Source organism: Arthrobacter sp. MYb23 (assembly GCF_002979775.1).
GTDB lineage: Bacteria > Actinomycetota > Actinomycetes > Actinomycetales > Micrococcaceae > Arthrobacter.
This window is the reverse complement of the sequence record NZ_PCPR01000027.1, coordinates 1-57,671: the sequence shown is the minus strand read 5'-3', so window position 1 is coordinate 57,671 and position 57,671 is coordinate 1. Positions and strand designations below refer to the sequence as shown.

General features: G+C 61.8%; 50 protein-coding genes (1 of these 50 running past the window's edge). 27 read left to right on the top strand and 23 right to left on the bottom strand.

Annotation, left to right across the window (positions count from 1 at the left end; all coding sequences use genetic code 11):
• Window positions 1-143: the final stretch of an aldo/keto reductase gene (locus CQ020_RS20775; protein WP_105693754.1), read on the top strand. Its footprint begins 832 nt before the window's first position; 143 of the gene's 975 nt are visible here — the last part of the coding sequence; its start codon lies off the left edge, out of view; it ends in the stop codon at window positions 141-143.
• Between the two features lie 22 nt (window positions 144-165).
• The gene (locus CQ020_RS20770) at window positions 166-900 is read left to right on the top strand and encodes an SDR family NAD(P)-dependent oxidoreductase (protein ID WP_105693753.1); all 735 of its coding nucleotides are present in this window, start codon (window positions 166-168) and stop codon (window positions 898-900) included.
• 21 nt (window positions 901-921) lie between these two features.
• Here CQ020_RS20770 and CQ020_RS20765 read toward each other — a convergent pair whose 3' ends face one another.
• Both CQ020_RS20765 and CQ020_RS20760 read right to left on the bottom strand, forming a co-directional pair.
• Window positions 922-1,428 carry a MarR family winged helix-turn-helix transcriptional regulator gene (locus CQ020_RS20765; protein WP_105693751.1) on the bottom strand — a complete coding sequence of 169 codons (507 nt, stop codon included), beginning with the start codon at window positions 1,426-1,428 and terminating at the stop codon, window positions 922-924.
• 42 nt (window positions 1,429-1,470) lie between these two features.
• The gene (locus CQ020_RS20760; RefSeq protein ID WP_105693749.1) at window positions 1,471-3,189 is read right to left on the bottom strand and encodes an AMP-binding protein; all 1,719 of its coding nucleotides are present in this window, start codon (window positions 3,187-3,189) and stop codon (window positions 1,471-1,473) included.
• A gap of 133 nt (window positions 3,190-3,322) precedes the next feature.
• Between CQ020_RS20760 and CQ020_RS20755 the strand changes: the two genes are divergently transcribed.
• On the top strand, window positions 3,323-4,540 hold the full coding sequence (locus CQ020_RS20755) for an acyl-CoA dehydrogenase family protein (RefSeq protein ID WP_105693747.1): 1,218 nt from the start codon (window positions 3,323-3,325) through the stop codon (window positions 4,538-4,540).
• Window positions 4,541-4,617: 77 nt separating this feature from the next.
• Here CQ020_RS20755 and CQ020_RS20750 read toward each other — a convergent pair whose 3' ends face one another.
• From CQ020_RS20750 to CQ020_RS20735, 4 genes are all read right to left on the bottom strand, one after another.
• Window positions 4,618-6,195, bottom strand: a complete 1,578-nt coding sequence (locus CQ020_RS20750) for an APC family permease (protein WP_105693746.1) — start codon at window positions 6,193-6,195, stop codon at window positions 4,618-4,620.
• A gap of 146 nt (window positions 6,196-6,341) precedes the next feature.
• Entirely contained in the window at window positions 6,342-7,994 is a 1,653-nt protein-coding gene (locus CQ020_RS20745; RefSeq protein ID WP_105693744.1) for a GMC family oxidoreductase, read from the bottom strand.
• Window positions 7,995-9,506: an aldehyde dehydrogenase family protein gene (locus CQ020_RS20740; protein ID WP_105693743.1), complete on the bottom strand. Its 1,512-nt coding sequence runs from the start codon at window positions 9,504-9,506 to the stop codon at window positions 7,995-7,997.
• Window positions 9,507-9,572: 66 nt separating this feature from the next.
• Entirely contained in the window at window positions 9,573-10,277 is a 705-nt protein-coding gene (locus tag CQ020_RS20735) for a hypothetical protein (RefSeq protein ID WP_105693741.1), read from the bottom strand.
• Between the two features lie 89 nt (window positions 10,278-10,366).
• On the opposite strand from CQ020_RS20735, the gene CQ020_RS20730 reads away from it, so the two are divergent.
• Window positions 10,367-11,953, top strand: a complete 1,587-nt coding sequence (locus CQ020_RS20730) for a molybdopterin-dependent oxidoreductase (protein ID WP_258142131.1) — start codon at window positions 10,367-10,369, stop codon at window positions 11,951-11,953.
• 1,202 nt (window positions 11,954-13,155) lie between these two features.
• Here the strand turns inward: CQ020_RS20730 and CQ020_RS20725 are convergent.
• Window positions 13,156-13,659, bottom strand: coding sequence for a hypothetical protein (locus CQ020_RS20725; RefSeq protein ID WP_146116676.1), 504 nt, complete (start codon window positions 13,657-13,659; stop codon window positions 13,156-13,158).
• Between the two features lie 434 nt (window positions 13,660-14,093).
• Here CQ020_RS20725 and CQ020_RS20720 point away from each other — a divergent pair, with 434 nt between their 5' ends.
• Window positions 14,094-14,372 (top strand): hypothetical protein, encoded by a 279-nt coding sequence (locus CQ020_RS20720; protein WP_105568094.1) that lies wholly within the window; start codon window positions 14,094-14,096, stop codon window positions 14,370-14,372.
• A 369-nt stretch (window positions 14,373-14,741) separates the two neighbouring features.
• On the opposite strand, the gene CQ020_RS20715 is transcribed toward CQ020_RS20720, so the two are convergent.
• From CQ020_RS20715 to CQ020_RS20665, 13 genes are all read right to left on the bottom strand, one after another.
• Window positions 14,742-15,662 carry a hypothetical protein gene (locus tag CQ020_RS20715; protein ID WP_105693736.1) on the bottom strand — a complete coding sequence of 307 codons (921 nt, stop codon included), beginning with the start codon at window positions 15,660-15,662 and terminating at the stop codon, window positions 14,742-14,744.
• An 11-nt stretch (window positions 15,663-15,673) separates the two neighbouring features.
• A complete protein-coding gene (locus tag CQ020_RS20710) occupies window positions 15,674-16,009 on the bottom strand; it encodes a hypothetical protein (protein WP_105693734.1) in 336 nt (111 codons plus the stop codon).
• An 89-nt stretch (window positions 16,010-16,098) separates the two neighbouring features.
• A complete protein-coding gene (locus CQ020_RS20705) occupies window positions 16,099-16,686 on the bottom strand; it encodes a TetR/AcrR family transcriptional regulator (protein WP_105693733.1) in 588 nt (195 codons plus the stop codon).
• A 135-nt stretch (window positions 16,687-16,821) separates the two neighbouring features.
• Window positions 16,822-18,177 carry an MFS transporter gene (locus CQ020_RS20700; RefSeq protein ID WP_181151982.1) on the bottom strand — a complete coding sequence of 452 codons (1,356 nt, stop codon included), beginning with the start codon at window positions 18,175-18,177 and terminating at the stop codon, window positions 16,822-16,824.
• 4 nt (window positions 18,178-18,181) lie between these two features.
• Entirely contained in the window at window positions 18,182-19,435 is a 1,254-nt protein-coding gene (locus CQ020_RS24265; protein ID WP_181151981.1) for a hypothetical protein, read from the bottom strand.
• Entirely contained in the window at window positions 19,432-20,499 is a 1,068-nt protein-coding gene (locus tag CQ020_RS20695) for a SagB/ThcOx family dehydrogenase (RefSeq protein WP_181151980.1), read from the bottom strand. The genes CQ020_RS24265 and CQ020_RS20695 overlap by 4 nt, the downstream gene beginning before the upstream one ends.
• A 53-nt stretch (window positions 20,500-20,552) precedes the next feature.
• Window positions 20,553-21,158, bottom strand: a complete 606-nt coding sequence (locus CQ020_RS24060) for a hypothetical protein (protein ID WP_146116677.1) — start codon at window positions 21,156-21,158, stop codon at window positions 20,553-20,555.
• A gap of 493 nt (window positions 21,159-21,651) precedes the next feature.
• Window positions 21,652-22,623: a ThiF family adenylyltransferase gene (locus CQ020_RS20685; protein WP_105693725.1), complete on the bottom strand. Its 972-nt coding sequence runs from the start codon at window positions 22,621-22,623 to the stop codon at window positions 21,652-21,654.
• Window positions 22,624-22,672: 49 nt separating this feature from the next.
• Window positions 22,673-22,810, bottom strand: a complete 138-nt coding sequence (locus tag CQ020_RS24260) for a hypothetical protein (RefSeq protein ID WP_160147613.1) — start codon at window positions 22,808-22,810, stop codon at window positions 22,673-22,675.
• A 234-nt stretch (window positions 22,811-23,044) separates the two neighbouring features.
• Window positions 23,045-23,803: a MerR family transcriptional regulator gene (locus tag CQ020_RS20680; protein WP_105693723.1), complete on the bottom strand. Its 759-nt coding sequence runs from the start codon at window positions 23,801-23,803 to the stop codon at window positions 23,045-23,047.
• 77 nt (window positions 23,804-23,880) lie between these two features.
• Window positions 23,881-24,519 (bottom strand): PadR family transcriptional regulator, encoded by a 639-nt coding sequence (locus tag CQ020_RS20675; protein ID WP_105693721.1) that lies wholly within the window; start codon window positions 24,517-24,519, stop codon window positions 23,881-23,883.
• Window positions 24,520-24,790: 271 nt separating this feature from the next.
• Window positions 24,791-25,612, bottom strand: coding sequence for an ammonia-dependent NAD(+) synthetase (nadE, locus tag CQ020_RS20670; RefSeq protein ID WP_105693719.1), 822 nt, complete (start codon window positions 25,610-25,612; stop codon window positions 24,791-24,793).
• A 67-nt stretch (window positions 25,613-25,679) separates the two neighbouring features.
• Window positions 25,680-26,699, bottom strand: coding sequence for a LacI family DNA-binding transcriptional regulator (locus tag CQ020_RS20665; RefSeq protein ID WP_105693717.1), 1,020 nt, complete (start codon window positions 26,697-26,699; stop codon window positions 25,680-25,682).
• Between the two features lie 226 nt (window positions 26,700-26,925).
• Between CQ020_RS20665 and CQ020_RS20660 the strand changes: the two genes are divergently transcribed.
• From CQ020_RS20660 to CQ020_RS20565, 20 genes are all read left to right on the top strand, one after another.
• A complete protein-coding gene (locus CQ020_RS20660) occupies window positions 26,926-27,771 on the top strand; it encodes a sugar phosphate isomerase/epimerase (RefSeq protein ID WP_105693715.1) in 846 nt (281 codons plus the stop codon).
• A gap of 61 nt (window positions 27,772-27,832) precedes the next feature.
• Window positions 27,833-28,840 (top strand): Gfo/Idh/MocA family protein, encoded by a 1,008-nt coding sequence (locus CQ020_RS20655; RefSeq protein WP_105693713.1) that lies wholly within the window; start codon window positions 27,833-27,835, stop codon window positions 28,838-28,840.
• 156 nt (window positions 28,841-28,996) lie between these two features.
• Entirely contained in the window at window positions 28,997-30,535 is a 1,539-nt protein-coding gene (locus CQ020_RS20650) for an ABC transporter substrate-binding protein (protein WP_105693711.1), read from the top strand.
• 6 nt (window positions 30,536-30,541) lie between these two features.
• Window positions 30,542-31,483, top strand: a complete 942-nt coding sequence (locus CQ020_RS20645; protein WP_026542293.1) for an ABC transporter permease — start codon at window positions 30,542-30,544, stop codon at window positions 31,481-31,483.
• Window positions 31,480-33,381: a dipeptide/oligopeptide/nickel ABC transporter permease/ATP-binding protein gene (locus tag CQ020_RS20640; RefSeq protein WP_105693709.1), complete on the top strand. Its 1,902-nt coding sequence runs from the start codon at window positions 31,480-31,482 to the stop codon at window positions 33,379-33,381. Before CQ020_RS20645 ends, CQ020_RS20640 begins: the two co-directional genes overlap by 4 nt.
• On the top strand, window positions 33,378-34,277 hold the full coding sequence (locus CQ020_RS20635) for an ATP-binding cassette domain-containing protein (RefSeq protein ID WP_105693707.1): 900 nt from the start codon (window positions 33,378-33,380) through the stop codon (window positions 34,275-34,277). Before CQ020_RS20640 ends, CQ020_RS20635 begins: the two co-directional genes overlap by 4 nt.
• A gap of 62 nt (window positions 34,278-34,339) precedes the next feature.
• The gene (locus CQ020_RS20630; protein ID WP_258142128.1) at window positions 34,340-35,200 is read left to right on the top strand and encodes a sugar phosphate isomerase/epimerase; all 861 of its coding nucleotides are present in this window, start codon (window positions 34,340-34,342) and stop codon (window positions 35,198-35,200) included.
• A gap of 30 nt (window positions 35,201-35,230) precedes the next feature.
• On the top strand, window positions 35,231-36,397 hold the full coding sequence (locus CQ020_RS20625; protein ID WP_105693706.1) for a Gfo/Idh/MocA family protein: 1,167 nt from the start codon (window positions 35,231-35,233) through the stop codon (window positions 36,395-36,397).
• A 77-nt stretch (window positions 36,398-36,474) separates the two neighbouring features.
• Complete coding sequence (locus tag CQ020_RS20620) at window positions 36,475-37,521, top strand: LacI family DNA-binding transcriptional regulator (RefSeq protein WP_105693704.1); 1,047 nt, start codon at window positions 36,475-36,477, stop codon at window positions 37,519-37,521.
• Between the two features lie 92 nt (window positions 37,522-37,613).
• A complete protein-coding gene (uxaC, locus tag CQ020_RS20615; protein WP_105693702.1) occupies window positions 37,614-39,020 on the top strand; it encodes a glucuronate isomerase in 1,407 nt (468 codons plus the stop codon).
• A complete protein-coding gene (locus CQ020_RS20610) occupies window positions 39,017-40,381 on the top strand; it encodes a mannitol dehydrogenase family protein (protein WP_105693700.1) in 1,365 nt (454 codons plus the stop codon). The genes uxaC and CQ020_RS20610 overlap by 4 nt, the downstream gene beginning before the upstream one ends.
• 224 nt (window positions 40,382-40,605) lie before the next feature.
• Complete coding sequence (gene uidB / locus CQ020_RS20605) at window positions 40,606-41,964, top strand: glucuronide transporter (protein ID WP_105693698.1); 1,359 nt, start codon at window positions 40,606-40,608, stop codon at window positions 41,962-41,964.
• A 78-nt stretch (window positions 41,965-42,042) separates the two neighbouring features.
• Window positions 42,043-43,272 (top strand): D-mannonate dehydratase ManD, encoded by a 1,230-nt coding sequence (gene manD, locus CQ020_RS20600; protein WP_105693696.1) that lies wholly within the window; start codon window positions 42,043-42,045, stop codon window positions 43,270-43,272.
• Window positions 43,262-45,565: a gluconokinase, GntK/IdnK-type gene (locus CQ020_RS20595; protein WP_258142127.1), complete on the top strand. Its 2,304-nt coding sequence runs from the start codon at window positions 43,262-43,264 to the stop codon at window positions 45,563-45,565. Before manD ends, CQ020_RS20595 begins: the two co-directional genes overlap by 11 nt.
• A gap of 312 nt (window positions 45,566-45,877) precedes the next feature.
• Window positions 45,878-47,002, top strand: a complete 1,125-nt coding sequence (gene chvE, locus CQ020_RS20590) for a multiple monosaccharide ABC transporter substrate-binding protein (RefSeq protein ID WP_181151979.1) — start codon at window positions 45,878-45,880, stop codon at window positions 47,000-47,002.
• A gap of 147 nt (window positions 47,003-47,149) precedes the next feature.
• Window positions 47,150-48,679 (top strand): multiple monosaccharide ABC transporter ATP-binding protein, encoded by a 1,530-nt coding sequence (gene mmsA / locus CQ020_RS20585; protein WP_105693694.1) that lies wholly within the window; start codon window positions 47,150-47,152, stop codon window positions 48,677-48,679.
• 5 nt (window positions 48,680-48,684) lie between these two features.
• Window positions 48,685-49,968 (top strand): multiple monosaccharide ABC transporter permease, encoded by a 1,284-nt coding sequence (gene mmsB, locus CQ020_RS20580; RefSeq protein WP_105693692.1) that lies wholly within the window; start codon window positions 48,685-48,687, stop codon window positions 49,966-49,968.
• A gap of 39 nt (window positions 49,969-50,007) precedes the next feature.
• Entirely contained in the window at window positions 50,008-51,015 is a 1,008-nt protein-coding gene (locus CQ020_RS20575; RefSeq protein ID WP_105693691.1) for a LacI family DNA-binding transcriptional regulator, read from the top strand.
• A 5-nt stretch (window positions 51,016-51,020) separates the two neighbouring features.
• The gene (gene pyrE / locus CQ020_RS20570) at window positions 51,021-51,593 is read left to right on the top strand and encodes an orotate phosphoribosyltransferase (protein ID WP_105693689.1); all 573 of its coding nucleotides are present in this window, start codon (window positions 51,021-51,023) and stop codon (window positions 51,591-51,593) included.
• Window positions 51,594-51,640: 47 nt separating this feature from the next.
• Window positions 51,641-52,765, top strand: a complete 1,125-nt coding sequence (locus tag CQ020_RS20565; RefSeq protein WP_105693687.1) for a thioesterase domain-containing protein — start codon at window positions 51,641-51,643, stop codon at window positions 52,763-52,765.
• A gap of 9 nt (window positions 52,766-52,774) precedes the next feature.
• Here CQ020_RS20565 and CQ020_RS20560 read toward each other — a convergent pair whose 3' ends face one another.
• Window positions 52,775-53,506 carry a tyrosine-protein phosphatase gene (locus tag CQ020_RS20560; protein WP_105693685.1) on the bottom strand — a complete coding sequence of 244 codons (732 nt, stop codon included), beginning with the start codon at window positions 53,504-53,506 and terminating at the stop codon, window positions 52,775-52,777.
• Between the two features lie 17 nt (window positions 53,507-53,523).
• Window positions 53,524-54,345 carry an HAD-IIA family hydrolase gene (locus tag CQ020_RS20555; RefSeq protein WP_035761154.1) on the bottom strand — a complete coding sequence of 274 codons (822 nt, stop codon included), beginning with the start codon at window positions 54,343-54,345 and terminating at the stop codon, window positions 53,524-53,526.
• A gap of 261 nt (window positions 54,346-54,606) precedes the next feature.
• On the opposite strand from CQ020_RS20555, the gene CQ020_RS20550 reads away from it, so the two are divergent.
• Both CQ020_RS20550 and CQ020_RS20545 read left to right on the top strand, forming a co-directional pair.
• Window positions 54,607-55,821: a hypothetical protein gene (locus CQ020_RS20550; RefSeq protein WP_105693683.1), complete on the top strand. Its 1,215-nt coding sequence runs from the start codon at window positions 54,607-54,609 to the stop codon at window positions 55,819-55,821.
• Window positions 55,822-55,877: 56 nt separating this feature from the next.
• A complete protein-coding gene (locus CQ020_RS20545) occupies window positions 55,878-56,564 on the top strand; it encodes a TrmH family RNA methyltransferase (RefSeq protein WP_105693681.1) in 687 nt (228 codons plus the stop codon).
• 35 nt (window positions 56,565-56,599) lie between these two features.
• Here the strand turns inward: CQ020_RS20545 and CQ020_RS20540 are convergent.
• The coding region (locus CQ020_RS20540) for a hypothetical protein (RefSeq protein ID WP_105693772.1) at window positions 56,600-57,671 on the bottom strand (1,072 nt) is incomplete at its 5' end.

Genomic DNA, 57,671 nt, shown 5'->3' with positions numbered 1-57,671 from the left:
CCGCAATTGTGGGACCCCGTACTGCTGGAGAGCTCCTGGAGGATCTCGGCGCAGTGTCAGTGGAGTTGGATGACGCGACTGTGGAAAAAATCGACCGAATCTGGCCGGGGCCGGGCGAAGCTCCGCAAGCTTACTCCTGGTAACCCCCGAGGCGAAGGTAGAAACATGTCTCTCATTCTCGTCACCGGAGCTTCGTCCGGACTCGGCCTTGAAACCGTGAACGCGCTCGCAGAAGCAGGCCACGATGTGGTGCTCCATGCCCGCAACCCGGAGCGCCTGTCCCGGAAGGATGTGCATGAGCGGGTGGACAACGTGCTGTTTGGGGACCTTGGCAGCTTGGACGAGACGGTTCATCTTGCGAAACAGGCGAACGATCTTGGCAGCTTCGATGCCGTCATCCACAACGCGGGCGTCCTACGCGGCTCAGAGGTACTCGCCGTTAACGTGGTGGCCCCGTATGTTTTGACCGCACTGATGGCGCCGGTGAAGCGTGCGATTTTCCTCAGCAGTTCCATGCACCAGTCCGGTTCGGCGGACCCCACCACCATCGAATTCAGCGGCGCAAAGAACAACGGAAGGGCTTATGAGGACAGCAAGCTCTACGTGACTGCACTGGCCATGGCGTTCTCCGCCAGATACCCGCAGATGAAGGCGCATGCTGTGGACCCTGGATGGGTGCCGACGCGGATGGGCGGCTCGGGAGCTCCGGACAGCCTAGTGGAGGGTCACCGGACTCAGGAATGGCTCGCCACAGCCGAGCCGAACGGCATCAAGCCGCGATCCGGCGGCTATTGGTACCACCGCCAGGTCCAAAAGGCCCACAAGGCCGCGTCCGATCCCGGGTTCCAGGACGTGCTCCTTCAGAAGCTCGAACACCACACCGGCATCGCGCTGCCCTGACAGTGCTGCTCCAGCGGCGGCTCAGTCCTCGAAATCCCCGGCGTCCCTGCGGAAGGTGCCCAAGACGCGGATGAGGTGATCGACGTCGTCGGGCCCGAAGCCGGACTTGCCGAAGACCTCCGCGTTGAGTGCCGCCGTCGCCTTCTTGGCGAGGGTTCTGCCCTCGGCGGTGAGCTCGATCAGGGTGGTGCGCCCGTCTGTTGGGTGCGGGGAACGCGCTACCAGGGCGGCCTTTTCCAAGCGGTCGACGGCGTTGGTCACTGAGGTGGGGTGGACCTGCAGGAGCGCGCTGGCTTTGTTCATGGGCAGCGCGCCGCTGCGGGCGAAACTCAGCAATGCCAGCAGTTCGTAGCGTGCGAAGGTCAGACCAAACGGTTTGAGCACCGTTTCGATGCGCGCGAGCAAAATCTGTTGCGTGCGCATGATCGCAGTGATGGCAGCCATGGGCGCGGCGACGTCGCCCCAGCCATGCCGTTCCCAGTTGCGCTGGGCGTCGGCGATGGGATCGCGGGGGAGGGGGGTGCCCATGGGCCTCCTTCGGTTGCCGGAATAGCTTGGTGTATCGGGTGGCTAGTCTTTCAGATTCGGGAACTCTTCCTCTGTGTACTCCACGCCCAAACCGGTGGGCAGCGGACCGTCACCGTGCCTGGCTACTTCCGTCCCGCGCAGCTCCACGCGCCTGATTTTGCCGGAAATCGTCTTGGGCAGCTCGCCGAATTCCAGCCGGCGGATGCGCTTGAACGGCGCCAAGTGCTCGCGGCAATACTTCAGAATGTCCTCGGCAACCGCCGGCCCGGCTTCATAGCCCGCGGCCAACACAACGAACGCTTTGGGTACGGACAGTTTTACGGCATCAGGCGAAGGCACGACGGCGGCTTCCGCCACCGCGGGGTGTTCGATCAGGACGCTTTCGAGTTCGAAAGGCGACAACCGGTAGTCGGAGGACTTGAAGACATCGTCATCCCGGCCCACGTACGTAATGACACCGGTGGAGTCCCGGCTGGCCATGTCGCCCGTGTGATAGTAGCCTTCGCGGAAAGCTTCGGCTGTCTTGGTTTCGTCTCCGAAGTAGCTCTTCATGAGCCCTACGGGCCGGGGGTCCAAGCGCAAGCAGAGCTCGCCGTCGTCGCCTTCTTGCCCGGTGAGCGGGTCCACCAGGACCACGTCGTATCCGGGAAGCGGCCGGCCCATGGAGCCGATCTTCACCGCTTGGGCAGGTGTGTTGGCGATCTGCACCGTGGATTCCGTCTGGCCGAAACCGTCGCGGATGGTGACACCCCAGGCCTTTTCCACTTGGCCGATGACCTCGGCGTTGAGTGGTTCGCCGGCAGAGACCACCTTCAGTGGAGGGCGGGTGAGCTGGGTGAGGTCGGCTTGGATGAGCATGCGCCAGACCGTTGGGGGAGCGCAGAAACTCGTGACGCCCTCGCGGCCCATCTGGTTCATGAGCGCGGCCGCGTCGAAGCGTTCGTAGTTGTAGATGAAGACGGTGGCCTCGGCGATCCACGGCGTGAAGACGTTGGACCAAGCGTGCTTTGCCCAGCCGGGGGAGGCGACGTTCAGGTGGACGTCGCCTGGTTCCAGGCCAATCCAATACATGGTGGACAGGTGGCCCACCGGGTAGGACGTATGGGTGTGCTCCACCAGTTTGGCGCGGGAAGTGGTGCCGGAGGTGAAGTAGAGGAGCAGCGTCTCGTCGGCGCGAGTGGGGGCGTCGGGCGTAAAGTCCGTCCCGGCGTCGTACGAATCCGCATACTGTTTTGCCCGTGAGGTGGTTCCCTCGGATCCAACCTCGATCAGCGTGTAACCGCCCTCGACGTCGGCAAACTTGCCGATGTTGGCGCTTCCGACCGCCACCCAGGTGGCACCGCCGCGCTCCACCCGGTCCTGAAGATCGCGGGCGCCCATGAGGGTGGTGGTGGGGATCATGACGATGCCCAGTTTGATGCCGGCCAGCATGAGCTCCCACAGCTCAATCTGGTTGCCGAGCATGATGATCATGTGGTCGCCACGCTTGACTCCTTGCTCCCGGAGCCAGTTGGCGAGTTGGGAGGAGCGCTGGGAGAGGTCCATGAACGTGCGGCGCGTGGAGCTGCCGTCCTGTTCCACGATCACCAGTGCTGGCTTGTTGCCCCTGGTCTCGTCCGCCGCGATTTGGTCGAACCAGTCGAGGGCGAAGTTGAATTCCTCAAAGCGTGGCCACTGGAACTCGGCATGGGCTAGTTTGTAGTCTTCGCGCAGTTCCAGCAGCCTGTCCCGGGCCGCACGGAAGTCGTCTGTGACTGTCATAGTCCGCCTTTCGCTTTCGGGTTCCCTGGCACCTTCGCCGAAGCATCCCGCCTAGTGATCCACATCACCTTGCAATATACTAGGACATCCAAGGGTTTGGAAGAGCCTATGCGGGACATGACGAAGGGGTCTAATGCTCGACGAAAAAGCTGCCGGCACCGTTACCAGCGGTGCGGCATCGACACGCGTACTGCCTCCTTACCCGGAGGCGGACTTGATGCACGTCATTGACCTGCTCCCTCCGGAGGAACGCGCCCGGTACCTGGAGATCAGGGAGTTCCTGCAGACACGGATCCGGGCTGCGAGCATCGACTACTGGAACCGGGAGGAGTTCCCGTTCGGGCTGCTGGCGGACATGGCCAAGTTCGGGCTGGGCGGGCTTCAAACCGACGGTTCCTCAAAGCTGTTCAAGGGCCTCATGTACACCGAGGTGGCCCGCGCGGATGTGTCGCTATCGGCGCTGGTGGGGATCCACAACGAGCTCATTGTCGGCATGATTGACGAGCTTGGTTCCCCTGAGCAAAAGCGCAAGTGGCTGCCCGGGCTGGAGGCTTTTTCCCAGCTGGGAGCCTTCGCTCTCACCGAACCGGACCACGGCTCGGACATCGCCGGAGGACTCTCGACGACGGCGCGGCGCGACGGCGGCGAATGGGTCATCAACGGCGCCAAGCGTTGGATCGGGGCCGGGACCATTGCCGACTTCGCGTTGGTCTGGGCCCGGGACGAATCCGACGGGCACATCAAGGGCTTCATCGTGGAGACGGACCGCCCCGGTTACTCGGCCACCAAGATCGCCAACAAAATCGGCCTGCGCATTATGCAAAATGCGGACATCGTGTTGGATGAGGTGCGAATTCCATTGGAGAACCTCCTGCCGGGTGCCACGGAGTTCTCCCGCGCCAACGAACTCCTGCGCGATTCCCGGGCCTGGGTGGGATGGCAGGCTGCAGGAATTCAACTGGCCGCGTTCGATATTGCCCGTTCCTATGCACTGGAGCGCAAACAATTCGGCAAGGAACTGGCACGCTTCCAACTCGTCCAGCAGCAATTGGCGGACATTCTGGGCAATGCCAACGCTTCGCTGTCAATGATGGTGGAGCTCGCCCGGATCCAGCAGGCCGGGAAGCTCGAAATGGTGCAGGCCGCCATGTGCAAGGCCACCACTACCCGGCTCGCCCGCTCGTCCGTTGCCATGGGCCGGTCTTTGTTGGGCGGGAACGGCATCACCACGGACTACGAGATGGCCAAACTCTTTGGAGACGCCGAAATCCTCTACACCTACGAGGGCAGTTACGAGATCAACTCCATGATCGTGGCCCGCGCGGTGACGGGGAAGTCTGCATTCGTCTGAGACCTGACATGTAAGGAGCGTCCCTTCGCTGCTTGGATGCAGGCGAAGGGACGCTCCTAGGCAACGGGGAAACAAGGCTAAGAGTTTTGAGTCACCACCTCGGGGGACTCCTCGGGCGTGACCAGGGCGGCGTGCTCAGCCAGGACCCCGGTGTGGTGCCTGATGCGGAGGCGGTAGAGGAGCGTTCCGCCAATGACTACTGCCGCCACAAAGAGGACGCCGCCCCATTGCAGGTACCACTCGAAGGGCGGCACTGAGTTGTAAATCTCCGGCCGCGGCCACACCAGGTTCAGCGTCATGGCACCGCCCCACAGCACAGCCAGGATGTTGACGGGGAGACCCCATTTGCCGAGGCTGAATCCCGGTTCTGTGTCGTCGTCTTTAAGGGGCCACTTCTTCAGGAACCTCTGCCGCAGCAAAGGCACGGTCACCAGCAGGTAGGACAGGTAGATCAGGACGATGCTGATGCTGGAGAGAATGGTGAAGATGGCCGGCTGGGAGATGTTGACGATCAGCGGAATAACAGCCACGACGCCGATGACGATTGCTGCCACCGTGGGGGTTTTGCGGGTGGGATGCACTCTGCTGAGCTGACGGCTGAAGGGAAGGTTGTTATCCCTGGCCATGGCAAACATCATCCGGATGGCTGCTGCATGGACAGCCAGGGTGCAGACCACAACAGCTACCACAATGCACGCCAGGAAGGCCTTGCCGAAGGGGCCACCCAGCACCGAAAGCACGATGTACTGCAACCCGCCATCAGCGGCTCCGAGCTTGGGATCGGAAAGATCGGGTGCGGCCAGGATTCCGCCAAGCAGGAGCAGCCCTCCCAGGAGGAAGGATGCCGTGACGGCGCGCAGGATTGCCCGGGGAGCCGTCTTCTTCGGGTCCTTGGTTTCTTCGCCCAAGGAACTGGCGGTATCGAATCCGTACATGACGTAGCCCGAAGCCATGGCGGCAATAAGGAACACGCCAAAGAAGCCCAGTGGATGTTCTTCACCGAAACCTGCAGTATCCAGGAGCACTTCAGGGCCGCGCACGGAGTGCCAAATGAGCGCCGCAATCAGCAGGACAGCAGCCACCAGTTCCACGAACACGCCCACGCTGTTGATCATGGTCATGAGTTTCACGCCGAACGCGTTGATGACCGTGGAAATGCCGATCATGATGCTGGCCAGGAGGACCCCGTTGACGGCAAAGTCGTAAGGGCCCGTTCCGTCGCCCACCAGTTGGAAGCCGCTCCAGATCTGCGGCAGGGTGATTTGGAGGGCCAGGGCAACAGAACCCAAAGCCATGATGGAGGAGAGCAGCAGCAACCAGCCCGCCAACCAAGCCCAGGTTCCGGTGGAGAGCCTCTTGGCCCAGTTGTAGACCGAACCGGCCACAGGGTAGCGGCCGGCGAGTTCCGCAAAACACAGGGCCACCATGAGCTGGCCGACGAAAACGATGGGCCACGACCACGCGTAGGCGGGTCCCGCCGTCGAAAATCCGAAGTAAAACAGTTGAAAAACGCCGGTGAGGATAGAGATATAGCTGACGCCGGCGGCGAAGCTGGCAAACTTGCCGATGCTGCGGTCAAGGGTTTGGGCGTAGCCAAACTCGTCCATACCGCTTGCATCGCTCTTGCAGGGTCCTGTTTTGCTGGGTTCTGACATTCGAACTCCTAATTCAGACATGCATGAATGGTGATAGTCCGCGGCCGCCATTGGTCGCAGTCGATATCAAAAGCCGGGCACCACGGTGTGCCTCCGGCTGTTTCCCCCATCGTTTTGTTGCGTGGGTCTAAAAGCAGGGTGCCTGGTCAGGCGTGGGAGAAGCGGAAGTCTGCCTCCGTCGTCGTGGTTTCCTCCGTTCGGCTGGCACTGAGCTCGGCTTTGATGAGGTCCGCACAGCGCTCGCCGATCATCATCACGGTGATGTTGGGGTTCACCGTGACGTGTTCCGGCATGACGGAGGCATCTGCCACGCGCAATCCGGTAACGCCCTTGACCCGCAATTCGGGATCCAGGGGCGACATCTCGTCATCCATCGCTCCCATGCGGACCGTGCCAACGGGGTGGTAAACGGTGTTATGTGTTTTGCGGATGTAGTCCTGCAACTCTTCGTCGCTCTGTGCCTCGATGCCGGGGGAGAGCTCCCGTCCGGCCCACTCGGCCATGGCCGGCTGCCCCGCGATTTCCCGGGCTTTGCGGATACCAGCCACCATGACGCGCATATCGTGCCCCTCCGGATCGGTGAAGTACCGGGGGTCCACCATGGGCTTGTCGCGGAAGTCCCGGCTACGCAACCGGACGGTCCCGCGGGAACGGGCGTGCGTGACGTTCGGAGTGAGGCTGAAGCCGTTCTCCGTGGTGGGGTAACCGTAGCGCAGGGTGTTCATGTCGAAGGGGACGGAGCCGTAATGCATCATCAGGTCCGGCCGGTCCAGACCCTCCTCGGTGGGAGTGAAGATGCCGATTTCCCACCACTGGGTGGAGGTCTGAACCATGGGCTGCTTGGCCTCAAACTGCACCACGCCTTCCGGGTGGTCCTGCAGGTGCTCGCCGACGCCGGGGGAATCCACCAGCACCTCAATGCCATGCTGGTCCAAGTGAGCGGCCGGGCCGATGCCGGACAGCATGAGCAGCTTGGGGGAGTCGATTGCGCCGGTAGACAGGATGACCTCGCGATGCGCGTTCAGCCTGTGCGTCCGGCCGAAGGCCGAGTCCACGACGTCGACGCCGGTGCAGCGCTTGTCCGCGTCGAACAGCAGTTGGCGGGCCCGCAAGCCGGTCAGCAGCGTGAAGTTCTCGCGGTCCACGATGGGGTGGATGTAAGAGACCGAACTGGAAGAACGCGTGCCGTCCGAGCGACGGTTGATCTGGAAGAAGTTGGCACCGTTGATCACTGTGGTGCCGTCGTTGAACTTCGCCCGGGGAATGCCACTCTGCTCACAGGCGTCAAGGAGCGCGACGCCGGCGGGATCGTTCGGGGGAACGTTCATCAAATGCACCGGGCCGTCGTGGCCATGGTGGAGAGCGTCCGGTCCGGCGTCCTCGTTGGTTTCCAGACGTTGGTACAAAGGCCAGGCGGCACCAGCATTCCAGCCGGTGGCGCCGTACTTTGACTCCCACTCGTCCAGGTCTTCGCGGGGAGCCCAAAACGCGATACAGGAGTTGTGGCTGGAGCAACCACCCATGACCTTGGCGCGGGCATGGCGCATGAACGAGTTGCCGTTTTCCTGCGGTTCCACCGGGTAGTCCCAGTCGTACCCCGATTCCAGCAATTCCATCCAGCGGTCCAATTGCAGGATCTCGGGCAGATTGCGGTCATCCGGGCCGGCTTCCACCAAAGCAACGGTGACTGCAGGGTCCTCGCTCAGCCGGGCGGCGACGGCAGCTCCGGCAGATCCTCCGCCAATGACGACGTAATCGAACCCGCGCTCGCTGAGGTTCTCGATGTTGTCAACGTGCATCTATTTCTCCTTGCCGTGGTCTGCGAACCAGCCGGTCACCTGCGGGCTGGTGTTCTGGTAGATGTGCTTGGCTTCCTGGTATTCACCCAGTCCGGTGGGGCCGAGTTCGCGGCCGACTCCGGACTGGCCGAAGCCGCCCCACTCGGCCTGCGGAAGGTAGGGGTGGTAGTCGTTGATCCACACCGTGCCGTGGCGCAAACGGCCCGCGACCCGCTGGGCCTTGCCGGCATCCTGGGTCCAGACCGCGCCCGCCAGTCCGTAGATGGTGTCGTTGGCGGTGGCTACGGCTTCGTCTTCCGTGCGGAAAGTTTCCACTGTTACTACCGGGCCAAACGCTTCGTCGATGACTACCGACATTCCGCGGGTCACGCGATCCAGGACGGTGGGCTGGTAGTAGAACCCGGCGTCGAACGTTTCGCCCTCAGGGGCCGCACCTCCACACCGCAGCCGCGCGCCTTCGGCCACGCCGCGCTGAACGTAAGCGTCCACCTTCTCGCGGTGGGCAGCGGAAATCAGCGGTCCGGTTTCGGCGGACTCATCGAACGGGCCTCCGATGCGGATGCCCTGAGCCTTGCGGACCAGTTCGTCCACGAAGCGCTCGGCGATGGATTCCTCGACCACCAGCCGCGCACCTGCGGAGCAGACCTGCCCGGAGTGCACAAAGGCGCCGTTCAAGGCGTTGTCGACGGCGGCATCAAAGTCAGCGTCGGCAAACACGACGTTGGGGTTCTTGCCGCCGAGCTCCAGCGCCACCTTTTTCACGGTGCTGGCTGCGGCTGCGGCAATGCGTTTGCCGGTTTCCAGGCCGCCGGTGAAGGAAACCAAGTCAATGTCGGGGTGCTCAGAAAGTGGTGCGCCCGCTTGAGCGCCGGGGCCCGTTACCAAGTTGGCGACGCCGTCCGGCAGGCCCAGGTCCTGCAGCAGCTGCATGGCAAGGATCGCGGTGGAAGGGGTTAGCTCGGCGGGCTTCAGGACGAAGGTGCAGCCAGCGGCCAGCGCGGGCGCGATCTTCCACGCAGCCTGCAGCAGCGGGTAGTTCCACGGCGTGATCAGGCCGCAGACGCCCACGGGCTCGTAGACGATTTTGCTCACGACGGCGGGGTCCCCGGCGTCCACCACTCGGCCCGCCGACTGCCCGGCGAGCCTTCCGAAGTATTCGAAGCAGGCGGCGATGTCGTCAATGTCGATGCGGCTTTCGACGATGCGCTTGCCGGTGTCCAGGGATTCGGCGCGGGCGAATTTTTCCCGGCGTTCGCGAAGTTCCGCGGCCACCTTGAGGAGGAAGGCGCCGCGCTCCGGAGCGGGGACCGAGGCCCAGACGCCCGAATCGAAGGCTGCGCGGGCTGCGGAAATGGCTCGCTCGGCGTCCTCGCGGCCGGCTTCGGAGACGGTGGCGACCAGTTCGCCGTCGGCCGGGTTGCGGATCTCGCGCACCGCGCCGGAAGCGGCCGGTTCCCACGCGCCGTTGATGAAAAGTGTGGAGGCGGAATCGGAAAATGTGGCTTGGGTCATACGAAGCAGGCTAATGCACTTTGAACATCTGTTCAAGGAAAATTATGAACAAATGTTCAAAGAGCTTTAGCGTGCGTTAATACTGATGTTGTCGCGCATCTCCGCGATGGTGGTTTTGAGCGTCTGAACATTAGGGCATAGCGCCTCTACCTTCACTGTGACTGCTGGCTTGCTGAAGGTCCTCACCGCGGTGTACCCGTAGGAGTCGCCCGATGTGTAGGTGAGGGACAACATGTCCACTCCGCGATTACCGGCCATGCCGTAGCCCAGGGTGGTTTCCTTGACATTAGCGGCGAGGTCCGGCTTGCCGGGGATGAGGATGGCGAGGACCTTCAAAGTTGAGGCGTGGTCGTCACCGGCCACCAACTCGGAGGGCTGGTTGCGCACCTGGATGGTTCGGACCTTGCATTGTGTGGTATCCGAGCTGAAGGTCATCATCCCGTCCGTTGCCATGCGGCTGTAGTCGGCCTGCCATCCGGCGTTGGGATCCGTCAAAGAGCTGGCAATGTCAGGGGTGTGTCCACCACTTTCATCACCCAGGATTCTGTTGCCGTTCTCCCACGTGAGAGATTCAGTGGCGGGGTCGAGCTTTCCCTCGGCGCTGGCAGTTCCGGCGGTTGACTCAGCCTGAGGTGAGGGGGTGGAGCTTGTAGCGGCCGTGCTGGGATTCTCGGCAGGGGCTGTGGCGCCGGTGGCGCAGCCACCTAGGGCTGTGATGACAAGAATGGACGTGGTGGCCGCAATCAACGGCCTGCGGAATGAGGTCTCCATGAGGGCTCCTAAAGATTATGTCTATCGTTTGGATTAATCTACCATCCAGCTGCACCCATCCCCGGTCCCGCCCGCTACGAACTCCTCACATGAAAAAGCTCGGACTCCGGACCAAAGGCCCCGAAACCATGGCAGCGCTGGCAGGCGTGGTGTCGGCCGCCGTCGTGCTGGCCGTCGCCGAGCTGATCGGCGCATTCTTCACGGCGAGGGCAACCCCGGTGTTCGCACTGGGATCCACGTTCATCGACTTCACGCCGCCGTGGATGAAGGACTTTGCGATCGCCACGTTCGGCACCAACGACAAAGCGGCGCTGTTCGTGGGTATGGGCGTCACTATCGCCGTTCTGGCCTGCGTTCTGGGCGTTGTGGCCTACAAGAAGTGGGCACTTGGCGTCCTGGGTGTGCTCTTCATGGGCGCGGTGATTGTGGCAGCCGTTCTGACTCGGGCCGGTGTGGGGCCCGCAGACGCCATCCCCTCAGTGCTGGGGACCATCGCCGGTCTGATCGTCCTGCGCCGTCTCATGGTGCCGCTGTGGCGGATGAAGGCGTGGCCGGAAACCCCCGCTGACGTAGCAGCCGACGCCGACCGGCAGGTCGGAGGCGCCGGCACCAGCCGCCGTCGTTTCTTCGCTGCTGCCGGTATCACCGCGGTAGCTGCCGGAATCGCGGCCACCGGTGGGCGCCTTCTCGGAGCCGCACGCAACAACATAGCTCAGGCCCGCGACGCCCTCACGCTGCCGTCGCCTTTGAAGGCTGCGCCCCCTGTTCCAGCCGGCGTTCAGTCCCCGGTTGCGGGAGTCTTCCCCTGGCTGACGCCGAACAACGAGTTCTACCGCATTGATACCGCCCTGAGTGTCCCGGAAATCAACGTCAAGGACTGGGTACTGCGGGTGCACGGAATGGTTGAGAAGGAAGTAACCCTCACCTTCCAGGACCTGCTCGACGCCGACCTGATCGAATCGCACGTCACCCTCACCTGCGTCTCCAACCCGGTGGGCGGAAAGCTCGCCGGAAACGCCAAATGGCTGGGAATGCCCATCCGCGAAGTCCTGGCCATGGCCAAACCGAAAGATGGCGCGGACATGGTGCTCTCAACATCCATTGACGGCTTCAGTGCCTCAACACCACTGGAGGTCCTGCAGGATGACCGCGATGCCATGCTGGCCATCGGCATGAACGATGAGCCGCTTCCCGTAGAGCACGGATACCCCGTGCGGATGGTGGTTCCGGGCCTGTACGGCTTCGTCTCCGCCACCAAATGGGTGGTGGACCTGGAAGTCACCCGCTTCGCGGACAGCAAGGCTTACTGGACGGAACGCGGCTGGTCAGAGCGCGGCCCCATCAAGACCATGGCACGCGTGGATGTGCCCGGGTCCTTCGCGAAGTTGAAGGCGGGGAAGGTGGCCGTGGGCGGCACCGCATGGGCGCAGACCCGCGGAATCACCAAGGTGGAAGTACAGATCGACGACGGCGACTGGGTGGAAGCAACACTTTCCACCGAAGCATCCACCATCACGTGGCGCCAGTGGTCCTACGAATGGGATGCCACTCCAGGCATGCACTACGTCAAGGCCCGCGCCACCGACAGCACCGGTGAAGTCCAGACAGACAAGCGCGCCGACCCCGTACCCGACGGTGCCTCGGGCTGGCAGTCGGTGGCGGTGACGGTGGAGTAGCTGCTCAGCCCTGTTCTTTCGATCGGGGCCTCCCACCGACGGTGTTCCGCACTGAAGGAAGTGGGACGGGAAACTGTGTAGCGTTTAGGGCACCCCGGATTCTGTTGATCGAAGCAACACCCAGTCCAGGGAGTTTCTTTCGGAACTCCCAGAGGGGGAGGCTCGATATGGGAACCAATCGGGGGTGCAGCTTCGCATTCCGGCACCCGGCTCCCCAGCAGGGAGCAAGCAGCTCGTACGTCTCGTTATTGAGCGCTATACCAACGAGGCGCCCGTGCTTCTTTTCTACGTGGGATTCCCAGACATTCTGGATCGGCACTATGTGCTGACGAAGCAGAACTAAGCGAGTTTCGAGAAGTACGACTCTGCGCTTACACCGCTCACCAAACCCTAGAAGCGGCGCCCGTTAGCCGATCCCTCACCGGGACAGACCCAGTCGGAATGACGGCCACCGTTTGCAACTACCTTTACAGGCACACCTAGCGTGAGTGGTCATCACGGGTGATCAGGGGAAACTGCCCGATTAGAGCCACTTGCAGGGTGGCGATAGGTAATTACGGCGAAGGCGCAGCCGGTCAGAATCCCGGCTATCCAACTAATGAGACCGGCGCTGCCGGGTACGGGTACATCATGCAGTACACCCGAAACTACGACGCTGGCACACAGCCATGCGAGGATGCCTGTCACTCCAACGAAGAGAATTTTTGGTGCCGTACCAGGACCCACGGTTCGTGCCATTAGGACGACAAGTGCCACCACGAGGCCCAGCAGCACTCCTGCTGGTATCTCAAAGATGATGAGGTTTGCGATACCCCACATCAGAGTGGCCGGGCTGATGTGACCGATTATTTAATTGAGATTGAAGGCCAAGGCCCCTGCTGCGCCAAGAAAGGCGCCAAGCCATAACAGTCTCGTTGACAACTTCCCGGCTCTCCACCAGCCCGCTGGATTACTTTTCACCATGTTGCAGAACCGCTTGTCAAAGGTACGTCAGATTCCACCGGGTACTGTCGCAAGCCCAAGAGGTAGTAACCCATACTCATGAACGGAATTCTGCCACGGCGCAAAGGCCTACCCCCGCGCCCGCTGAAGGACCGACTTGCGAGCAGACGAACTTGGCCCGTGGATGCTTCAGGACGTTCGGCGCTGTGGGCTGCACACATGTGCAGCCCGAACCTGGACCCACAAGTGGTAGTGCTGACTCAGCCGCTTTTAGTTAGTGCATAACTCTTATTCGGCAAGTCCGGGTATCCAATGTAAATGACTAGTTTTACTTCTCCCTCTTTCTTCTCGATGGCCAAGCGCCTGGCCACCTTGAACCCATTAGGAGAGTCCGGCTGGTTTAGCACCAATTCAATACCGGACTGATTTTCAAATTTGGTCACATCACGCAGCTTCGGCTGGAATTCCCAGGTACCTGTTGACGTGAACGGGGATTCTGCAAGCTCATCGTCATTAAATTGACTTAAGGGAAAGTCTGAGACTGTAGCGGTGTTGTCCTCGTTGAGCTGGATCTCGGCCTCCGAAACATCCGCTCTCACGGTGCTTGCGGCAGCAGAATAGATCCAAGTACCAACCAGTTCACCCCGTTGGACCTCAGGCATGGTGGGGGTGCATCCGGCAAGCACCAGGACAGCCATGCACGCCATGACTGCTGGCCGGCTGCGCTTACGTAGCGGCAGGGTCATCCAGTTGTCTCCGTCCATGGTGCTAAAAGGAACAACCCAAGTACTGCGCCTTCACCCTCGGTCCGAGGACAAGCAATCAGCTCGCGCATGAACGGGTGGAATTTTCGGCCACCCTTTCGCGTCCATCACTTGTCTGCGTCGTCGCCCTTCACACTCATGATAGGGCTCTCATGGACAGAATCCTTGGCTCTCCGCAGGATCCCATGGGACCGAGCCAGTGAGACGTCTCGTATCCCAAGGGTTTCGAGACGGATTCGTGTGGAGCGTATCGGGCCTTCACCTTCACCGAGCAATTTTTCGGGCAGCGTATACGGGAGGACACCTTTGACGTCGGCTCCGCAAAGTCATCGTGGTTCGCCCTGGTACTGCAGAATGGCAGGCTAGGCTGAAGTGCTGACCTTGGGGGACACAGGGCAGCTGCACCAGATGAGCGACACCGTGTGGAGGGTGAAATGACCATTTTCCTGCTTATACCCGCGATAACCCTGGTCCTTTGGCTTGGTCACGCGGGCTTGGTCATCGCCGGCAGTCCTGCTGCCCGCTACACCCGCTGGGTCCTGTTCGGCTGCCTTCCTGTGCTTGCCGCAGGGATGCTTCTTTCATCCGGAGTTTTCGGGTTCGTGTTCGCAATCATTGCCATCCTGACCTGGCTCGGAATGATGCTCTTGGAAGTCATTCTCACGATGGGTTCGATAGTTGTGAGGGATGCTCGCGCGAACAGGGCCCTTTGAAAGCCGCGAGCTGCGGACTGTTGCTGCTCTGGTTGCCCTCTCCTAGACTCTCGAGCCCGTTAGCACCTCCATTGCACAACCAGCTCGGGGAGGGAGCCCCCTTTTAGGACAGTGAATCCACGGGTGTCTCATAACCCAGGTGCCTCAAATGCCTAGTCATGCGAGACGCTGGGCCCCTCCGGGTGGGACATTTAGCGATCACAGAACGCCGCCATCTATCGCCGAAAGTGACAACTGCCAGCCACATTCAATGTCCCTCTGGGGGAGTCGGTCTCGCCAGGGATGCTGACAATCGCGCCGCGGTAGGAGGCCGACGACGGCGGGTGCTGCCGCCGTCGTCGGCTTCCCTTTCCAGTGAGTAAGTGGGCGTTAGCCGAACACTCGGGTCCCTTCAGGTAACGCCGGCATGGAGGAGGCTCCGCCGCCGAGGTCCTTGTCATTGGCGGTCAGGCCGGTGGGGTCGTAGTAGGCGGCCACCAGGCGCTGCTTGATGTAGCCCAGCACTATCTGGCCCTTGCTATCGCAGTTCCTGGCGGTGATGGCCGTGAAGTTCTGCCAACCATTCCCCGCAGCCGGGCGGATGGTCTTGGAGCTCCACTGGGTGGGTGTGGCGTCCGGGATGATGTACTGGCGCAGTTCGCCGGTGGAGAGCGTGGCCATCAATACGGCAACGGGCTTGCCGTTGATGGCGATTGAAGGCGCCGAGCCGATGGATGTAATGGAGGCGCCACCGCCGAACACCTTGACCGTCCCGGTGATGGTCCGGGCGTTCGTGTCCAGGGTGTAGCGGTAAAGTTCGCCGCCGCTGGTGAGCCGGAAGATGAACTGCTGGCCCCGGACGTCGGCCGTTCCGCTGTAGGCGGTGGTGATGGACTTCTGGAACCAGCCGTTCCCGATGGTGGTCACCGGTCCGTCGATGGAGTGCTTCCAGGTGCCGTCCGCCTGGAGGTCCTGCCGCTGGTTGTAGAACTTCGCTTTGCCGTCTGAGGAAGTGCCGAAGTAGGAGAACTTGCCAAAGGTGTCGTCCCCCATCCCGCCGGTCTGCGTCAGGTACGTCGCATCGAACGGGACCGGCGAGGACCAACTATTGTTCTCCCAGCGGAGCTTGCCCCCGTTGAGGAACACGGCACCGAGATTCCCGTTCGGTTCCATGCTCAGCAGGCCGCCAAAGCAGTCGGCAGGCGTCGGCGTCGGGGTCGGGTAGGCCGTGGCGGCGCTGGCGGGAGCGGCGCCGGAGAGTGCCAGTGCGCATGCGGCGAGGCCCCCGAGCAGCTTCGAGGTGAGTTTCATACGCGGACTGCTCATCGCACGTTGCGCCAAACCTGAACGGCCCTGGTGCCTGCCGGGCAGTTGGCGTAGGAGGTGTTGAAGCCTTGTGAGGCAGGCATCTGCCACCTCCAGGGCCCGGTCACGATAGCCTCATGGCCGGTGGGGACATGACGGCACTTGCCCGCAACCTGATACTCAGTGCCCGGCGCATCGGAATTGCAACTGCCTCCCACACTGTATTCGTAGTGTATCCAGACGTTGCAGTTGGCATAGCCATCGTTAGCCAACGCAGGTTGAGCCGTGAGCAACGCCCCTCCCATGAAGGCAAGGGCCGCGCTGGCAGCAAGAATTTTTTTAGCAATCTTCATGGTGTTCCCCCCGGGTCGGTTAGGTAGTCCCTTGATACTCGGGCACACCCGGTCCTCGCGCTATGGGGCGAACTACCCACGCGTTGTGGTCAGCGAGGGGCGAACGCAATCTCTTCCGTGCGGGCAATGCCTCGCTGGATGGCTGCCTTGTCGATCCCCAGCAGCGTGGTGAGCCACATGCCGTTCTGCACCACAACGACGTCGGCCGCCCGGTCCCGGCATTCCTCAGGTGACAGTCCGGGAACGGCGTTGCCGATCAAGGCCGCGAGCCCTTGGAGATACCTCTCAAAGGCTGCGGCATTGATGCGTGCAAAGTCCTCATCCGCCTGGGCGAGGGCCCACAAATGAAGTCGGAGGGATAGGTACGGTGTGGTCAGAAGACCGGGATCCGCAACGCGACGCAGTGACTCCCGGAGTTGCTCGTCCGGTGTTGACGTAGCTAGAGGCTCCACCAGCAGGAGGTCGTGCTCTTCGATCTGGTGGAGCACCGCGCGGATCAGGCTCGATTTGTCTTCGTAGTAGTAGTTCACAAGCCCCAGCGCGACGCCGGCTTCACGCGCCACAGCGCGCATGTTGATGCCTGAAATGCCGTGGCGGGACAGTAGTTCCAGGGCCGCGTCGAGAATGCGTTTCTGCCTGTCAACCTGTTCGCCGGATTTCACGGTGCTTGTACCCATCCGGCCAGACTATTGCCTAACCCTGATCAGCGCATCCTGACCGTCTAGAGGTTCGTTTCCGCGTAAACCCGCAGGGCATCCCTGACGAAGGTGGCCCCTAATTTGCCGGTGCAGCGACGGGCTATTCTGCGTTTGTTAGGCCTTCACTGATTGAACGGGCCCTGACGGCGGTTCGTCCAGGCCGTCGTGTGCGGGCAACTTGGTAAAGCTGCGCAGCTGACGGCTGCAGAGGCAAATAAGCGCGCCGACCACGAACCCACAGCTACCCACTAGTACCGATGCTTGAACCCCTGCGATGGCAGCGACTGCACCACCCATGAGGGCACCGATGGGATCAACGCCCCAAGAGACGAAGCGTGCCGTTCCGGCAACCTTGGACAGGTGGCGTTCTGGGAAGAGAGCCTGTCGCATTGAGCGCCCAATGATCATGTTGACGACGATGCACAATTCAAAAACGGCGAAAACAATCGACGTAATCACGGCGGCGCCCACCCCGTGTGTAGCCGCCGTCAAGGGAAGGCAGAGCCCGGCAATGGCAATAATGCTGAAGGAGACAGTGAGAACCTGTCCCAGACGTGCCCGCTGCGTGATTCGGTCCGTCAAGGCCGATCCGATGATTCCGACGACGGCAGGTATAACGAACACCAGCCCCAGGAGTGCCGGACTCATGCCAAGCACTGTGAGTGCGTAGACGGAGAACACTGCCAGAATCCACGAGTCGAAAAAGTTGTACGCGGTGGCAGCGAGTAATACCACCCTTTGCGGCGTCTGCTTCCATAACAGGCTGAAGCCCAACCGGATTTCGCGAAGATGCCCGCGCACAGCGTTTTGTTGTGCGACGTCATGATCCTCCGCTTCCCTTGATGAGCGGTCGAGCGGAAGCCTGATGAGCATCAACGAGCTGAAGACATAAGTTACGGCATTAATGGCAACGATAAAGGGCGCCCCGAGGGTGCTGATGATGATTCCAGCAAGAGCCGCGCCGCCTGACTCAGTGACTGACATCCCTCCTTCGATCCACGAATTTGCGCGGATAAGGAGCTTTCGCGGAACCACCGAAGGGATCGCTGCAGCCATGGCGCTTTCGTACAGCAAAGTCAGGACGCCTACCGAAAAGAGTGCAATGGCAAGAATCTGCCAATTCAGGGAACCCGCCAGCATCAGAGCAAGAACCACGGCGAACACGATGAACCTGCCACTGTTGCACACATGCAGCAGGACTTGGCGCCGGGAGCGGTCCGCTATGACGCCTGCGGACAGCGAAATGAACAGCGGAGCCGACAGCCCAGCAGCCACCACCCAGCTGACCTGGGTGGCGTCCAGTCCAAGGACAGTAACGCCGATCACCGGCACGGCGAAGGCCATCATGGCTGATCCGGCATTCGACACGAAGTCGCCTACCCACAGCCGGTAGAAGCCGGTGCGGGCAAGACTGCCGTTCTGGTGCGCCTGTTGTTCGTCGGTGGCGTTTGTTGATGTTGTTTCGACCAAGAGGTCACTCCTGTGTGCTGTGTTTCCTGAGGACGTAGCCGCCCATGAGTGTAGTGGTGGTGCTGGCGGCAAGCTGATCTTCGGGGAGCCGGCCCAGCGTCCGGGCGAACCACGATGCCACAGCAGTAATTTGTTGCTCGCTTGCGGGGGGGCCTATGACTAACCTATAGTCCGCGTATTCCGTCACGAGGGTCCGGAGGGCGTCCTCGCGAAGGGTGCCTGTTCGCTGCTGGGGGAGCTTGTTGGTCAGGGGGTCATGGCGCTGATATCCGAGCGAGGTGTGCATGTCGGTATACCGGCTCATGACTGATCTGGTGTAAACGAGGTCGCGGGGCGCCCACTGAGGCGCGGTCACTTTCCGGGCCAGTCCGATTCCTCTATAGACAGGGTGCACCACCAGGCGTTGGCCGAGGGTGAGGGCGCTGTTAACCTCTGCAAACTCCTCCATCGCATCCGCCCACGCTGTTGGGTAAGGGGCGCAGTAGAGACGCGCGGCAACCGGCTCATCGTCTAGCTTCGCCGCCACGATGCTGACTTCACGCTGCTCCGGATCGAAGTCGAGCTTGGGATAATAGTGAAAGCGTTGCAGGGCGGCGTAGTCCGGAAAGGTGCCATGCCCGACGTCGATCTTCTCGCCAAGCGGCCATGACCGGGCGCCACTATGGTCTTGAACCCTCGGAGAGTCGTTGGCACGGACGCGGATAGTGCGGTCCGGCGCCAACGCGGTTTCAATGTCGTCGTGGGCAGTAGCAACCAGGAGATCGATGTTGCGCTTTCGGCAGGTTCGCTGCAGGTTGAAAGCGACAACTGATGCCGCCGTTCGGTCCACGGTGGACAGGAACTCGTCCACCAGTATCCTCCTGGAGCCGCCAGCAATCGCCGCCGCGAGACGGGCACGGAAATGTTGCCCATCCGAGAGCCAGGATGCCGGTCTGATGACAACCTGGGCATCACCAAGACCAAACTTCGCAAGGAGCGCAATGCGGGTGCCAAGGCTTCCTGTGAACTGATCGATCAGCGGCACATCCGGTGCGAGGTCAGGGAGAAGGCTCCACGAGGGGTCAATGGTCTGGACCTGCCGCAGAATCGCAGACTTACCGCAGCCGCTGGGGCCGGTGATGAAAGTAATGCCGGCCCCGATCTGAATGTTCAGCGGGGGTATGGCAGTCCAGACGTAGTGGGCGTCCTCGAAGAAGGCGTCGACGACCGCTGGCACCAAGGACCCGCCACTGACCGGCGGGGCCTCCCTAGCGGTCACTTCGTGGCCGCTTTCTGCAGGAGGTCCAGATGCTGGTCGCCGTACTCCTGGTAACTCGACGTGGCACCATTGATATGCCCGATGCTGACGCTGGTCAGGACAATCTGTTCACCGGCTGACAAGTTAAGTGCCGCCTCCATCTCTGCGGCATGGATGGCATTTGACGGCACGGCTCCCAGTCCCTTGTCCGCAGCAGCGAGCAGGGCGTTCTGGGACATGTGCCCGGCCTGAAGCAACAGGGCGTTGAAGCCGGAGGCGGCGTTGTACTTCCACGCGGTGCGAGCCACCGCGCCGACTATGACGATGATCGCGGCCGCGGTGTCCGCCCACCGTTGGTTCCCGAGCAGTCGCATCGCATTGGTGCGGACATTAACTGACACCACTTCAAGGGCATTGGATGTTGGCCGGTAGCGGTATACACCCTGCGACATTCCTTCGACGTTCTGGACGATGACATAGCAATCTGCGCCGTTAAGGCCGCCGGCGCTGGGTGCAAATGAAAGTGGGAGGGGCGGACGCATCGGGGCTTCCCGGTAGCTTTGGATTCCAGCAGTCGCCCAGAGCACACTGCTGAGGTCCTGGAGGCTCACTGCCTCTTGGATGAAATCGCGCCGGCTCCGACGTCGTTCAAGTGATGACGTGAGTCCAGAACCCAGGGAACCGGCAGGCAGACCCACGGCCGTTGCACCCTCCGGCACCCCGGGGGCGAGGTCGTCTCCGGCATGATCGCGGAGAGCCCGGCCGAAGTCCATCGCTTCGGTTCGGTCATCGCTGAATCGGAGGCTTCGAGTTACCAAGTGGTGGTCTGCCGTGGTTTCGCCAAACGGCCAATTGCTGCTGAAAGTGGCTTCTGCCCGTTCCGCCTCTGAGCCCTCTTCCAGAAGGAATCCATCCGACACCAGCGCTTTCAGGATTTCAGCTGCCCGTTGGTTGTCGCCCACGCCGTCATCAAGCTGCCTGCGGATCCGGTCAGACTCCGTCCATTCAGTGCTCTGCCGCAGGATGTTCCAGATCGGCTGCGGAATTCGGCGGACGGCACCGTTCGATGGGTTGGCGCCTACCACGCTCCCATCCCGAAACCGAAAGGTTAACCGGTGGGCAGTACGGACCCTGGCGTTCATTCTTCTCCCCATTGAATTTGTTCCCAATCGACTTCAGCCCTGGCGTTAACAATGGGCCGGTCCACTCTTATACGGCCACTGCTGCTGAGCGTCGAGACTGCCCGTAAGAGTGGCATAAATCCACGTCCGACCCCGAATGCCGTGTCAATAATCTCCAGCTGTGCACCATGAGTGGGTGCATCTCCCCGCAAGTATTCGTCGTAGTCCACTGAATGCAGATGGCAGGAAATACTCTGCCGGGATAACTGCTGCTGGATATTCGTGGCGACGATTCTGTTCGGGTGGAAATCGGTGTATTGGATGGTTATCGGCCCATATCCGCCATTCCCAGTCATTGTTGTGTGGGCAGCGGGCAGTTCCGTGTACGTCCCCCCGGTCACCGCGGCCAGTTCCAACGGATCTAGTCTTGCCGCGAACCCTTGGGAAAGCGTTGATCCCTGCGCAAACCTCAGTCCCATCACCAGATCGACACTGCAGTTGAGGTATTTGTCCCTACGGAACGGGCGGCCGCCCAACACTCTGGTCAGGTCCAGATCCCCTCGCACAAACATCGCCTCTCCCTCGCCAACGGATTCGGTGGAAATGATGCTGACTTTGTCCACTCCCTGACTTTTCAAACCGCGGCGACGCCGCAGGTCGACTGTCCTGCCGCCAGCGCCTATGTCATCGATGACATAGGGTCCGCTCGTGTGTCGCGCCGCGCTGTCCCGGATACAGGGAGTCAGTGAAAACGCTGCGGTGGCGAGGAGCATCTGTAGGCGTTCAACCGGAAGAGGACTGTTTATCAGCAGCCTGTCCGCTTGGCACTCGACAACCCAGGAGCGGTGACTTGCCGCTACTGCGAGTCCGCGTGCAACACAGCGCTCGAGTTCCGCGACGGTTACTCTGTGGCCATCCGTCCACGTCGTGTCTTCGGCGGGATACAGTGCGGTCACGTTCTCTTCGACCTGTTCAAGACAGGCTGCTTGGGGAACGAGCGATCCGTTGGGGCGAAGGAGAAATGGGCGGGCGTGGACGGCTGATGTGGTGAAGGCCCAGGCGTGGTCAAGGTGTGGGGGGAAGGTCACCCGCCGCAGCGGAAGCTCAGCTTCGGCACTAAGCATCATGGTGCGCACAGTCCCGGGCGAGTGAGCGGTGAATTGTCAACGAATTGAACTCAACAGTCATTCGAGTCGGCTCGCCATCGGTGTCCGGGTCCATGGCCCAGTCAAGGACACGTTGTGCCATGAGGGCACCCACCAACGTATTGGTGACTCCATGGGACCACGGGGTCACGGCTTGCTTCGCAGCCCGGGACCCGTACCAGCACGCCAGACATACTTTCTGGCGGGGGCTGAAAAATGGGCCCACATGGCCAAGGTCGACGCCCACAGCGCCGGTCATCACTGGTAAGCCAGCGGACAGGCAAGCAGCAACCACTTGCTGTTCAATCCCGGCCGGTGAGTCGATGCACGACGCCACGACGGTGACTGACGGGTATTCGCCGAGTACCAACGACACATCGCTCTCACTGGAAATCCGGCGATCGACGGTTTGGATGTCAGGATCTTCCACTCGCTCCGAGATCCAAGCCTTCGTCGTTTCCAGTTTGGCGGCACCAACGTCGGATGTCCGCCAAAGGAATTGACGGTTGAAGTTGGAGAGCTCTACGGCGTCGTGATCGACGAGGACGAAGCGGCGTACGCCTGCTGCGACCAAGTGTTGGATCAGGACCGTTCCTGTTCCGCCGACGCCGAGCACCAGGACGCACTGATTACCGATCTGCTGCTGCGCAAGCTGTGGAGCCTTTGAACGCGTGGCCAGGTATCCGAGGGATCGACTCTGGCGCTCGTCCATTTCCACGTGAGGATGGCGTTCAATGATGACGTGTCGCTCCACGAGTGCGTTGAGTAGTCTGCGCATTGCGGCGTCCGCTGTGGACGGATCCGTCATTGCCGCATGGAGCAGACTCGCAGTGGCGTCGTGTTGAAGCAGAGCCACTGTCCGGCGGCTGTACTCGTCCTCGATGGTCAGGGTTTCCTCGTCGAATGTGACGGTTTTTGCGGGGTGAAATTCGTAGTGGAACATAAGATGCGGCGGGCGCCCGAAGGCACCCGCCGCTCCCTTTCTTCTTCGATCAGCAGCGGCGCATCACGAATTCACTGGGATCAAAGCTTGTGGTTGTCTCGAAGAACTCGTCGAACTCGATGCCCTTCAAACCATTCTCGAGCGCTTCGAGCGCTCCGGCTTCAGTTGCCACTTCAAGATTCTGCATAATATGCTCCCGTTCGTTATCGGACGGAAAATGCTTTCTGCATCCCCGAGCATGAGCATAGGGCAACTCCGTTGGCGAGGCCAGAGCAAAATGACAGAATTCATCAATTTATTTGAATCGTTGTGTCAATAAAATCGTTATTCATTCATAATATGGTCATCATGAACAATGGTCGGGCATTCTTGCACATTAGTTTGCGAAACAAAAGTCAAGCCGTGTAGCTGGTTTGGGCTGCTAGAGGTTCGTTTCCGCGTAAACCCGCAGGGCATCCCTGACGAACGTCGCCCCGGGTTCTCCGCCGTAATTGGCAGCGAACCGCGGATCTGCAACGTACATTTCGCCGAGTCCTATGACGTAACCCTTGACGTCTCCGCCAGGTGCCGCCGTCGGGGTTCCCGGAATGCCGCGAAGCCACTCGACGTGACGCTGCGCGAGGTCCTGCGCTTCAGCGCTGTCCGGTGAAATCCCGGATTGTGCGGCGGAGATCCAGTCCGTGCCCAGTTTCTGGACGCGGTCCTTCCACTGCTGCTTTTCGTCGGCGCTCATTCCGCGCCACCAGGAATCACTGGCGGCGTAGGCATCCTTGCCCCAGCGTTCCTCCACCTCGTCCTTGTACTGAGTGTGGTCGAAGCCGTCAAACATGTTCTGTGCCATGTACTTTCCATCCCCTTTCATCGTGTCGATGGTTTGCCGAACGGAGGCGATCTGCCGGGTCAGCCTGTCCTGCTCCTGGGCGAGCCATTCCAGATGGCTGCTCAGCGCTTTGACGGTATCCGTCTCGCGGTCAAGAACTTCGGCGATGGCCGGAAGGCCCAGCCCCAGTTCCCGGAGCAGCAGGATGCGCTGGAGCTGAACCAATGCCGGACCGTCATAGTAGCGGTAGCCGTTATGACCGGTCCGGCTTGGTTTCAGCAGCCCGATGTCGTCGTAGTGACGCAGCGTGCGGCTGGTGGTGCCTGCGATCTTGGCGATTTCCTGGATTGACCAGTCCATACGTCCTCCGTCCTGTGCTTGTTCTTCGACAGTAGAGGTTGACGTTACGTCAAGGTCAAGGGGATGGTGGCCACCACTTAGTCGGCCAGGATCAGGTAGAGCGCCCGGCGGGTTTCGTCCAGCTTCTCGATGGCAGCTTGACGCTGTTCATCGGTAGCGGCTGCGCGGAACTGGTGGATGACGCCCATGAGCTTGCCGACACTTTGGTGGAATGCTGCACCGGTTCCATCGGCCTCGGTGTTCCAGGCGTTGGCGAGTTCTTCCTCATGCTCGGCGACGTAGGCCTTGCCGTCGTCGGTAAGCGTGAACTCGGTGCGGCGGCCCTCGCCGACGGCGACGATCAGTTCTTCGTCCACCAGCTGCTGCAGGGTGGGGTAGACGGAGCCGGGGCTGGGACGCCAGGCGCCGGACGTCTTCTCGGCGATGGTCTTGATCAGGCCGTAGCCGTTGGACGGCGCTTCAGCCAAGAGCGAGAGAATCGCTGCGCGGACATCGCCGCGGTTAGCCCTGCGCGATCCGCCGGGACCGAAGCCCCGAGGCCCAAATCCGGGGCCAAAGCCTGGGCCGAAGCCGCCGGGACCAAATCCGCCTCCGCCGTGGCCGCCCGGTCCACGCCGGCCTTTGCCTCGGTTGAAAAGACCTCGGCCATGTCCGTGTTCGGGATGTCCGTGATCGTGCTCGGGGAATGAGTTGTTGTTTTCGTTGATGCCTTTCATAACAGCATCGTCCTTTCGGTTGTTGTTACGCCGAAGGAGTATCGGCGATAGTTAACGATATATCGGTAACTATCGGAACGTCAAGACCCGATATTTGGGAGGTGAGAGATGGACGGCGGGAAGGGCGCGGGAGGTGAGAGAGGGATCGTGGGAAGGGCGCGGGAGGTGAGAGAGCGTTGCTTAAAGCACGACGGCGGGTGGCAGCTTCCGTAGGGAAGCCGGCACCCGCCGTCGTGAATGGTTAAGTCGTGAATGGTCTAAAGCGACGTGGCTATTTCCACCACGTATCGAAGATGGTGACAGGAACAGTGCGCTTGTGACGCGTGCGCAGGTACTTCTGTTCCAGCAACTCTGCCGCGTCCTCGGGAACGTCGCGGCCTTCAAGGTAGTCGTCGATGGTGTCGTAGCTGATGCCGAGCTCGTCCTCATCGGTACGGCCAGGCTTGTTGTCCAGGAGGTCGGCGGTGGGAACCTTCTCCCAAACCCGTGAAGGTGCACCAAGCTCGGCCAGGAGTGCGCGGTTCTGGCGCTTGTTCAGGCCGAACAGCGGCAGGATGTCCGCGCCGCCGTCGCCGAACTTCGTGAAGAAGCCCGTCACGGACTCGGCGCCGTGGTCCGTTCCGATCACCAGGTAATTGTGTTCGCCGGCCAGTGCGTACTGGGCGATCATGCGTGCGCGTGCTTTGGTGTTGCCCTTATGGAAATCGGAGATCGGGGCGCCGGTGGTCTTCTCGAACTCGTCCTCGAAGCCGTCCACGGCCTGGGAGATGTTGTAGGTCCACTCGGTCTTGGCTTTGATGAAGTCCAGGGCCGCCTGGGCGTCGTCTTCGTCATGCTGGATGCCATAGGGGAGGCGGACGGCAACAAAGGTCGCGTCCACGCCCTCGGCTTCCAGTTCCTCCACCGCCAACTGGGCCAAGCGGCCGGCAAGGGAGGAATCAATGCCGCCGGAGATGCCGAGAACGAATCCCTTGGTGTGCGTCGCCTTCAGGTAATCCTTCAGGAAACCGACGCGCTTGCGGACCTCCTCTGCGGGGTTGATCCGGGGCTGGACGCCCATTTCTTCAATGATCTTGACCTGGAGTTCGCGCATGGTCCAACACTAGTCAGCATGGCTGCGGACGCTCAACCATATTGCAGACTTCCAGCCCACGTGTCAGCTATTTAGAGGGCACCGGGCCTGTGGAGCCGCGGACGGTGAGGTGGGTGGGCATGACGGAGCGGTTGCGGTTCCCGCCGCCGGCCAACGGATTCAGTTGGGCCAGCAACATGGACACGGCCACGCGTCCCGCCTGCTCAATGGGTGAGCTCATGGTGGTCAGGGGTGGATTGCAGAAGTCCGCGCCAAAGATGTCGTCGCAGCCCACGATGCTCATGTCTTCCGGCACCCGGAGGCCGCGTTCACGGAGCCGTTGCAGCATGCCGATGGCGATCAGGTCGTTGAAGACGATGCACGCAGTGACCCCGCTGTGCACGGCGGCGTCTGCTGCAGCCGCACCGGACTGGGTCTTGGGCGCGAACGGGCCAAGGCGGCGGACTTCAACTCCGCGCTCCTCGGCGGCTGCTGACAGGGCATCCCAGCGGCGGGCGCTGGACTGTGAAACGGCGGGGCCGGAAACGTAAGCAACTGAGGTGTGGCCCAGGGAAATCAGGTGGTCCAAGGCCTGCGGCATGGCTGAAGGGGTGTCGATGATGACGGCGGGAACGCCGTCGACGTCGCGGTTCACGGTGACCATGGGCATCCGGGCTGCGGCAGCGGCAAGTGATTCGTCATTGAGGCGGGACGCGGCCACGATCACGCCGTCGGCACTTTTGCGCAGCTGCTCCAGCGTGCTGGCCTCCACCTCGTCCGATTCCTCCGTATCAACGAGCAACTGTGTGTAACCGGCTGCCTTGAGTTGAAGCTGCGTTCCCCTGATGAGGTCGAAGTAGAACGGGTTGGTGATATCCGGAACCAAGACGCCCACAGCACCAGTCCGGCCGGAGCTCAGCGCTTTCGCCTGGGAGTTGGGCGTGTAATTAAGCTCGACGGCGGCGGCCTGGATCCGCTCGCGGGTGCGGATATTGACGCGCTCCGGATTGGCGAGGGCCCTCGAAACGGTGGACGCTGCTACGCCACACAGCGCAGCGATGTCATGGATGGTGGCAGGCCGGCCTGTTGCCATGGGTTGCGTCGCCATGGGCGTTCCTCTCTGAACAGCAAACATGGGCGTTCCTCCCGGAACGACAAGATCATCCGGCTGTGACTACTGCCACACCGTTGAACAAGAATGCCACAGGATGGCAGCCTATGGCAATCGGTTGTCAAGTACGTGCCAAGATGGCTAAACTCGAGGGATAACACCCGCCTGTGAACTGCGTCACCGCGCCCCTCGTGTGCCGCGCCAGGCCTATCAAGGAGATTTCGTGACTCAACCCAGCGCCGTGTGGAGCCTGTCCGGTTTCGGCGACGAAGTAGACCCCGATCCCGCCATTCAGGCCGCCGTGTTGTTGGCCCTCGGTGCGAGCCACATCGAAGTCCGCAGCGCGTGGGGGACCAACGTTTCAGAGCTTGAGCATGATGCCGTCCTGCGGCTCAAGGCAATCCTTGACGAGAACGGCCTCAAGGTTTCGGCTGTTGCCAGCCCCATCGGCAAGGTGGATGTCAGCCTCCCCGTGGACCATGAGGTGACCCGGCTTCGCCAGATCATCTCCGTTGCGAAGGCCCTGGACACCAAGTACGTCCGCATCTTCTCCTTCTACCGCGGTGAAGGCCAGGAGCAGGAAGACGTCCGTGAGGCAGTCATGGAGCGCATGTCCGCGCTGGCGGCAGAAGCCGCAGAACACGGCGTTGTCCTTCTGCATGAAAACGAGAAGGGTATCTACGGCGATACCCCGGATCGCGTCCTGGACATCATGGAGACGGTCAATTCGCCGGCCCTCCGGGTGGCATGGGACAACGCCAACTTCGTCCAGGTGGGCGTCAAGCCCTACACCGAGGGATATGCCATGCTGCGTCCCTACCTCGAGTACCTGCAGGTTAAGGATGCAATCGCCACCACAGGTGAAGTAGTTCCCTCCGGCGAAGGCGATGGTGAACTGGATGCCACCATCAGCGCTCTCGCTGCCGATGGCTACACCGGCTTCGCCTCACTGGAGCCGCACCTGGCAAGCGCCCACGAGCTGGGCGGGTACTCCGGCCCGGTTGCTTTCGGAATCGCCGCCCGCGCCTTTGCAGGCCTCGCCGCCAAGAACGGCGTGACCCTGGCCTAGCGGCCCGGCATCCAACAACCCGGCATCCAACCACTCAGCATCAACCTTCGAAGGAGCAGGTATGCCTACAGCAGCAATTATTGGTTGCGGCGACATCTCGACCATCCACTTTGCGGCCCTGGACACCATGGACAACGCCGAATTGGTGGCGGTCTGCGATACCGATCCGGAAAGGTTGAAGGCGGCGGAAGCGGCCCACGGCGTCCCCGGCTACGCGGACTACCTGGACATGCTCCAGAAGGTGCGTCCCGACGTCGTGCATATTTGTACGCCGCATAACCTTCATGCCTCGGTGGCCGCTGACTGTTTGGAGCGGGGCGTCAACGTGATTGTCGAGAAGCCGCTTGCCCACACAGCGGCCGAGGGGCAGCGGCTGATTGAGGTGGCGGAGCGAAGTGCGGCGAAAATCGCCGTCTGCTTCCAGAATCGCTACAACGCGACGTCGCAGGCCATGCATGAACTGCTCGACGGCGGCACGCTGGGTCAGGTGATCGGCGCTTCGGCAACCGTCATGTGGCACCGGGACGCCAGCTACTACCGCAACCGGCCATGGCGTGGGACGTGGGCCGACGGCGGAGGTGGTCTGATGATGAACCAAGCCATCCATACCGTGGATCTGCTGCAGTGGTTGGTGGGCGATGTTGCCAAGGTGGAAGGCCACGCGTCCACCCGTTCCCTGGGCGGCGTGATCGAGGTGGAGGACACCGCAGAGTTTGTTGCCGAGCACGTCAACGGTGCGCGAAGCGTCTTCTACGCAACGCTGGCCAATGCGGTGAATGCGCCGGTGACCTTGGACATCGTCACGGAGAAGGCGACGCTCAGCCTGCGTGGCGACCTCACGGTGAGCTATGCCGACGGCGCGGTGGACGTCATTCCGGAGAGGGTGGCCGAAAGTGGTGGCAGATCCTACTGGGGCGTGTCCCACGAGCTTCTGATTGCGGATTTCTACAACAAGCTGCAGGACGCCGGGCCCTTCTGGATCAACCCTGCTGAAGCCGGAAAATCCTTGCGGATCATCAAGGATATCTACGCGCAAAGCTACCCGGAGATGGCTGACCGGGTGGGCTAGGCAAGCCCTTTGGCAACAATCTAAGAAACTTTTGACAATCGGTTGCCAAGACTACGCAAAGTCCGTACTGTAAATCTCACACCCAAGAAAAGTGTGGCGCAGGCCACACGCTCAAGCTCTGACTCGCATCAGGCTATGACTCAGTAGGAGCCAACAATGAAGTTAGGTCCCAAGGCGGCAGCAGCCGCCATCGTACTTAGCGCCTCCCTGGCGCTCACCGCCTGTGGCGGAGGGAACGCCGGTGCCGGAGCTGGCTCCACGTCCGGCACCAAGACCGTCACGGCCCTGACGCTGGGAACCCTCCGGGACCTCACGTCCTGGGACCCGGCACAGGCTCACGTAGGCCACGCACTCCAGCCGTACCAGGCAGCCTACGACTCCCTGATCCTCCGCGAACCGGACGGCAAGCTCAGCCCCATGCTGGCAACCGCGTGGAAGTACAACGACACCAACACCAAACTCACTGTTGACCTCCGGACAGATGTCACCTTCAGTGACGGAGCCAAGTTCGACGCCGCTGCAGCCAAAGCGAACATGGACCACTTCAAGAAGGCGAACGGCCCCCAGATGGCCCAGCTCAGCTCGGTTTCAGACGTGGCCGTAGTGGACGCAGACACCATCGATATCAACCTCAGCGCACCGGAACCGGCCCTGGAATTCTTCCTCAGCCAAGCCGCCGGCCTGATGGGCAGCCCCGCAGCACTGGGCACCGACGCAATCAAGACCGTACCCGTAGGCTCCGGTCCGTACGTAATGGACAAGGCAGCCTCCGTGAAGGACTCCCAGTCGGTGTTCAACGCCCGTGAAGGTTACTGGAACAAGGATCTCCAGAAGTACAAAAAGCTCACCCTCAAGGTCCTCCTGGATCCCACCGCCCGCACCAACGCTCTGGTGTCCGGCCAGATTGACGCCACGCTGCTGGACCCCAAGAACGGCAAGCAGGCCGAGGGTGCCAAGATGAAGCTCGAAACCAACCAGGTTGACTGGTCCGGGCTGCTCCTGCTGGACCGTGAGGGCACCAAGAACCCGGCGCTGGCCAATGTCAAGGTCCGTCAAGCCATCAACCACGCCTTTGACCGCAAGACCATCCTGGATCAGGTCATGCTGGGCCAGGGCACTCCCACTTCACAGCCGTTCGGCAAGGACAGCGGCGCCTGGAGCGAGGAGCTGGAGAACTACTACAGCTACGATCCCGAGAAAGCCAAGCAGCTCCTGAAGGAGTCCGGCTTCGAGGGCAAGGTCAGCATTGACGTTCCCACCCTTCCCGGTGCTGAAACCCTGATTTCCGTCATGAAGCAGCAACTCGCAGACGTTGGCATCACCCTGAACCCGGGTGCGGCCATCACCAACACCTTCACCTCCGATGTTGCCGCCCAGAAGTACCCGGCCCTCTTCTACAACCTCTTCCAAGGCCAGCCCACGGTGGCAATCGACCAGATCGTCTCCACCAAGGCCCTGTACAACCCGTTCAAGACCACCACCCCTGAGCTTGAAGCCAAGATCGCAGCCGTACGCACCGGTGGCGAGGATGCCGGCAAGCTGGCCCAGGAAGTCAACAAGTACGTGGTGGAACAAGCCTGGTTCGCCCCGCTGTTCCGCGTGAACCAGATGTACTACCACAACGACAAAGTGAACGTCACGCCGCAGATCCAGCAGGCCGTTCCGTCCATCTACAACTACTCGCCCGCCAAGTAGGACCCCATGATCAAGTTCATTGCGAAAAGACTGGGCAGCGGTCTGGTGGTGTTGTTCGTAGTCTCGGTCCTCACCTTCACCCTGCTGTACACCTCCAGCGGAAGTATCGCCCAAAACATCCTGGGGGATCAGGCAACACCTGAACAGGTTGCCCTGAAGGAACAGGAACTGGGACTAGATCAGCCTCTCTTTGTCCGCTACTTCGCCTGGTTGGGCGATGCCCTGACCGGCAACCTTGGAGCCTCCTGGTTTACCTCGGAGCCGGTGGCCAACTCCCTGGCCACCCGCATCCCGGTGACCATGACCATGGTTTTCACCGCAATGATCCTGATCGCCATCTGCGCAGCACTGATCGGTGTTGCCGCAGCCGTGAAGCGCGGCTGGGTGGACAGGGTGGTCCAGATTGGCGCGATCGTGGGGGACTCCATCCCGGGGTATGTGATCGGCGTGTTCCTGGTAACCATCCTGGCCATCCAGCTGGGTTTCTTCCCCGCCACCAGCACCATCTCCCCGGAGGTGGGTCCGGAGGCCTGGGTCTATTCCATGACCCTTCCGGTGATCGCTTTGCTGATCAACGGCGTGACCGGCGGTGCCCAGCAGATCCGCTCGGCCGTGATCAAGCAGCTTGAGCGTGACTACGTCCGGACGCTGCGCAGCCGTGGCATTGGAGAGCGTGAAATCCTCTTCAAGCACGTGCTCCGCAGCGCCGCACCGGCAGGTTTGACGGTGTTGAGCCTGCAACTGATCGGCATGCTGGGCGGCGTAGTCATCATCGAACAGATTTTCGCTCTCCCCGGAATGGGTCCGCTGGCTGTTGCCGCAACTACCCAAACCGATCTGCCCGTGGTCATGGGAGTGGTGATGTACACCGTGGTGGTGGTCATCGTCGTGAACCTCCTGGTGGACATCCTCAATGGTTGGCTCAACCCGAAAGTACGTGTCTCATGAGCGACTCCGTAGATTCAACAGCAGCAACTGCTGCAGTTACCGACCTTGCGGCGAAGCCGGGATCAGGTCAGAGCGGCACGGTGGTCCGTTCCACCGTGATGCGCCGGCTCTTGAAGAACCCCATGGGCATCGCCTCGCTGGTGATCCTTCTGACCATCGCTGCGCTGGCCATCCTGGCGCCGGTGATCGCGCCCTTCGAAGAGAACTTCGCCAACATTTCCAAGACCCTGGCCGCCCCGGATTCAGTGAACATCCTGGGCACGGACAGCGCAGGACGCGATACCTGGAGCCGCTTGCTCTTCGGCGCCCAGCTGACGTTGTTGTCCGCGTTGCTGTGTGCTGGCGTGGCCATTGCCATCGGACTTCCGGCAGGCCTGATCGCCGGCTACTACGCCGGCAAGTTCGAGGCCGTCTCCAACTGGGTAGTCAGCATCCTCATGAGCTTGCCCGGCCTGATCGTCCTGCTCACCATTCGTGCAGCCTTCGGACCGTCGGTATGGATCTCCATGATCGCCTTTGGTGTGCTGATCAGCCCGTCCTACTTCCGCCTCACCCGCACCGCAGTGCAGTCGGTCCGGAACGAGCTCTACGTCGATGCCGCACGGGTCTCCGGCTTGTCCGATCTGAGCATCATTGCCCGCCACATATTCTCCGTGGTCCGTGCACCCATCATCATCCAGACCGCCGCAATTGCCGGGGTTGCCATCGCCATCCAGTCCGGACTCGAATTCCTGGGCTTGGGCGATCCCACCAAAGCCACCTGGGGCGTCATGCTCTCCGAGGGCTTCAAGAACGTCTACCTCACCCCGACTCTGCTGCTGTGGCCGGCACTGGCCATGGCGCTGACCATCGGCGGACTGGTCCTGCTGGGCAACGCCATCCGCGACGCCCTGGAAGACGGCGAAAAGATCAAGCACCGCAAGAAGCGTGCGGTTGCAACGACAGAAAGCACGACGCCGGACCCCGCCAAGGCGCGACAGTCACGGAAGTCCGTGGCCGCCGTCGACGCCGGAACCGAGCACCACCTGGTCAAGGTGACCAACCTGGGCGTCGGCTATCCGCAGGCTGACGGTTCCATCAAGAAGGTAGTGGACGATGTTTCATTCCACGTGGACCGCGGCGAAATCCTGGGAATCGTTGGAGAATCTGGCTCGGGCAAGTCCCAGACCGCGTTCTCCATCCTGGGACTGCTGCCGGACAACGCACGGATTGTTGGCGGTTCCATCCAGTTCGATGGCAACTACACGGTGGCTCCCGGCGATGACCGCGTCAGCCAGGAACGGCTGTCCAAACTGCGTGGCAAGCGGATCTCCTACATTCCGCAGGAACCCATGAGCAACCTGGACCCGGCGTTCACCATTGGCTACCAGCTGGTCACACCCATGGTCCGTGTCCTGGGAATCTCCAAGGCAGAAGCCCGCCAGCGTGCGCTCAAGCTGCTCACCGACGTCGGCATTGCCAACCCGGAACGCACTTTCAACGCTTACCCGCACGAGGTCTCCGGCGGAATGGCCCAGCGCGTGCTGATTGCCGGTGCCATCAGCTGCGAACCGGACCTGGTGATCGCGGACGAACCCACCACCGCGCTGGAAGTCACCGTGCAGGCCGATGTGCTGGACCTGCTGCGCGAGCTGCAGCAACGGCTCAACATCGGCGTGATCCTGGTGACCCACAACTTTGGCGTTGTTGCCGACCTTTGCGACCGCGTGGCCGTGATGCAGAACGGCAGGCTCGTGGAAGAAGGCACCGTCCGCGAGATCCTCCGGAACCCCAAAGAGCCTTACACGCAGACCCTGCTGGGGTCCATGCTCGAAGGAAAGACCCCCATGACCATGCTTGTATCGAAGCCTGGATCAGCAGCACAGTCCGGATCAGCCCAGAAGGAGCCGGTGGCATGAGCACTTCACTTAGCCAGCAGCCGCACTCATCGCAGAAGTCTGCGCTCCTGTCCGTGGAGAACCTGGTGGTGGAGTACCCCAGCAAGCGGTTCCGGGCCAAGCCCTTCCGGGCGTTGACGGACATCAACATCACCATCGGCCAGGGAGAGACCCTGGGTTTGGTGGGGGAGTCCGGTTCGGGGAAGACCACCCTTGGCCGCGCCGTCCTGGGCCTGGCACCGGTCACCGCCGGAAAGGTGATCTTCGAGGGCAACGACATCAGCAACGCGTCCCGCAAAGAACGCCGGACGCTCAGCCGTGACCTGCAAGTGGTTTTCCAGGACCCGTACACCTCGCTGAACCCGGCGCTGGAAATCGGCGACATCCTCGCTGAGCCGTTGGGCGTGCAGGGCATGGCGCCTGCTGCTGCCAAGAAACGCGTCAAGGAACTGCTGGACCAGGTGGGCCTGCCAACGGACGCCATCCACCGGCTGCCGCGGGAGTTCAGTGGCGGCCAGCGCCAGCGTGTTGCGATTGCACGGGCTCTTGCCCTGTCCCCGAAGCTGATTGTCTGCGACGAACCCGTCAGTGCACTGGACCTCTCCACCCAGGCCCGCGTGCTGGACCTCTTCCTGCAGATCCAAAAGGACACCGGCGTCTCGTACTTGTTCGTCTCCCACGACCTCGACGTCGTGCGACACATCAGCCACCGTGTGGCCGTCATGTACCACGGCGAAATTGTGGAGCAAGGCCCCGCCGAGGTGGTCACCCGCGATCCCGAACACCCCTACACCCAGCGGCTGCTGCTCGCCTCGCCCGTGCCTGATCCTGACCGGCAGGAACAACGCCGGGCAGACCGCCACCGCCTACTCGCCAACCAACACAGCCAAATAGAACAGCAAGGTGCCGTGGCCTGAACAGCCCGGCATCCCATCACACATCCAGGGTCCGGAAGGGCCCGGAAACCCCGGAGGAAAAAGTGGCCACAATAGGCGTCCAAGCCATGATGCTGAAGGACAGTTTTGCTGACGTTGGAGCATTCGAAACGCTCCGCAAGGTCAGTGCGATCGGCTACAACGCCGTCGAAATCTCCCAGATCCCCATGACCCCGGAGAATGTGGGCGAGCTGGACCGCTCACGCACAGAGCTGGGCATGGACATCGCTGCGCTTTCGGTCAACATTGAAGGCCGCAAGGGCATGCCCGTGGAATCACTGGCGGACAACTTCGACAAGATCGTGGACGATGCCAAGCGGCTGGACAGCTCGTTGCTGCGCATCGGGATGCTGCCATTCGGGGCCATGAAATCACTGGACTCGGTGGTTGAATTCGCCAAGCAAGCCAACGGTTATGCCGAACGGCTCCAGGAACACGGCATCAGCTTGTACTACCACAACCACCACATCGAGTTCGCAAAGTTCGACGGCAAATACATGCTGGACATCATCGCCGAAAACTCGCCGGCCATGGGCATGGAGATTGACGTGCACTGGGTGCAGCGCGGCGGCCTCGATCCCGTGCGGACCCTCGAAAAGTACGCCGGTAATACTGCCATGGTGCACCTCAAGGATTACAGAATCGGTCAGATGCCGGAATCGTCCTTCGGGCTTTTGGAGAAGGGCGACTTCCCCGGGTTCATGGCTGAGTTCCGCAACGTGGTGCAGTTCGCCGAAGTGGGCGAAGGCAACCTGGACTTCCCCTCCATCATTCCTGCCGCCGTCGCCGCAGGTGCCCGGTACCTCCTGGTGGAGCAGGACGAGCTCTATGGGCGGACCGTGTGGGATGCGCTCCAGACCTCGTACGACAACCTGGTGGCCATGGGCCACGCCGAGCTTTTCTAGATTTCTTTCTATACACAGGAGATTGCATTCATGAGCAAGAAAGTACGCCTCGGCATCATCGGCCTGGGTCAGCAAGGCGGCGCCTACGCCAAGTTCATCACGGACGGACTGGTGCCCAATATGGAGATCGGCGCGATCTGCGATGTTGATCCTGCCAAGAAGGAACTCGCAGCATCGCAGTATCCGGAGGTCCCGTTCTACGACGACTACATCACCCTGCTGGAGAGCGGATCCGTAGACGCGATCGTCACCTGCGTGCCGCACTTCCTGCACCCGGAGATGGGCATCGAAACACTCAAGCGCAACATCCACGCGCTCGTGGAGAAGCCCGCCGGGGTCTACACCAAGCAGGTCAAGGAGCTGAACGAGTTCGCCGCCTCCAAGCCGGAGCTTTCCTTCGGCATCATGTTCAATCAGCGCAATAACCCGCTGTACAAGAAGCTGAAGGAAATCGTTGATAACGGTGAGATCGGCAAGATCCGCCGCTCCAACTGGATCATCACCAACTGGTGGCGCCCGCAGGGGTACTACAACTCCAGCGAGTGGCGTGCTACCTGGGGCGGCGAGGGCGGTGGCGTCCTGGTCAACCAGGCGCCGCACCAGCTGGACCTGTGGCAGTGGATCTGCGGCGTCCCCCAGTCCGTGTACTCCAAGGTGGCGTACGGCTTCCGCCGCGACATCGCCGTCGAGGATGAAGTGACGGCAGTGGTGGACTACGGCGACGGCGCCACGGGCGTCTTTGTGACGGCCACCCACGACATCGTGGGAACTGACAGGTTCGAGATCCTGGGCGACCAGGGCAAGATCGTGGTGGAAGACAGCAAGGTGGCCACCGTAACCCGACTGGTCAAACCTGAGCGGGAAATCAGCGATTCGATGGATATGGACGGCGTCCGCAAGCTCTTCATGGGCCAGCTGAACCGCGAAGAGCTGTACAGCAGCGAGGTCATCGAGTTCGAGTCCGCGTGGGGCGGCCAGCACGCCGGCGTCCTGGAAAACTTTGCAGCCAACATCCTGGACGGCACTCCGCTTCTTGCTCCGGGCTCAGACGGTATCAACGGTGTTCGCCTGGCCAACGCCATCCATCTCTCCAGCTGGACCGGCAAGGAAGTGTCCTTGGACTTTGACGAGGATGAATTCCTGCAGGAGCTCAACAAACGCATCGCTGAAGAGGGTAAGTTCCCTGAGCGTTCCTAGCCCATTTGGAGCAGGCCGGTTGTCACCATTCTTTGGCAACCGGCCTGTTTTGTTGCCATGAGGTCTACGATGGAGCGGTGACTGACCTGACGAGCACCGGAGCAGCAACCGCCCCCATCAAACGAGGCCGGGGAGAGAAGTCCTCTGCCACGATTTACGACATCGCGAAGCTGGCGGGCGTGAATCCCTCCACTGTGTCCCGCGCCCTGAGCAAGCCGGGCCGCGTGAGCGCCAAGACGCAGAAAATCATTGAGGACGCCGCGGCAGAGCTGAACTATCAGGTGAATCCGTTCGCCCGCGCCCTCCCCACCGGACGTACCCAGACCATCGGGTTGATCGTCGCGGACATCACCAACCCCACGTTCTTTGACATCATCCGTGGTGCGGAAACCACTGGATCCGCCCGGGATTACACCCTGGTTCTGGCCGAGTCCGCGGAGTCGCCGGAAACCGAAGTAACCGCCGCCCGGCGCCTGCTGAGCACCGTGGATGGCCTCATTCTGGCAAGCCCCCGCATGGACGATGACCAGATCCGGGACTTGGCTGCGGACAAGCCCGTAGCAGTCATCAACCGTGAAATCACCGGTGTCCCGTGCGTGGTGCCGGACGTCAACAAGGGCATCAGCGAAGCCGTGCGCAGCCTGGCCGCCAACGGCCACCAAAAGCTCGCGTATGTTGCGGGACCGGCGCAGTCGTGGATGACGGGCCGCCGCTGGGAGGGCGTCAAAGCCGCCGCTGAGTGGTCCAAGCTCAGCGCGGTGCGCCTTGAATCGTCCAAACCAACGGTCGACGGCGGCAGGCAAGTTGCGCGGGACGTCCTGGAAAGCGGCGCGACGGCAGTGATCACCTACAACGATCTCCTGGCCATCGGCCTGATGCAGGAGCTGCAGGCTGGCGGGATGAGTGTTCCGGACCAGATCAGCATTGTTGGCTTTGACGACATTTTCGGCGCTGATTTCACCACTCCCGCGTTGACCACGGTGCGATCACCCTTGGGGGAGTGCGGCACCCGTGCCGTGACCATCCTCCTGGATATGTTGCAGGGTCATGAGGCCCCGCTTGAAGCTGTCCGGGTGGAAACCGAACTCGTGGTTCGCGGGTCCAGCGGACGGCTTCTCGTCTAACCTCAGCATCCCGGCGCACTGCAAGATGCAACAGCGTGGCAATATTTGGCAACCGGTTGACAAAACGCGGAGCCGGAACGCAAGATTGAGCTATGTCACAGTCCATTGCCGCACACCCTGACAGGCTCCTGCCCGCAGATCCCGGGACGCGCAGCATCGCGCGGTCCTTGCTGGAGCGCGTCCAGGACCTGCCCATCATTTCTCCCCACGGCCACGTTGACGCCGCTGTCATCGAACAGAACACGCCGTTCCCCGACCCCGCGGCACTCCTGGTCAGTCCGGACCATTACGTCACCCGCCTGATCCACGCCAACGGTGTTCCGATGGATCAGTTGCTGGCCGGCACCGCGTCGGCGCCGGAATCCCGGGAGATCTGGCGGCAGTTCGTTGAAGCGTGGCCGCTGTTCGAGGGCACCGCCTCCGGTTACTGGCTGCGCACCCAGTTCGACGACGTGTTCAAGCTCGGCGCAGATCTCAGCGAGTTGCCCGCCGATGCCAGCTATGACGCGATCGCCGCGAAGCTGGTTGAGCCGGACTTCCGTCCGCGGCAGCTCTTCAAGGACTTCAACATAGAGGTCCTGGCCACCACTGACGATCCCCTGGACAACCTTGCCAGCCACAGGGCCCTCACCGAGGACCCCAGCTTCAACGGCCGCGTTCTGCCAACCTTCCGTCCGGATGCCTACCTGAACGTGGCGCATCCGCAGTGGAGCAGCAATGTTGACCGTTTGGTGGAGACGGCTGCTGACGGTGCCACTGGCTACAAGGGCTATATTGCGGCGCTTGAGAACCGCCGTCGTTATTTTGTGGAGCATGGCGCCGTTTCCGCGGACCATGGCGTCCGCACTCCGGCAACCCTCAAATTGGATGCCGCGGATGCGGAAGCGCTCTTTGAGCGGGCGCGCGCCGGCAAAGCAACTGCTGCTGACCGTGATGCGTTCGAGGCCCACATGATGTACCAGATGGCACGCATGTCCGTGGCCGACGGACTGGTCATGACCATCCACCCAGGCTCGTACCGGAACCACCACGGCCCTACGTTCGAGTCATTTGGGGCCGACACCGGTCACGACATTCCGTTCGCCGTGAACTACACCGAGGCCATCCGTCCGTTGCTGCAGGACTTCGGCACGGCCAAGGATTTCCACCTGGTGCTCTTCACCCTGGATGAGACCGTCTTCTCCCGTGAACTCGCACCGTTGGCCGGCTTCTACCCGTCCGTCTACATCGGCGCACCGTGGTGGTTCCTCGACGCGCCGGACGCCATGCTGCGCTTCCGCTCCGCAGTCACGGAAACCGCTGGCTTCTCCCGGTCCTCCGGCTTTATTGATGACACCCGCGCGTTCTGCTCCATCCCGGCAAGGCATGACGCCTCCCGCAGGATTGAAGCGTCCTTCCTCGCGCGTCTTGTAGCCGAGCACCGTGTTACCGAAGACCGTGCGCACGAGTTGATTCTCGACGTCGTCGATTCCTCGCCCCGCCGGGTGTTCAAGCTATGACCGCCGAACTGCCGCTCCTCAGCCGCCACGTTGCGCCACACGCCAAAGCTCCCGTGCGCATTGTTCACCTGGGCCTGGGCGCCTTTCACCGTTCGCATCAGGCCTGGTACACGCAGCACGCCGGCGACGCGGGGGAGTGGGGCATTGCCTCATTCACTGGTCGCCGCCCGGACGCTGCCGAAGTTCTCGCCGCCCAAGACGGACTGTTCACGGTAGTGGAGCGCTCGGATTCGGGGGATTCGTTCGAGGTTGTGGGCAGCATTGTGGAAGCCGTAGACGGCGCCGACGTTGACCGCTTGGTTGACTTGGTGGCGTCACCACAAACCGCGGTGGTCACGCTGACCATCACGGAAGCCGCCTACGGGTTTGGCGCGGATGACGTGCCGCTGCTGCGTGCCGGCGAAAAGCCCACGACGCCGTTGGGGCGGTTGGTCCGCGGCCTCGCCGCCCGCAGGGACGCCGACGCCGGTCCGCTCGCCGTGGTGTCTTGCGACAACCTTTCGGACAACGGCAACGTGGCACGCCGTGCGGTGGGGAACCTTGCCATGGAGGTCGACGCCGGGCTGGCGGAATGGATTGACGCCAACGTCAGCTTCGTGAGCACCTCGGTGGACAGGATCACCCCGCGCACCACCGATGAGGACGTTCAGCTGGTTGCCCGCGAGTGCGGCTACCGGGATGAAGCACCGGTGGTGGCCGAGCCCTTCCACAACTGGGTACTCAGCGGTGACTTCCCTGCTGGGCGCCCCCGCTGGGAGGATGCCGGCGCCGTCTTCGTGGACCACATAGAGCCTTACGAAAACCGTAAACTCTGGCTCCTCAACGGCGCGCACTCCATCCTGGCTTACGCCGGACAGCTTCGCGGGCACACCACTGTTGCCGCAGCCTTGGCTGATCCTGTGTGCTTGCAAGCTGTGAAGGAGTTCTGGGACGAAGCATCCCGCCACCTTGCCGCCGACGAGTTGGGCATTCCTGAGTACAGGGCGGCCTTGCTGGATCGCTTTGGTAATTCGCGGATCGCCCACCACTTGGCCCAGATCGCCATGGATGCCAGCACCAAACTCCGGATGAGGGCCATCCCCGTGCTCCGGGCTGAGCGTGAGGCGGGCCGGAGCGGCGAGGGCGCAGCCCGGATGATTGCCGCGTGGGCCGCCTACGTGGAGTCGACCCCCGGCCTGCAGGACCCGCAGTCGGAGGCAGTGGCAGAGGCCAACCGGGTTTCCGGCCTTGCGCGCACTGCTGCCCTCGTCGAGTTGCTGGATGCTGAGCTCGCGCGGGATTCCGCGGTAGTGGAGCTCGTCCACGGGCTCAGCAGTAGCTTTGCACCCGAAGTTTCCGCTAACGCTGGTACCGCGGCGTAGGAGTTTATATTCGAGGCGGTCCGGGCCCTGAGCTTTCAGGTGCCCGGGCCGTCGTCGTTTAACGCCGTCGCCTAGCACCCCAACGCCAGAAACTTGGTGTAACTTTCAATGAAACATTGCGGCAACCGATTGCCAAACGCTTGCCAAGGTGACTAGAGTTACATCAGCTGCACCACCGATCCCCGGCTCGGACCGCAATGACGCGAAGGGTAAAGGAGCCCGCATTGAAAAAGCTCAGCAAACTCAGCATCGCCGGCTATGGTGCCGGCGATGCCGCCAACAATCTTGCCTTCACCACCGCCACGATGTTCCTGCTGGTTTACTACACGGACGTCGCAGGAATTTCGGCGGCCGCGGCCGGCACGTTGCTCCTGGTGGTGAGGATCTTTGACGCGTTCGCCGATGTCTTCGCCGGACGTATGGTTGACCGCTCCTACAGCAAACGCTTTGGGAAATTCCGGCCGTTCATTATGTTCGGCTCCATTCCGCTCCTGCTCCTCAGCGTGGCCACGTTCTCCGTCCCGCAATTGGGAGAGACGGGCACCCTGCTCTACGCCTACGTGAGCTATGCGGCCCTGGGGTTGGCGTATTCCCTGGTCAACATCCCGTATGGCTCGCTGGCCGGGGCCATGACGCAGGACCCGGGGGACCGCGCCAAGCTGGGCTCCGCCCGCACGGTGGGTGCACTGCTGGTGGGTTCGGCCCTGGGCATCTTCGTTGCTCCTCTCATCAAGCCGGGTGCTGACCTGCAGTCCACGTTCACCACCATCACTCTGGCTTTTGTGGTGATCGGTGCGGCGCTGTACTTCTTCACTGTCCTCACGGCCAAAGAGCGCGTCCACCGCACTGTCCCCAACGTTTCGTTCAAACAGAGCATGGACACCTTGAAGACCAACCGCCCGCTGCTCATGCTGTGCTTGAGCTCGTTCCTCTTCCTGACCGGCTATATGGCGTTGTCCTCCGTTCAGCTCTACTACCTCCGCGATGTGCTGGGCCGCTTGGATCTATTTCCGGTGTTGGCCATTGTCCAGCTGGTCATGACCCTGGCCCTTGCCCCTTTGATGCCGCGGCTGGTCCGCAAGCTGGGCAAAAAGAACGTGTATATCGCTGCCGGAGCGCTCTCCATGGTGGGCGGAGCTATTGTCTTCTTCTCTCCCCCCTCCATGGTCTGGGTTGGATTCACAGGGCTGGTGGTCAGCCTGATGGGCGTCATGGCTGTGAACATCGTGGTGTGGGCTTTGGAGGCCGACACTGTGGAGTATGGCGAATGGAAGACCGGTGTCCGCACCGAGGGAATCACCTACGCTCTGTTTTCCTTCACCCGCAAGACCGGCCAAGCCGTGGGCGGCGCCCTTGCCGCCTACTGCCTCGCCGTGGGCGGGTACAAGTCAGGCGCCGCTCAGAGCGCGGAAGCCATGCAGGGCATCCAATTCGCCGCCGGGGCGCTGCCGGCCATCATGACCATTCTGGCGATAGCGGTGATGTCCAAGTACAAGCTCACGGACGCAGTGCATGCGCAGATTGTGGGGGAGATCCGTGCCCGCCGTTCCGAAGAGGCCTTGCAGCTTAGCCAAAAAGGCTAGGCAACCGGTTGCCACTTGATGCAATCCAACCTAAAATCGTACTTAATCTCAACCAGCCACATCCCGAAAGGAAAAGCTGTGAAAATCATTGCCGCTGAAGTCTTTGTGACCAGCCCGTCCCGCAACTTTGTCACCTTGCGCATCACCACCGAGGATGGTGTGACGGGCATCGGTGACGCCACGCTCAACGGCCGTGAACTCGCCGTCGCCGCGTACCTCAAGGAGCATGTGGCACAGCTGCTGATTGGCAAGGATCCGCACAGGATCGAGGACACGTGGCAGTTCCTTTACCGCAGCTCGTACTGGCGCCGTGGCCCTGTGACCATGGCTGCCATTGCCGCCGTCGACATGGCGCTGTGGGACATCAAGGGCAAGGTGGCCGGACTGCCGGTGTACCAGCTGCTGGGTGGTGCTTCCCGCAACGGGCTGCGCGCTTACGGCCATGCGTCCGGCGCTGACATTCCCTCGCTGTTCGATTCCGTCCGCGAACACCTGGAGCTGGGCTACAAGTCCATCCGCATCCAGACTGCGATTCCCGGCATCAAGGCCGTCTACGGCGTGGCCGCCCAGGCTCAGGCCTCCGGCGAACGGTATGACTACGAGCCCGCCGGCCGCGGTGCGTTCCCGCAGGAAGAGGACTGGGACACCCGCGCCTACCTGCGCCACCTGCCCACAGTTTTCGAGGCCGTACGCAATGAGTTCGGCCCGGAAATCCCGCTGCTGCACGACGGCCACCACCGCATGACGCCCATCCAGGCCGCCAAGCTCGGCAAAGCCCTGGAACCGTACGACCTCTTCTGGCTGGAGGACTGCACCCCGGCCGAGAACCAGGAAGGCCTGCGCCTGGTCCGCCAGCACACCACCACACCGCTGGCCATCGGTGAAATCTTCAACACCGTGTACGACTTCCAGACCCTCATCAAGGAGCAGTTGATCGACTACGTCCGTGCTGCCTCCACCCACTTCGGCGGCATTTCCCCGCTGAAGAAGGTCATGGACTTCGCGGCCCAGTACCAGATCAAGTCCGGCTTCCACGGCCCCACGGACATCTCCCCGGTCGGTTTTGCCGCTCAGCTCCACGTAGGCCTGGCCATTCACAACTACGGCATCCAGGAATACATGCAGCACTCGGACAAGACCAACGAGGTTTTCCAGCAGTCCATGACTTTCAAGGACGGCTACCTGCATCCCGGTGACAACCCAGGTATTGGCGTTGAATTCAACGAAGAAGCCGCTGCGGCCTTCCCGTACCAGCAGGCCTACCTGCCGTACAACCGCCTCGTGGACGGCACGGTTCATGACTGGTAAAGCGGTCATGACTGGTGGAACTGCTGCCCCTGGAGTTGCGCACCGCCACCACATCGTGGTGATGGGCGTGGCTGGCTGCGGGAAGAGCACCATTGGTGCCGCCCTCGCCGAGCGGATTGGCGCCGAATTTCTCGACGGCGATTCGCTGCACCCCCAGGCGAACATCACCAAGATGGCCTCGGGTACTCCGCTGAACGACGACGACCGCGCACCATGGTTGGAAGAAATCGGAAGGCGATTCCCGGCGTCGAACTCTGCTCTTGTCATCGCGTGCAGCGCGCTCAAGCGCAGCTATCGGGACATCATCCGCAGTGCCGATCCCTCGGTGGTCTTTGTGCACCTGCACGGGACCCGCGAACTGCTGAACGCCCGGATGACTGCCCGGCCCGGACACTTCATGCCGGCGTCGCTGCTGGATTCGCAACTGGCAACACTGGAGCCGTTGCAGTCCGACGAAGCCGGGGTGGTTGTGAACATTGCCCAATCTGTGGAGGACATTGTGAACGAAGTTGGTGAGGCACTCAACGGCCTGGCCGGAGCGCCCACGGAAGCGTTCCTCGTGGACCTCAAAGCGGCCCCGTTCAACCTCGACGACGCCGCGGTGGAGTGGGTGGAGAGCACTATCGGCTCCATGACGCTGGAAGAGAAGATCGGCCAGCTGTTCATCAATCACAACAACGATTACTCCCCGGCGTACCTTGACGGCGTGCTGGAGAACTTCCACGTGGGTGGCATGCGCTACCGGCCGGGTCCCTCGGCAGCCGTGCAGGAACACATCCGCTACGCGCAGTCCAAGACCCGGATCCCGCTGCTGATCGCGTCCAATCCGGAAATGGGTGGCGCGGGCAGCTGCGACGACGGCACCTTCGTGTCCACCCACCTGCAGGCCGGTTCGCATCCGGATAAGAACATTGCGCGGCAGATGGGGCAGGTGGCCGGCGTCGAAACTGCTGCGCTGGGCTGTAACTGGGCCTTCGCGCCGATCGTGGACATTCACTACAACTGGCGGAACACGGTCATTTCCACTCGGGCCTTCGGCAACACCCCGGAGGTTGTGGTGGAACGGGCCAAGGAGTACTTCGACGGCATCAGCGAATCACCCACTGTCTGCGCCATGAAGCACTTCCCGGGCGATGGTATTGATGAGCGCGATCAGCATGTGGTGACCTCGTACAACACCCTCGGCTATGAAGCGTGGAACAAGAGCTACGGGCATGTGTACCGCGAAATGATCGGGCATGGCGTGCAGTCCATCATGGTGGGCCACATCGGTGCGCCCGAAGTGTCCCGGCACTTCCGCCCCGGTTTGTCCGATGCTGAAATTCTGCCGGCCACGCTTGCGCCTGAACTCCTGCAGGACCTGCTGCGTGGCGAGCTCGGCTTTAACGGGCTGGTCCTCACCGATGCGTCCCTGATGGTGGGCCTGACTCAGGCGATGAAGCGGCGCGACCTGGTGCCTGCGACCATCGCCGCGGGGTGCGACATGTTCCTGTTCTTCCGGAACCCGGAGGAGGACTTCGGGTACATGCTGGACGGCTACAAGTCCGGTGTCATCACTGAGGGGCGTTTGCAGGATGCGCTGCGGCGGATTCTTGGGTTGAAAGCCAGCCTGGGACTGCACCGTGCTTCCCGGGATTCGTTGGTTCCGGAGGCTGAGGCCTTAGCTGTTATCGGCAGTGAAGCCCACCGGGCTATTGCCGCGGACATCGCTGACAAGACCGTCACGCTGGTAAAGGACACGGCGGACAATTTGCCGATCACCCCTGAAACTCATCCCCGGATCCGTCTCTACGGCATCTCTGGTGGCGCCGACTTCACACGGGCTGATCCGCTCGCGTACCTGGACACCGTCCGGGAAGAGCTGGAAGCGGCAGGTTTTGAGGTCAGCGTGTTCAAGACTGCTGAGCAACGCGAAGCAGCGGGAGAAACCGGCATGAACTTCATGCGCGTCCTGGCCGAGGAGGCAACGGGCGATTTTTCGGAGCGTTTCGACGCAGCCTTCGTCTTCGCGAATGTGAAGGGTTTCGCGCAGGAGGCTTCGATTCGAATCAAGTGGTCCTCGCCGATGGCCGCCGAAATTCCTTGGTACGCCACGGAAGTTCCCACGGTGTTTGTGTCACTGAACCAGCCGAACCACCTGATTGACGTGCCCATGGTCAAGACCGTGATTCACGCACATGCAGCAACGCGTGAAGCCATCCGCGCAACCATCCAAAAGATCCAGGGCACGTCCGAATTCCAGGGAACGTTCAACCAAAACGTCTTCTGCGATTCGTTCGACACCCGACTCTAAAGCGGGGCACCTGCCCGGTACTGCCCACGAGGCGGTGCCGGGCTTTTGCCTTTCGTGAGTGAGGTCGCCAATTGTGAACGCTAACAACGATTCAAGTCAAGAGCGTCGACGGCGGTTCGGGCCTGCAATCATTTCGTGATCCAGGGCACTTGACCAACGGTATTGTTAGCGTTCACAATGGCATTCGCATTACCTTTCGTGGCAAGTGGCATCCAGCTGGCCGCAGACCACATAACGCTTCACCGTGCCGGACGCGCAGATGCTCCGGCTGCATCAGAGTTCGCGGCAGAGCTGCCGCGGAAGGAGAGCATCGTGAGATTGAAGAAACTCCTGGGCGCCGTAGCGGTTGTCCTCACCTTGACCGTCGGAGCCACAGGCTGCGGTAGTCGTGGTGGCACTGCCGAGTCCAGCAGCAGTGCGAATCCCAGCGACTCACTGGTGGGCATCTCGATGCCCACTCAGACGTCCGAGCGTTGGATCGCTGACGGCGCCAACGTGGAGAAATCCCTGAAGGACCTTGGCTACAAGACTGACCTCCAGTTCGCCAACGACGACATCCCCACGCAGGTTTCCCAGATTGAGAACATGCTGACCAAGGGTGCCAAGGCGCTCATCATCGCGGCCATCGATGGCACCACCCTGACCGACGTCCTGGCCAAGGCCAAGGAACAGAACGTCAAGGTCATCGCCTACGACCGCCTCATCAACGGCACGCCGAACGTTGACTACTACACCACGTTCGACAACTACACCGTGGGTGTCCAGCAGGCCACCTCCTTGCTGACGGGCCTCGGCCTGGTGGACGCAAGCGGCAAAAAGGTTGAGGGCAAGGGCCCGTTCAACGTTGAACTGTTTGCGGGCAGCCCGGATGACAACAACGCCAACTTCTTCTGGACCGGCGCTATGGACACTCTCAAGCCGTACCTGGATGCAGGAACACTGAAGGTTCCCAGCGGCCAGACCAAGTTCGAGCAAGCAGCCATCCTGCGCTGGCAGGCACCCGTAGCCCAGAAGCGCATGGAAGACATCCTGACCTCGGCTTACAGCTCCGGAACCAAGCTTGACGGTGTGCTTTCCCCGTACGACGGCCTGTCCATCGGCATCATTTCCGCACTGACCAGCACCGGCGGTTACTCCACCGGTAACCTGCCCGTCGTCACCGGCCAGGATGCTGAAAAGGGCTCGGTGAAGTCCATCATCGCCGGCGAGCAGTACTCCACCATCTTCAAGGACACCCGCCAGCTCGGCGCTCAGGCCGTCAAGATGGTTGACGCCGTCCTCAAGGGAACTGAGCCGGAAACCAACGACACCAAGACCTACAACAACAAGGTCAAGGTTGTCCCGGCCTTCCTCCTGAAGTCCGTCATCATCACCAAGGACAACTTCCAGAAGGAACTGATCGACTCGGGCTACTACACGGAAGCCGACGTCAAGTAATTACCTCCCCGGTCTGTGGCCCCACCGTTTTGCGCTGAAGTACGGAGTTTGTGCTGAAGTGCGCAGGATGGCGGGGCCGCAGCCTCCCTTAGAGCCTGCCCGAGTCCTCGGCGCGGCCAAGTTCCAACCAGTCAGCGGGAATTGACGATGAACGTACCCATTCTTCAAATGCGAGGAATCACCAAGACCTTCCCCGGGGTAAAAGCCCTTCAGGACGTCACCCTGGACGTCAACCGCGGTGAAGTTCACGCCATTTGCGGCGAGAACGGGGCAGGGAAGTCCACCCTCATGAAAGTGTTGTCCGGCGTCTACGCCCACAACACTTTCGACGGCGACATCCTCTTCGAGAACGAGCCCTGCGAGTTCTCCAGCATCACGGACAGCGAGAAGCGCGGCATCGTGATCATCCACCAGGAACTGGCCCTGAGCCCGTACCTGTCGATTGCCGAGAACATCTATCTCGGCAACGAGCTTGCCAAGAACGGCTGGGTGGACTGGCGGAAGACCAATCTGGAAGCGGCCAAACTGCTGGCTCGAGTGGGCCTCAGCGAAAACCCGGTTACTCCCATCCAACACATCAGCGTTGGCAAGCAACAGCTGGTGGAAATCGCCAAAGCACTGTCCAAAGAAGTGAAGCTCCTCATCCTGGATGAGCCCACAGCGGCGCTGAACGATGAAGACTCGGACCACTTGCTGGACCTCATCCTGCACCTCAAGGGCCAGGGCGTCACCAGCATCATCATTAGCCATAAGCTCAACGAGATCCGCAAAGTGGCTGACGCCGTCACCATCATCCGTGATGGCAAGTCCATTGAGACCCTTCGCCTGGACCAAGGCCAAATCACCCAGGAACGCATCATCCGGGGCATGGTGGGACGCGACCTCGAAAGCCTCTACCCGGACCGGACGCCCAACATCGGCGAGGAAGTCCTTCGGATCGAGGACTGGACCGTCCAGCACCCCCAGGATCATTCCCGCATGGTGGTGAACAACGCCAGCCTCAACGTCCGCAAAGGTGAAGTGGTAGGCCTTGCGGGGCTCATGGGTGCTGGCCGGACCGAGCTGGCCATGAGCGTCTTCGGCCGGACCTACGGGCGGGCCGTGTCCGGCAAGGTCTACAAATACGGCCAGGAAATCAACACTTCCACCGTCTCCGACGCAATCGACCACGGGATCGCCTACGCAACCGAGGACCGGAAACACTATGGCCTGAACCTGATCGAGGACATCAAACGGAACATCTCCATGGCCGCACTGAACAAGCTGGCCAAACGCGGCTGGGTGGACGGCAACAAAGAGACCACGGTGGCCAACCATTACCGCAAGAGCATGAACATCAAGGCCCCTTCCGTTGCTGCCATCACCGGCAAGCTCTCGGGCGGAAACCAGCAAAAAGTGGTGCTGAGCAAATGGATGTTTTCAGACCCCGATGTCCTCATCCTGGACGAGCCAACCCGTGGAATCGACGTCGGCGCCAAGTTTGAGATTTACACGATCATCGCGGAGCTTGCAGCGGCAGGAAAAGCGGTGATTGTGATCTCCTCTGAGCTTCCGGAGCTCCTGGGCATTTGCGACAGGATCTACACGCTGTCCGCAGGCCACATCACCGGCGAAGTACCCATCGCCGAAGCCACCCAGGAAACCCTCATGCACTTCATGACCAAAGAGAAGGAATAGCGAACATGTCCGCCCTACGAGAATCCCTTGGCTTCCTCACAAGCCGCCTCCGCCAGGTTGGCATCTTCGTCGCCCTGATCCTGATTGTCATACTCTTCCAGGTACTCACCGACGGCATACTGCTCCAGCCGCAGAACGTCACCAACCTGGTAGTACAGAACAGCTACATCCTGATCCTGGCCATCGGCATGGTGATGGTCATCATCGCCGGCCACATTGACCTCTCCGTCGGCTCCATCGCAGGCTTCATCGGCGCCGTTGCCGGCGTGATGATCGTCCATTGGGGCTGGGCGTGGTGGCTCGCCATCCCGGCCTGCCTCCTGGTGGGTGCGCTGGTGGGTGCGTGGCAAGGCTACTGGATTGCCTATGTGGGCATCCCCGCCTTCATCGTCACCCTTGCCGGCATGCTGATCTTCCGCGGCCTGACCCTCATCACCCTCAAGAACCAGCAGATCACCCCGTTCCCCAACGAACTCCGTGCACTGGGTGGCGGCTTCCTCCCGGACATCTCCGGCGGCACGTCCGTCCTGGAATGGCTCACAGTGATCCTGGGCGTCGGCGGCACGGCAGCCATTCTTTTCCAAGCACTCAAGGAACGCCGGGTTCGCCGCAAGTTCAACCTCGAGAATGAGCCGATGGCCTGGTTTGCCGTCAAGAACGGGTTCATCGCAGTACTGATGCTCATCATCACTTTCCTGCTGGCCAGCTACCGTGGCACCCCGATTGTCCTGATCGTCCTTGCTGTCCTGGTGATCGTGTACTCGGCACTGATGAACAACAGCATCTTCGGCCGCCATACCTACGCGATCGGTGGAAACCTCCACGCCGCTGAACTCTCGGGCATCAAGACCAAGAAGGTTACTTTCCGTCTCTTCGTCAACATGGGTGTCCTCGCTGCCTTGGCCGGGCTGGTCTTCACGGCCCGCCTGAACTCGGCACAGCCCGCCGGCGGTACCGGCTTCGAACTCGATTCCATTGCTGCCGCCTTCATTGGCGGCGCTGCGGTCCAAGGCGGCATCGGAACAGTAGCCGGTGCCATGATCGGCGGCCTGATCATGGGCGTCCTCAACAACGGCATGTCCATCCTCGGCTTGGGCACGGATTACCAGCAGCTCATCAAGGGACTTGTGCTGCTGCTCGCCGTCGGCTTCGACATCTTCAACAAGAACCGCACCGGTTCCGGCGGAGGCTCCTCCATGGGCCGTCGCTTCAAGTGGAAGACCACGCCTCCGGCAACCGAAACGTCCACGCCCGCTACGCCTGAGCCCGTAGTCGTCGACGCGAAATAGCCGCTCATGTCCACAGGGGGAGAGTCCAGGCCTCCCGTCATGGGGGATGTTGCCAAGATGGCGGGAGTCTCGCACCAAACGGTCTCCCGCGTCCTGAACAACCATCCGAACGTCAGCGCACGCACCAAGCAGCGCGTGGAATCGGCCATTGCGCAGCTTGGGTACCGCCGGAACACCGCGGCCCGCAGCCTGGTGACCCGGCGGTCCCGGACCATCGGTGTGCTTGCCTGCGAGACAAGCCAATTCGGACCTGCGAATACTCTCCTGGGAGTTGAACAGGCCGGCAGGGAGGCGGGCTACTTCGTCAGCATCGCCAACCTCCGCGAGGTGACCAGCGCGAGCGTCAAGGATGCCATTGCGCATTTCCGGAACCAGTCCGTGGACGGCATCGTGATCTTGGTTCCCCACCCGGATGTCCTTGCCGCGCTGCGCGACGTCGAGGTTCCCGTGCCGATAGTGGCAGTCGGGGCGGGTGCGGGAAACCAGTTGACGGGTGCGTCACTGGATCAAAGGTTGGGTGCCCGCCTCGCAGTGGAGCATCTGATCGCCATGGGGCACCGACACATTGCCCACATTTCGGGACCGCCGCACTGGATCGATGCCGCTGAGCGTATTAAGGGATGGCAGGAAGCGCTCGGCAACGCCGGCCTTGAACCTGATGTCCTGCTCCAGGGCGCATGGGATGCAGCATCGGGCTACCGGGCCGGCCTGGAACTCATCCGCCACCACGGCGTTACGGCCGTGTTCGTCGCGAACGACCAGATGGCCGTGGGCGTGCTCCGGGCCGTCCAGGAGGCCGGACTTCACGTGCCGGGCGAGATCAGCGTGGTGGGCTACGACGACCAGCCCGAGGCCGAGTTCTTCATGCCGCCGCTGACCACGGTCAAACAGGACTTCGAAGAGCTCGGCCGCCGGTGTATGGAGGCCGTGCTGCAGCAGCTGGACGGTGAAGGCGGAACCGGGGACCAGATGGTCAGCCCCCGTCTGGTGGTCCGCTCCACCACTGCGGCCCCTGCCCTTCACAAAGCTCCGCTCCCACTAAACTAGGAGCCATGACTTCCACGCTTGATACCGCTGCTGCCCGCGCCCGCCTTCTTGAACTCATCAAAGAACTGGCGGTGGTCCGCGGCAAGGTGATCCTCTCCAGCGGCAAGGAAGCGGACTACTACATAGACCTCCGCCGCATTTCTTTGCACCACGAGGCCTCCAAACTGGTGGGTCAGGTCATGTTGGCAATGATCGACGACGCCGGCGTTTCAGTTGAGTGCGCTGGTGGACTCACCATGGGTGCGGACCCTGTGGGTACCGCCGTGATGCACGCTGCTGCCGACGCCGGCCGTGCCGTGGACGCCTTCGTTGTCCGCAAGGCCCAGAAGTCCTACGGCATGGGCCGTCAGGTGGAAGGTCCCTCGGTTGAAGGCCGCAACGTAGTGGTTCTCGAGGACACGTCCACCACCGGCGGGTCCGCGCTGACCGCCGTCGAGGGTGTCCGCAAAGCCGGCGGCAATGTAGTGGCCGTGGCTGTCATCGTGGACCGCGACACCGGCGCCAAAGAGAAGATCGAAGCCGAAACCGGCGTACCGTACCTCTTCGCCTTCGGCAAGGACGAACTGGGCCTCGACTAGCAACTACGGGGCTGTAAGGCGGTGCTTGCGGAGCCTATGCTTGCTGCGTGGACGTTCAGGTAGGGAAGCTCCCGGCGCCGCCGGAGGTGACTGAAAAACCTACCGCGCCGGTGGCTGAAAAGCCGGAGCAGGACGAGGATCCGGGCTCATGGGCCCGGATCCTGCCCTACGCTGCCCGGCTGAAAAAGACATCCCGCCGTAACTTCCTCATCACAGCCGGCGCGTCCGGGGCGCTCGCTGCGGACATGCTCTTCACCCGGCGCGTCCAGGCCGAGCGTCGGTCCACCAAGATCCTCCGCGTCCCGGATCCGTACTCGGACCTGTACTTCCCCAAAGCCAGCTGGATCCTCTTTCCGGGCTATAAAACCAGTTGGGAAGAGGCCCAGTGGATCCTCAACTCACTGCGTCCTGCCCTGCATCAGCGGGGCCGCCTTGCCGCCGTCGGATATTCCAACCTGGGACTGGACGTGGACGAAATCGTCCGCGAAATCATCCTCCACGTCCGCGAGCTGGAACTGGAGAAGCTCTACTTCTACGGCCACAGCTTCGGCGGGATGCTCGCCACGCAGGTGGCTGCCCGCCTGCTGGAGCTGCACGGCGTCGAGACGCAGTTGATCGTGCTGGATTCGAGTCCGTTCAGCCGCGCGGATGTTCTGGACCAGAGCTGGTTCGATGGCGTGGTGTTCCTGTACGAGAACGGTTTCCGCATCCCGTCGGTCCTGCGCGGCGGCTATGAGCTGGGGGAGCGGGTGGCGCACAAGGACGAGCGGACGTGGCGGCAAATCCTCGATCAATCCCTGGAACAACTCTCGCCGATTGCCCCTTCCAGCGTGCTGATCCAGACGGAGTCTGCGTACATTTACCACTTTGACGGCCTCCGGCTGGCGGGAAAAATCGGTGGTGCCCGGATGGCCTTCATTGGCAACGCCAAGGATGGCACGGTGGATTATGAGTCGGCGCGTGCCGGGTGGAGCAAGGTCTTCGGGGCCAACATGGCCCTGCCCACGCTCAGCACGGATGGCGCGCGGCCCGCGCACGCCAGCCCGCAGTGGAACGGAAGCATTTACCGGCCGCTGCTGGAACGGGTCCAGGACGAACTTCAGCCGCTCCCACCAGAGCCCCGGGAGCCGTCATTTCAGGAGCCGAATGGAAAGGTCATCCGTCCGGCTTAGAACCCGTTCTCAGGCGCCGTTCCGCAGCGATTCAACCTCGACGCCGGTGAGGCCTGCCTCCCGCAGAAAGCTCCGTACGTCGCCAAACTCCTGCCCAAAGCGGGCCAGGAAATGCCGCATGGCAGCTTCGGGGCTCTGCAGGATCATGAGGTCGGGGCTGAAATACTCTGCCGGTGTTGAGGGCACGCTCAGCCGCCACGTTTCCGCCATGACTTCCAGGACATCCGGCAAGTTGGCTGTGGTGGCCGCATAATCAGCCACTACTTGATCCTCGGTTCCTCCTGTTGCCAGAAGTCCGATCGCGGACACCACGCCTGTCCGGTCCTTGCCTAACGAACAGTGCACCAGCGTGCGTTTGCCACGTGCGACGGGTCGCAGCGCGTCGCCCACCCATTCGGGCCTGAGCCGGATCCATCCCAGATACAAGTCGCCGAGGTCCTCGGCCGTTTCCACGGACTGGAGCGACCCGGCAATGGCGTTCGGGTCCAGAGGGTTATGGATGAGCTCGACGGCGGGCGGGACGGCGACGGCAGGCGAGCCGCCGCCGTCGTTGTCCTTGTCGTTGCCGTCCTGAACCAGCCAGGGAACCAATGAGCGCTCAAGCTCACTCCGCAGGTCCACGATTGCCTGGATGCCGTGCTCGGTCAGGAAACCCGAGGTTGCAGCGGCATCCAAACCGAACGGTTGGCTGCCCCTGAGTATCCGGCCGCCGGCCAAGGGACGCAGATTGAGCACAGCCATGGTCTTGTCCTGTTGTCCTAGATTTGGCTCTTGAGGTCGGCAACGGAGTTGAGGATCTGGTTGGGCCGGAACGGGAAGGACACGATTTCTTCGCGCTGCGTGATGCCGCTGAGCACCAAAACCGTGTGCAGGCCCGCTTCCATGCCTGCCACGATGTCCGTATCCATGCGGTCGCCGATCATGGCCGTGGTCTCGGAGTGGGCGTCGATCTGGTTCATGGCGGAGCGGAACATCATGGGGTTCGGCTTGCCCACAATGTAGGGCTCGCGGCCCGTGGCCTTGGTGATCATGGCCGCAATGGCTCCGGTTGCCGGCATGGGGCCGTCCTTGGAAGGACCGGTGGCGTCCGGGTTGGTGGCGATGAAGCGGGCGCCGGCCAGGATATGGCGGACAGCCATGGTGATCGCTTCAAAGGAGTAGGTGCGGGTCTCGCCGAGCACCACGAAGTCCGGATCGGTATCAGTGAGGATGAATCCGGCCTCGTGCAGGGCAGTTGTGAGTCCGGCTTCGCCGATGGTGTAGGCGCGGTTGCCCGAATCCGATGACTGGACCTGGTCCTTCAGGAACTGGGCGGTAGCCAGCGCGGAGGTCCAGATGTTCTCTTCAGGGACTTCCAAGCCGGACGCGCGCAGGCGGGCTGCGAGGTCGCGGGGCGTGAAGATGGAGTTGTTGGTCAGGACCAGGAAGCGCTTGGACGTGTCCACCCAGCGCTGGATGAGTTCAGCGGCACCGGGGATCGCCTGGTTTTCATGAACCAGGACGCCGTCCATGTCCGTGAGCCAGCACTCGATTTCGTGGCCATTCCGGTACACCGACGTGGACGTGGTTTCTTCTGCCATATTTGCCTCCGGCTGGGATTGTTCGTGCACTGCCACCCAGTCTTCCATCAATCCGCTGTCTCAACAGCTTGGGAACCCGCTTATGTGGGAAGTTCTGCCCATGTGGATATCTCTCGTGACTTGCCTTGGGTGCGTTGGACTGGACTACGCTGGTTGCGGCGCTGGTGTGCCACCACCGTGGGTCGGGGGATCGACGCGGTGGATTCTTGACGTCGCCGCGCTCCAGCAGGTCCCCACTTACCGCATGTGAAAGGGCCTGTCATGAGCAACAACAACGGAGCACCGCAGCCTCCCTATGACCCCAACGGCGTGCCGCAGCCGCGTTACGACACTGGCAAGGATCAGTACAGCCAGTACCAACCGGGCCAGACGCAACCGATGTACCAGCCGGAAGCCCAGACCGAGGCGTTTCCCTCGCAACCTGCCGCCACCCAGGCGTTCCCGGCGCAGCAGCCACAGAACCAGCCCCAGCAACACCCCGACGGCGAGTACGCCGAAACTGTGCACCGCTACCCCCAAGCGGAACAGGGGCAGCCAGGCCAACCCGGGTTCCCGCCGCCGGGCGGCGGATACCCCGGCCAGCCGGGATACCCGGGCGGACCCGGTGGACCCGGCCAGAACCCGGGCGACCACAACAAGAAGTCGTTGTTCCTCATCCTGGGTGGTGTCGCCGTCGTCGTGATCATTGCGCTGGTGGTGACGTTCACGTGGCTGATTCCGTCCATGACGAAGCCCACGGCCGTTGATACCCCGCAGCCGTCGGTGACGTCCTCCGAGGACGCATCCGAGGCAGCCGCAGAGCCTTCCGCTGAACCGTCCGGCGAGGCCTCGGCCTCCTCTGAAATCCCCGCTGACGCCATCCCCCTTCCCGCAGTTTGGAACGAATTGGCCGGACCCAGCAACGTTCCGGCGGACGGCGATCCGCTGTTCAGCAAGTGGGTCACGGGCGAATCGTCTTTCCAGTACCTGGCCGAGTGGACCCATGACGAGTCGTTCGGCATCACCAAAGACCCCAGCACCGGCGAAGAGATCCAGAAGAGGGCCCAAGGCACTGTGGAGACCGACGGCGACGGGATCGCGCAGGCCTATGCGTTCTTCGCTGAGTCCGAGGAAGGCAAGTTCGGCAAGGATCCTGCGGAGGTCAAGAAAGCCATCCAGGACATCGAAGCCCGTTTCAAGGGAATGTCCGCCAGTGAGCTGCCCCAAAACCTGGTGGGCCACAAATGCGCGGCCGACTTCAAGACCAGCATGCCGGAAATCCGTGAGTTCCGCCGCGGCGCAGCCGTGGTCATCGGGTTCACCTGCACCAACGCCCGTGGCGAAGCGATTCAGGCCGTGAACCTGTTCTCGGTAACACCGTGGGGAACCCCGCAGATGCTTGGCGTCAGCGGCCACAAGGAATACTGGGACGCCCACCCGGGACTGTTTGAGCAGTTGGGCAACTCATACCGCATCAACAAGTGGAAGATGGTCTAAGGTCTGCCCCACTCAGCGCGCTCAGGCGCGCAACCGGGCGGGGCTAAAGTTGAGGGGTGACTGACCTTCCCCCCAACACAGCCCTGCCCACGCCTGCCGAAACCACAGCCGAGGCCGAGGCAGAAGCGAAACCCGAGGTCGGCGTCGGGCCTTGGGAGGGCGAGTGGCCGGTAGGTGAGCACTGGGATCCGGACCTGCTGAGGGACGGGGACCGCCGCAACGTGGTGGACCAGTACCGGTACTGGAAGCACGACGCGATCGTTGCGGACCTTGATTCAAAGCGCCACGACTTCCACATCGCGATTGAAAACTGGCAGCATGACCTCAACATTGGCACCGTGGTGCGGACCGCCAACGCGTTTCTCGCCAAAGAGGTCCACATAATTGGTCGACGTCGGTGGAACCGTCGCGGGGCCATGGTCACCGACCGCTACCAGCACGTCCGCCACCACCCCACCGTTGAGGACTTCGTTCAGTGGGCTGAGGGGGAGGGGCTGGCGGTGATCGGCATCGACATCTTCCCGGATTCCGTGCCCCTGGAGACCTACGACCTTCCCAAGAATTGCGTACTCGTGTTCGGGCAGGAAGGCCCCGGCTTGACGCCCGAGGTTCACGATGCCGCCGTCGCCACGCTTTCCATCGAGCAGTTCGGCTCCACCCGGTCCATGAACGCCGCCTCCGCCGCGGCCATTGCCATGCACGCCTGGGTCCGCCGGCACGTATTCCAGCAGCCCATCAGCTAGGCGACTTGTTAGTATCGCCCCGGGCAGCTTTCGATCTATTGGTCTTTGAGCGTCGCTTTTCCATCGACGATGTGGATTTCACCTGAGACGCGGGCTTCCCGAACCTCAACATGAGGCTCCCATTTCGGGGTGGCTTCGTTGCCGCGGTTCACTTCGTAGCTGACCGTAGCTTTGCCTTTTTCCTCTGACTGGATATACCAAACGTCCTTGGACAGGGAGAGCGAGAAGGTGGGCTCTCCGTCGATGGTCCAGTTCACATTGCGGGTGGGGCGGGACTCGTAGAGATTAAACCCGGAACAACCGCTGCTGTACGACCGCGTCGTAGTACCCGGGGCGGACGCGATGCATTCTTCCCGCTTTTTTTGGAGAAGAGCCTTGGTCTCGTCCAGGAGGAGCTGGCTGGGAAGCACCTTCAGGGTTTCGGAAGTGTCGGAAATCCTCCGGTCGATGCTGACCAAGGCTTTCTTCTCTTCAACTGTTGCGTACTTGTCCCCGGATATACCGAGTTTGTACTCACCGGGAAAGGCCGGCAGGAGCAGCTGGGAAGCCTGCGATGCGCTCCCTGAGTCAGGGGCCGCTATGTCAACGCCGTTAACGGTGAACGACTTCACCGGACGATTGGCACTGAGCCGGATTTTCTGGAAGTTTTTGGGGCCCACCTTCCATTCGCCGCCCGGTGACTTGGTCATCATGAGGATGTCCTCTTGCTTTCGGCCGTTCTGCGTTACCTCAGCCCTGACGTATTCTCCCTTTGACTCAAGGATCCGGAATCCGTCAATGTGCTGACCCGCGGCCTTGTAGACGTTCTCCTGGAGAAGAACCGCCTCATTCTCCGGGACGCCCGGATCCGATACGCTCAACGCCTTCTTGGTATCCCCGTCTTTTAGGGCCTGGAAGTACGTTGTAGCAGCCGCGCGACCGTCTTGAGCCGGCGAAAACAGGAGGAACAGCCCAACTGTGGTGGCCGCAAGGACTGCCGCCGCACCGGCTGCGATGCCGATGATCACCTTCCGGTTCAGTGGGCGTTTCGGCTGGGGAGGGGTGGCGCCCGGCTGCTGGTATGGGGCGTATGGCTGCTGATAGGCGCCGTAGGCGGGGGGAGGAGGA

Coding starts and splice junctions, on each gene's coding strand:
- CQ020_RS20770 (WP_105693753.1), top strand. CDS start 166: ATGTCTCTCATTCTCGTCACCGGAGCTTCGTCCGGACTCGGCCTTGAA.
- CQ020_RS20765 (WP_105693751.1), bottom strand. CDS start 1,428: ATGGGCACCCCCCTCCCCCGCGATCCCATCGCCGACGCCCAGCGCAAC.
- CQ020_RS20760 (WP_105693749.1), bottom strand. CDS start 3,189: ATGACAGTCACAGACGACTTCCGTGCGGCCCGGGACAGGCTGCTGGAA.
- CQ020_RS20755 (WP_105693747.1), top strand. CDS start 3,323: ATGCTCGACGAAAAAGCTGCCGGCACCGTTACCAGCGGTGCGGCATCG.
- CQ020_RS20750 (WP_105693746.1), bottom strand. CDS start 6,195: ATGTCAGAACCCAGCAAAACAGGACCCTGCAAGAGCGATGCAAGCGGT.
- CQ020_RS20745 (WP_105693744.1), bottom strand. CDS start 7,994: ATGCACGTTGACAACATCGAGAACCTCAGCGAGCGCGGGTTCGATTAC.
- CQ020_RS20740 (WP_105693743.1), bottom strand. CDS start 9,506: ATGACCCAAGCCACATTTTCCGATTCCGCCTCCACACTTTTCATCAAC.
- CQ020_RS20735 (WP_105693741.1), bottom strand. CDS start 10,277: ATGGAGACCTCATTCCGCAGGCCGTTGATTGCGGCCACCACGTCCATT.
- CQ020_RS20730 (WP_258142131.1), top strand. CDS start 10,367: ATGAAAAAGCTCGGACTCCGGACCAAAGGCCCCGAAACCATGGCAGCG.
- CQ020_RS20725 (WP_146116676.1), bottom strand. CDS start 13,659: ATGGACGGAGACAACTGGATGACCCTGCCGCTACGTAAGCGCAGCCGG.
- CQ020_RS20720 (WP_105568094.1), top strand. CDS start 14,094: ATGACCATTTTCCTGCTTATACCCGCGATAACCCTGGTCCTTTGGCTT.
- CQ020_RS20715 (WP_105693736.1), bottom strand. CDS start 15,662: ATGAAACTCACCTCGAAGCTGCTCGGGGGCCTCGCCGCATGCGCACTG.
- CQ020_RS20710 (WP_105693734.1), bottom strand. CDS start 16,009: ATGAAGATTGCTAAAAAAATTCTTGCTGCCAGCGCGGCCCTTGCCTTC.
- CQ020_RS20705 (WP_105693733.1), bottom strand. CDS start 16,686: ATGGGTACAAGCACCGTGAAATCCGGCGAACAGGTTGACAGGCAGAAA.
- CQ020_RS20685 (WP_105693725.1), bottom strand. CDS start 22,623: ATGTTCCACTACGAATTTCACCCCGCAAAAACCGTCACATTCGACGAG.
- CQ020_RS24260 (WP_160147613.1), bottom strand. CDS start 22,810: ATGCAGAATCTTGAAGTGGCAACTGAAGCCGGAGCGCTCGAAGCGCTC.
- CQ020_RS20680 (WP_105693723.1), bottom strand. CDS start 23,803: ATGGACTGGTCAATCCAGGAAATCGCCAAGATCGCAGGCACCACCAGC.
- CQ020_RS20675 (WP_105693721.1), bottom strand. CDS start 24,519: ATGAAAGGCATCAACGAAAACAACAACTCATTCCCCGAGCACGATCAC.
- nadE (WP_105693719.1), bottom strand. CDS start 25,612: ATGCGCGAACTCCAGGTCAAGATCATTGAAGAAATGGGCGTCCAGCCC.
- CQ020_RS20665 (WP_105693717.1), bottom strand. CDS start 26,699: ATGGCGACGCAACCCATGGCAACAGGCCGGCCTGCCACCATCCATGAC.
- CQ020_RS20655 (WP_105693713.1), top strand. CDS start 27,833: ATGCCTACAGCAGCAATTATTGGTTGCGGCGACATCTCGACCATCCAC.
- CQ020_RS20650 (WP_105693711.1), top strand. CDS start 28,997: ATGAAGTTAGGTCCCAAGGCGGCAGCAGCCGCCATCGTACTTAGCGCC.
- CQ020_RS20645 (WP_026542293.1), top strand. CDS start 30,542: ATGATCAAGTTCATTGCGAAAAGACTGGGCAGCGGTCTGGTGGTGTTG.
- CQ020_RS20640 (WP_105693709.1), top strand. CDS start 31,480: ATGAGCGACTCCGTAGATTCAACAGCAGCAACTGCTGCAGTTACCGAC.
- CQ020_RS20635 (WP_105693707.1), top strand. CDS start 33,378: ATGAGCACTTCACTTAGCCAGCAGCCGCACTCATCGCAGAAGTCTGCG.
- CQ020_RS20625 (WP_105693706.1), top strand. CDS start 35,231: ATGAGCAAGAAAGTACGCCTCGGCATCATCGGCCTGGGTCAGCAAGGC.
- uxaC (WP_105693702.1), top strand. CDS start 37,614: ATGTCACAGTCCATTGCCGCACACCCTGACAGGCTCCTGCCCGCAGAT.
- CQ020_RS20610 (WP_105693700.1), top strand. CDS start 39,017: ATGACCGCCGAACTGCCGCTCCTCAGCCGCCACGTTGCGCCACACGCC.
- CQ020_RS20595 (WP_258142127.1), top strand. CDS start 43,262: ATGACTGGTAAAGCGGTCATGACTGGTGGAACTGCTGCCCCTGGAGTT.
- mmsA (WP_105693694.1), top strand. CDS start 47,150: ATGAACGTACCCATTCTTCAAATGCGAGGAATCACCAAGACCTTCCCC.
- mmsB (WP_105693692.1), top strand. CDS start 48,685: ATGTCCGCCCTACGAGAATCCCTTGGCTTCCTCACAAGCCGCCTCCGC.
- CQ020_RS20575 (WP_105693691.1), top strand. CDS start 50,008: ATGGGGGATGTTGCCAAGATGGCGGGAGTCTCGCACCAAACGGTCTCC.
- pyrE (WP_105693689.1), top strand. CDS start 51,021: ATGACTTCCACGCTTGATACCGCTGCTGCCCGCGCCCGCCTTCTTGAA.
- CQ020_RS20560 (WP_105693685.1), bottom strand. CDS start 53,506: ATGGCTGTGCTCAATCTGCGTCCCTTGGCCGGCGGCCGGATACTCAGG.
- CQ020_RS20555 (WP_035761154.1), bottom strand. CDS start 54,345: ATGGCAGAAGAAACCACGTCCACGTCGGTGTACCGGAATGGCCACGAA.
- CQ020_RS20550 (WP_105693683.1), top strand. CDS start 54,607: ATGAGCAACAACAACGGAGCACCGCAGCCTCCCTATGACCCCAACGGC.